Here is a 57,671-nt window from a genome sequence, read left to right as displayed (position 1 = left end):
ACCGAGGCGATTGCCGCCGCAGCCGCCGAAACCGCCGCCGGTTTTGGCGAAATGTGGAAGACCCTGGCCGGCTTGCAAATCCCCCCGGCCTCGCTGGCCGAGTTGCAGAGCAACTATCTCAATCAAGCCACGGCGCTGTGGAATGCCTCGCTGCAAAGCAGCCAGGGCAAGCCGGCCGAGCCGGCCAAGCCGCTGACCGATCGCCGCTTTGCCAACCCGGCCTGGACTGCCAATCCCGCCAGCGCTTTCATGGCGCAGCTCTATTTGCTGAACGCCAGTACCTTGCAGCAGATGGCCGAAAAGGTCGAGGGCGAAGACAAGGCGCGGGCGCGTGTGCGCTTTGCCGTTCAGCAGTTTGTCGACGCCGCCTCGCCGAGCAATTTTTTGGCGCTCAACCCGGAGGCGCAGGCCTTGGCCTTGGAAAGCAAGGGCGAGACGTTGACCAAGGGCATGCAGATGCTCTGGAACGATTTGCAGCGCGGCCATGTTTCGCAGACGGATGAGAGCGCCTTCGAGGTCGGGCGCAATGTCGCCACCACCGCCGGCGATATCGTTTTCGAGAACGAGTTCTTTCAGCTGATCGAATACAAGCCGCTGACCGAGAAGGTGTTCGAGCGCCCGTTGCTGTTTGTGCCGCCTTGCATCAACAAGTACTACATCCTCGATCTGCAGCCCGACAACTCCTTGATCCGCTATGCGGTGGCGCAGGGGCACCGCTTGTTTGTGATCAGCTGGCGCAACCCGGATGAGTCCTGCAAGGGCTGGACCTGGGACGACTATATCGAGCAGGCTGCCATCAAGGCGATCAGCGTAACGCAGGAGATCAGCGGCTCCAAAACCATCGACACGCTGGGTTTTTGCGTCGGCGGCACCATTTTGTCGACCGCCCTGGGCGTGTTGGCGGCACGCGGCGAGCAGCCGGCCGCCAGCGTCACCTTGCTGACCACGCTGATCGATTTTTCCAGCAACGGCATTCTCGATATCTTTGTCGATGAGGCCTCGGTGAAAAAGCGCGAGACCACCATCGGTTTGCAAGCACCCAAGGGCCCCGGCCTCTTGAAAGGCCAGGAGCTGGGCAGCACCTTCAGCATGTTGCGTCCGAATGATCTGGTCTGGAACTATGTGGTCGGCAACTATCTGAAGGGCGAGGCGCCGCCACCGTTTGATCTGCTGTACTGGAACGGCGACTCGACCAATATGAGTGGCCCGATGTACTGCTGGTATTTGCGCCACACCTATTTGCAGAATGACCTGAAGATCCCCGGCCGCTTGACGGTTTGTGGCGAGCCGCTGGATCTCGGCAAGATCAAGGCGCCGGTCTATATCTACGGCTCGCGCGAGGACCATATCGTGCCCTGGGAAGCCGCCTACCGCAGCACGCAAGTCTTCAAGGGTGAATGCCGCTATGTGCTCGGCGCCTCCGGCCATATCGCCGGCGTGATCAACCCACCGGCGAAGAAAAAGCGCAGCCACTGGATTGGCAAGACGGATGCGCTGCCGCCCTCGGCCGATGACTGGATGGCCTCGGCCACCGAGCAGCCCGGCAGTTGGTGGACCGATTGGTCGGAGTGGTTGGCGGCTCATGCCGGCGCGCTCAAGCCCGCACCCAAAACGCCCGGCAATCGCAAGTACAAGGTGATCGAGCCGGCGCCGGGCCGCTACGTGCAAGAAAAAGCTTGACTCCGCAAGCGCTGTGAAACCAGCCGAAACCCGCTATATGTGAATTTTCACCCTCCCGGTCGAGCTAAACTCGACCGGATAACTTGTTAGTTACTCAGAGCATAGAGAAGAGAAAGTAAAAATGACCGATATCGTGATCGTCTCTGCGGCCCGTACCGCGATTGGTAAATTCGGTGGCACGCTCGCCAAGACTTCCGCCGTTGACTTGGGTGCCACCGTGGTGCGCGATCTCTTGCGCCGCAGCGGCCTCGACGGCGCGCAGATCAGTGAAGTGATCCTGGGTCAGGTCTTGACGGCCGGCGCCGGCCAGAACCCGGCCCGCCAGACGGTGATCAAGTCGGGCCTGCCCAACACGGTGCCGGCGATGACGATCAACAAGGTCTGCGGCTCCGGCCTGAAGGCCGTGATGCTGGCGGCGCAGGCGATCCGTGATGGCGATTCCGAAATCGTCATCGCCGGCGGCCAGGAGAGCATGAGCCTGAGCGCCCATGTGCTGCCGGGTTCGCGCGACGGCCAGCGCATGGGTGACTGGAAGCTGGTCGACACGATGATCGTCGACGGCCTGTGGGACGTCTACAACCAGTACCACATGGGCATCACGGCCGAGAACGTGGCCAAGCAATATGGCATCAGCCGCGAGGCGCAGGACGCCTTGGCTTTTGGCTCGCAGCAAAAGGCCGCCGCCGCGCAAGACGCGGGCCGCTTCAAGGATGAAATCGCCGCAGTGACGATCCCGCAAAAGAAGGGCGACGCGATCATTTTTGATGCCGACGAGTTCATCAATCGCAAGAGCAATGCCGAAGCGCTGGCCGGCCTGCGCCCCGCCTTCGACAAGGCCGGCAGCGTCACCGCCGGCAATGCCTCGGGCTTGAACGACGGCGCCGCCGGTCTGCTGATCATGTCGGCCGCCAAGGCCGCCAGCCTGGGCTTGACGCCGCTGGCCCGCATCGCCTCCTACGCCTCGGCCGGCTTGGATCCGTCCATCATGGGCATGGGCCCGGTGCCTGCCGCCAAGAAGGCGCTCGAGCGCGCCGGCTGGAAGGCGCAAGACCTGGACTTGCTGGAAATCAACGAAGCCTTTGCCGCGCAGGCCTGCGCCGTGCATCAGGAAATGGGTTGGGATCTCAGCAAGGTCAATGTCAATGGCGGTGCGATTGCGCTGGGTCACCCGATCGGCGCATCCGGCGCCCGCATCCTGGTCACGCTGTTGCACGAAATGCAGCGTCGCAATGCCAAGAAGGGCATTGCCTCCTTGTGCATCGGTGGTGGCATGGGCGTGGCGCTGACCGTTGAGCGCTAAATTTTCGAAGCTAACGATTGGTCAGGATTAGGGCCAACCCGCTTGACCCAGACCCGCACTTGCGGAACTCTGGGCGAGCCATCCGTTTTTTTAATTCTTGGAGACAAACATGACTCAGAAAGTAGCTTACGTCACCGGTGGCATGGGCGGCATCGGGACTTCGATGTGCCAGCGCCTGCATAAAGAAGGTTTCAAAGTCATCGCCGGTTGCGGCCCGAGCCGCGACTTCGACAAATGGTTGAGCGAGCAGGCCGCTTTGGGCTACACCTTCTATGCGTCGGTTGGCAATGTGGCCGATTGGGACTCCACCGTCGAGGCCTTCGCCAAGGTCAAGGCCGAGTATGGCCCGGTGGCGGTGCTGGTCAACAACGCCGGCATCACCCGCGACGGCATGTTCCGCAAGATGAGCCGCGATGACTGGGATGCGGTGATGAACACCAATCTGAACAGCATGTTCAACGTCACCAAGCAGGTGATCGAAGACATGCTGGACAAGGGCTGGGGCCGCATCATCAATATCTCCTCGGTCAATGGCGAGAAGGGGCAGTTCGGCCAGACCAACTACTCGGCCGCCAAGGCCGGCATGCACGGCTTCACGATGGCGCTGGCGCAAGAAGTGGCGAGCAAGGGCGTGACGGTCAACACCGTCAGCCCCGGCTATATCGGGACCGACATGGTCAAGGCGATTCGCCCCGATGTGCTGGAGAAGATCGTCGCCACCATCCCGATCAAGCGTTTGGGCAAGCCGGAGGAAATCGCCTCCGTGGTGGCCTGGTTGGCGGGCGAGGATTCCGGCTTCACGACCGGCGCCGATTTCAGCTGCAACGGTGGTCTGCACATGGGCTAAACCCGTCTCGGGGTTTGCTTGAGGCAAGGTGAGGGAGTCGCGGCCGCGAGGCTGCGGCTCCCTTTGTCCTTGTGGGCCGCAGCAAGGCAAGCGATGCAAGGCAATAATGTCGCTCCAGAATTTAGCTTGGTAGGGAATCGTGATGGCAATGGACGTGGTCGATTTTGAAATCAAGGGCGCCGAGATGCAGTTCGTCGAGGTCGAGCTCGACCCTGGCGAGGCGGCCGTCGGCGAGGCCGGCAGCATGATGTTCATGGATGCGGGCATCCATATGGATACGGTCTTTGGGGATGGCGCACCGCAGCAGGGCGGTTTCTTCGGCAAGCTGATGGGTGCGGGCAAGCGCTTGATCACCGGTGAGTCGCTGTTCACCACCGTCTACACCAATCAGAGCTCAAGCAAACAGCGCGTGGCCTTTGCCGCGCCCTATCCGGGCAAGATCTTGCCGATGGATTTACGCCAGCTCGGCGGCACCTTGATCTGCCAGAAAGACGCTTTTTTGTGCGCGGCGCGCGGAGTCTCGCTGGGTATCGCCGTACAACAAAAGCTCTCGACCGGGTTTTTTGGCGGCGAGGGTTTCATCATGCAAAAGCTGGACGGCGACGGTCTGGCCTTTGTCCATGCCGGCGGCACCGTGGTGCGGCGCACGCTGCAGCCCGGTCAGACCTTGCTGGTCGATACCGGCTGCGTGGTCGCTTACACGCCGAATGTTTCGTTCGAGATTCAGTATGTCGGCAAGATCAAGACGGCCTTGTTTGGCGGTGAGGGCTTGTTCCTGGCCAAGTTGACCGGGCCGGGGGAGCTCTGGCTGCAAAGCCTGCCGTTCTCGCGCCTGGCTTCGCGCATCTTCGCGGCCGCGCCGCAGCGCGGTGGCAGCCGTGAAGAGGGCTCCGTGCTCGGGGGCTTTGCCAGCGGGGGTTTATTGGGTGGTTTGCTGGGCGGCGATAACGACGAGTAAGCGCGGGCAATTACACTCAGAGGGTTGGCATAAGCCCCCTTTTTCTCCGTGTTTGCTGCGTTTCTTACGCTTCGTATCCCTGCGCTTATGCGCTCCCTTCAAGGAATTCCTGATGTCGTTTCAGTCCTGGCCCCGCCTTGCCGTGGCCCTGAGTTTGTCTGCGCTAGCGATGTCTGCTGCTGCCGACCCGGCCAAGCCGATCTTTGTATTGAACTCACTGGACGCCGACATCAGCGTGGTTGACCCGGTCAGCTTCAAGCAAATCAAGCGCATCCCGACCGGCAAGGAACCCCATCACCTTTACTTGTCCCCGGACGCAAAGTCCTTGTTGGTGGCGAATGCGCTGGGTGATTCACTGACCTTTCTGGACCCCCATACCGCCGAGGTTCAGCGTGTCGTGCAGGGTATTCACGACCCCTATCACCTGCGCTTCTCGCCCGATATGAAGTGGCTCATCACCGCCGCCAATCGGCTGGACTACGTCAATTTCTACAGCTGGACGCCGGCCAGCAAGACCGAACCGCTGAAGCTGGTCAAGCGCATCAGCGCGCCCAAGACGCCCAGCCATCTGGCCATCGACAGCAAGAGCAGCACGCTTTATGTGAGCCTGCAGGACAGCAACGAGCTGCTGTCCGTGGACCTGGCGACGCAGACGCCACGCTGGAAGATCACGGTCGGCGAAATGCCGGCCGACATCTTCTTGACCGCCGATGACAAGCACATCCTGGTCGCCCTGACCGGTGACGCGGTGGTGGAGGTTTATGACGTCAGTGCTGCCGGCGGCAGCACGCCGCCGAAGCTGCTCAAGCGCCTGCCCACCGGCAAGGGCGCGCATTCCTTCCGCGCCTGGGGCGATCGCCGTCACGTCTTGGTCAGCAACCGGGTCGCCAACACCATCAGCAAGATCGATACGCAGACCTTCACCGTCGTTGATCAATTCCCCGGCCCCAGCGGCCCGGACGATATGGAAGTGATGGGGGACGGCAAGACTATTCTTGTGAACTCGCGCTGGGCCGGCAAGCTGACCGAGATCGACACCAAGACCCGCAAGGTCGTGCGCCAGGTCAAGGTCGGCAAGTCGCCGCATGGGGTCTTCACGCTGGATAGCCAGCCGCGCCAATGATGCGAGCCCTGCTGCTGGCCTCGGTTCTAGCGGGGGCCGCACCCGGGCTTGTCATGGCGCAGCCCGTGCCTTGTGCCAAGCCGGTGTTTCTGAGTTTCGACACCGGCCACATGGGCGTGGCGCCCTTGATCGCCGAGACGCTGAAGCGCTTTGATGCGCGCGCGACTTTTTTCCTCGCCAACGAGCCGACGAAAACCGGCGGCTGGACCCTGGATGATGAATGGGCGCCTTGGTGGCGAGCGCGTGTCGCCGAAGGCCATGATTTCGGGGCCCACACCTGGAACCATGACACCTGGCTGGCCGATTTACCTGAGCCGGGCCAGGCCGAGGCCAATCGCTTCAAGCTCAGCCGTGCGGCCGGAATTCAAACGCCGGTCCGGCTTGAGCTGACGGCGGAGCAATATTGCGCCAGCCTCAAGCAGGTCAGCGCGCGCTTCAGCGAGATGACGGGCCAAGCGATGGGGCCGATCTTCCGCGCGCCGGCCGGCAAGACCTCGCCGGCGCTGTTGGCGGCCGCTCAGAAATGCGGTTATGTGCATGTGGCCTGGAGCCCGGCGGGCTTTCTGGGCGACGAATTGCCGAGCGATCGTTATCCGAATGCCCAGCTGCTGGAGCGTGCGTTGAAGAACATCAAGCCGGGCGATATCTTGATGGCGCATCTGGGCATCTGGTCGCGCCAGGAGCCTTGGGCGCCGGCCGTGCTGGAGCCGCTGCTGCAAGGGCTGAAGGACAAGGGCATGTGTTTTGCGCCGCTGCGTGAGCATCCGCGCTATCGCTTGTTGTTCAAAATGGCGGGCTTGCTGCAACAAGCGCCGATGCTGAAAGATGCTTCGCATGATTGAGTTTTTGACCGACGCCTTCAGCGAGCTGCAGCAGCAATTGTTCGAGTTGCTGGTGCAGCCGCTGGTGTTCGCGCTGGGCGGCGGCAACCTGCTTGAAGACGCCTTCAGCGCCACCGGCATCTTGCTGGTGGGCATGCTGCAGATCGCGGTGATGCTGCTGGTGATCCGCAGCTTGGAGCGCTGGCGCCCGGTCGAGCCGCTCGCGGACAAGGCAGCCGTGCGCGTCGACGTGATCTACACCTTGATTCATCGCCTGGGTCTGTTCAAGCTGCTGATGTTCTTCAGCATCGACCCCCTCTGGGACGGCCTGTCCGGAGCGGCCCGCATGGCCGGCGTGCCAAGTATGCAGCTGGATGCGCTGTGGCCGGGCGTCAGCGATATCCCTTGGGTTTCCTTTTTCCTCTATCTGCTGGTGTTCGATCTGGTGAACTACTGGCTGCACCGGGGCCAGCATGCCTGGAACTGGTGGTGGGCGCTGCACGCGCTGCATCACAGCCAGCGCCAGATGACGATGTGGAGCGACAACCGCAATCATCTGCTTGACGACATGCTGCGGGATGCCGCCTTCGTCGTGCTGGCGCGCTTGATAGGCGTTGAGCCGGGGCAGTTCGTCGCGCTGGTGGCGGTTTCTCAATTGCTGGAGAGCTTGCAGCACGCCAATGTGCGGGTCTGGTTCGGGCCCTTGTTTGAGCGGGTGCTGGTCAGTCCGCGCTATCACCGCCTGCATCATTCCATCGGCATAGGCCATGAGTCCGAGGGGCGGGGCACTCTGGGCGGGCATAACTTTGCCGTGCTGTTCCCCATCTGGGACATCATCTTCGGCACCGCTAACTTCGAGCTGCGCTGGGATTCGACCGGCGTGCGGGACCAACTGCCTGACGAAGGTGGGCGCGACTATGGCCGGGGTTTTTGGGCGCAGCAATGGCTGGGTCTGGGTCGGCTGTTTGGGCGGCGCTGAAAAGGGCTGTTGGAGTCAACGAACGTGGGCCGCTAAAGGCGCGCAGCAGGGTTCAAAAGCGACGTGCCAGGAGTTCAACGGTGGCTTGGCCTGATCCGTTGGGGGCAAGTCTTGAATTTGCCTGACGAGGCATCTACGACCGCTGGCTCATCTGGCGAGCCAATGGGGTGGGAAAGTTGTCGCACCGCATACCGGAGCCGACCATGCCTATCAAGCGCATCTTGTTTCAGCCAAGTCTCGCACTGGCCTCGTTTTTCCAGTGCTACGGCACGCGAGCACAGTGCCAACAAGCCTTGTATGAAATGCGCTGCCCAAGGGTTTCGTTTGCCCTAAGTGCGCGAGCGCCGAACACCGCCGCCACGAGCGCGGCATGCGGCTTCTTTTGCAGTGCTGTCAGTGCCAACGTCAGACTAGCCTCACGGTGGGAACTGTGCTCAACGCCAGCAAGCTGCCACTGACGACTTGGTTTCTGGTCATCCACCTGCGCACGCAAAGCAAGACCGGTATGGCAGCCCTGCAACTCATGCGTGACCTTGGAGTTAGCTATCGCAGCGCTTGGCTGATCATGCACTGGCTCATGCAGGCCATATTGACCGATCTGCTATCCGACGCTCTCCGCCGCAATCCCTGGCGGGAGGTTTCCTTGCTCAAGAGGATGCCAACGGTGATATGTGCCTAATCAGGCAAATTAAAGAATTGACCCCGGCTCCGTTAATTATGAATTTTTATGATATGAATCATTGTGTGATTTTCAGAATTTGCAATATCCTCTTCGCTGGCGCTGACTTTTATGGCCAGCCACCTCCCTTCACGTGATGTTATTGAACTAACCATCCCAGTTGAGATCTCATTAAACTTCGCAATAGTCTTTGTTTGTAATTTATCATTCACTGTTAATATATCTACTCGGTCTGAGCTATTTTTATATATCCGACCATTGAAGTGGTATCGTGGCCCAGGGCGCTCGTGGTGAATTTGATATGAAACGCTTTTGGAACTGATCGGGCTTTGCTCGCACTCGCCTACGCCATTTATTGTTTTTAATAGTTTTCCTGATTTTCCAAAGATGCTTATTTTTTGGGACCAGGAATCTTCAATTGTGGGATCGTCGTAGCAAATGGAGAAATTGGAATTAAGCTCTGAAATTTGCTTTGTGTTAGCTTCCGAGGCGGGGACTCTGAATTCAGAATAGGTTTTGCAGTTGCTGTCATCTTTGTCGAATACATAAATTCGACTTCCAGAGGCGAGGAAAATAAATGGATTTTTCGGTGAAACGGCTAAAAAATCAAACTTTGTGATTTTTTTGCTTTCTAACAGACATTTTTTGAAGTTGTCAAAACTGCCGGTATCGGTGCTTATTTTTTTATATAGTTCTTTCGGGATGTCATCGCCAGTTTGGCGAAGAATGTTGCCAATATTAGGTGATCCGTCGCCTATCAGCTGGGCAAATGCCACGGAATAATAGTTGTCGATGGATTGCATTAAGATACTGCTTGGGCCTGCGTTGTGTGAAAATACTTTGAGAGGATCTGTTTTACATTGGATGCCTCCTTCTGCTATGACCTCAGTGAGCGCCAAGGTAGTGAATGACAATGTTTCAGGTTGATATGTGTCGACTCCGGTCTTATGGGCGATAACCAAAGTATTGGAGTTGACGCACCAGGATATTTTTACGTGTCCGGAATAGGTTAAAGTACCGACTTTTTCCCCATTGATGATTTTTGGTAGCGGAGCCGCGGTCGAAATGCAAAGGCTGAATATCAAGATAACAGATAATATTGCGCGTGTTTTGAAGTAATATATTGCGCGGAAATTGTTTGATTTTGTTTTCATTGATTGCCTTGCTTGTTATTAGTTGGTTTTTTCCGAAATCTCGAGACCTTGGAGTCAGGTCTTTGAATATGAAGGAGGGCAAATTCAAAGACCCCAAGACCGAGTTCGCTCGGCCTCAGCGCGGAAGCCGGCCCGGGCTTGTTTGCTGTCCTTCAGCGCGGCCTGTGCCGCTGCCAGGTCGCGCTCTTGCTCAACCTGCTCACACATGCGGTCCTGGCCCGCATGGCCGTATTGCGCCAAGGCCTGGGTCTTGAAACTGGTCGCCACATAGGCCGCCAATTGAGCTTCCCTGCGGCGCGACATCTGCGGCTCCAAGGCGCTGGCCTTGACGGGTTGAATGCCGGAGACCGTCTCGACGAAGAGGCTTTGGTTCCAGGCGCCGCGGGCAAACTTTTCGTTCAAGCGGCCGCGCAGATTGGGCACGATGGCCAAGCTCAAGCCAAAGTAAAGGGGCGGGGAGAAAGGGGCGGGGAGATCAGCACGATCAAGGTCAGGGGAGTGCTGCAGGCAAACATCACCGCGACAGAAATCACCGAGAACGCCACATCCAGCAGCAGGGTCAAGGCGTCGCCGGTCAAGAACTGGCGAATATTCTCCAGCTCGCGAATCCGCGTTATCGAGTCGCCAACCCGGAGGGCTTGAAAAATAGGCCCGCGCCCAATGCAGCAAGCGGTGGAGCAGCCGCGCACTTAACTCGATATCAATGCGGCTGGTGATGTGGCTGAACACTCTGGCCTGCAACACATTGAGCGCGCGCTCTAACAGCAGCACAACGGTCAGGCCGATGACCAGTACATCCAGGGTGCTCATCCCCTTGTGCACCAGCCCCTTCTCCATCACGAATTGAAAGAACAAGGGGCTGACCAAGGCAAGCAACTGCATGAAGAGCGAAATCATCAGCAACTCGCCGAGTCGCTTGGGGTGCTTGACGATGCTGGGCACCAAGCAGGCCAGGTCGATCTTGGCCAAGGCGCCGGCTAGGCTGGCTCGGCTGGAGAGAACCAAAAGCCGGCCATCCTTCATCTGCGCCAAGGCGGGCAGGTGAACCAGGGGCAGGCGCTCAGCCGAGCTGCGGGTGGCCTTGGCCTTCAGCCTTAGATGCCCGGCGGCGAGCAAGAGGTCCTGGCGCGCAAGCTTGCTCAAGGAGCCCAGACCCGAGTCGTGCATCAAGGCACTCGGCTCCGCTGCGACAGGGCGATGGCGAGCGATGACGGCCAAGGCGGATAGCTAAGCGAACGCTGACAGGGCAAGCTCAATGTCACCGCGACTAGCTTCGACAGCAGCCATGGCCTGTATCGGCCCTGTCTGGATTGACGCCTGACTGCCGCTCATTGGCTTGGGTGCTGCAAGCGGCTTGGCCGATCCATAGGCTTACAGGCCAGCCAATATGCATGACCGGCGCGCGTTAAATCCTTGCGGAGCAGTGATTTGCTCAAGATATTCCTCCCCTTGCTCGCAGCATGCGGCGCTCGAATTGGCGGCCGTTGAATGTGGACTGCAAGTCCTTCGAGGCGAATGATGTCGATGACCACCGAGGTGCACCATGCTGGTTTTCCCGCTCTGTAAGACTTGTCAGCTGGCGTCTAACCTTGTCTGCGACTAAGTAGGACATTGCCGAGGACCGAAGTTGGCTGACGTTGAATATGGCGAATCTACCAAGCCCGCCAGCATGCAAAGTTCGGCATCTTGTCACGCCGTAGCGCTACTATGTTAGGTGCCGTTTGATCCAGGACCATGAAACTACTCACAGAGTGAAGCTTCCATGACAAAAGAAAGACTCTTCGATCTGCTCGCCAACGGGCAATCCGATGCGCCGGCGCTGTCGGCGCCGGGCCGGGCGGCGCTTAGTTTTGCTGGCTTGCGGGCCCTGCTTGCTGATACGGTCAGCCGGCTGAATGCGCTGGGGTTGGGCCCAAATGATCGCGTCGCCATCGTCTTGAACAACGGCCCTGAGATGGCGGCTTGCTTCGTCGCCTGTGCCTGCGGGGTGGCTAGCGCGCCACTCAATCCGGGCTACCGCAGCGACGAATTCGAGTTCTACCTGAACGATTTGCAGGCGCGCGCCTTGATCGTTGAGGCCGGCAGCAACTCGCCCGCGATCGCCGTGGCCGAAAAGCTTGGCGTGGCAATTTTGCGCTTGGTCGTCGACGCCGCAGCGCCGGCCGGGGCATTCAGCCTACTCAGCCAATTGCCTGCGAAGCCCTTGGCGGCGCCGATCTGGGCCAAGCCCGACGATGTCTCGATGGTTTTACACACCTCGGGCACCACTTCGCGGCCCAAGATCGTGCCCTTGTCGCAGGCCAATTTGCTCGCTTCGGCCCGCCACATTTTGCGAAGCCTGCAATTCACATCCAGCGACTGCGGCCTCAATGTGATGCCGCTGTTTCATATCCACGGCCTGATCGCTGGGGTGTTGGCGCCGCTCGCGGCCGGCTCGCAGGTTTTTTGCACGCCCGGCTTCAATGCCTTGAAGTTCTTTGCCTGGATGGAGGAAGCCAAGCCGACCTGGTACACGGCGGTGCCGACCATGCATCAGGCCATCGTGGCCCGCGCCCGTGGGCATGCCGAGTTGATCGCTCGCCAGCCTTTGCGCTTTATGCGTTCGTCCTCCAGTTCGATGCCACCGCAGGTCATCACCGAGCTTGAGGCTGCTTTTGGTGCGCCCTTGATCGAGGCTTACGGCATGACCGAGGCGGCGCATCAGATGGCCTCTAACCCCTTGCCTCCAGGGCTGCGCAAGCCCGGGACCGTAGGTCTTGCGGCCGGGCCCGAGATCGCCATCATGGCGGCCGACGGCCAACTATTGGCGGCCGGTGGCATTGGCGAGATCGTCATTCGCGGTCCCAATGTGACGGCGGGCTACGAGAACAACCCGGCCGCCAATGCCGAGGGCTGGCGGGATGGCTGGTTTCGCACCGGCGACCAGGGGCAGCTTGATGCCGACAGTTATCTGAGCATCACCGGGCGTTTGAAAGAAATCATCAACCGTGGCGGCGAGAAGATCAGCCCAAGAGAGGTTGACGAGGTCATCATGGACCACCCTGCGGTGCAACAAGTCGTAACCTTTGGCATGCCGCACGCGAAGCTGGGCGAAGATGTCGCCGCTGCGGTGGTTTTGCGCGAGGGGGCGAGCCTGGACGAGGCGGGTTTACGTGCCTTCGTCGCGGCGCGCTTGGCCGACTTCAAGGTGCCGCGGCGGATTTTGTTCCTCGCCGAGATTCCCAAGGGCGCCACCGGCAAGTTGCAGCGCATTGGCTTGGCGGAGAAACTCGGATTGGGCGCTTGAATAACTAAGGGGGAGGGGTGACTATGCGTGGGAGAAATCGTTTCAGTGTGGGCCGCAAGCTGAGCCATTGTTTGCTCGCGGGCCTGGGCTTGTTGAGCTTCAGCCAGTCCGCCTGCGCTTGGGAGCCCACTCGCCCGGTCGAGTTGATCGTACCGGCCGGCACCGGTGGCGGCGCCGATCAGATGGCGCGCTTCGTGCAGGGCGTGGTCAGCAAGCATGGCTTGATGAAGCAGTCCATTGTGGTGGTCAACAAAAGCGGTGGCGCGGGCGCCGAGGGCTTTTTGGAGATCAAGGGCGCGAGTGGTGATCCGCACAAGCTGATCATTACGCTGTCCAATCTGTTCACGACGCCGCTGGCCACCGGCGTGCCCTTCAATTGGCGAGACCTGACCCCGGTCTCGATGCTGGCGCTGGATCAGTTCGTGCTCTGGGTCAATGCCGAATCGCCCTACAAGACCGCCAAAGACTTTATGGTGGCGCTGAAGACGCTGCCGAACAACACGCTGAAACTCGGCGGCACGGGCTCCAAGCAAGAGGACCAGATCATTGGCATGATGCTGGAGGGCGTGGCCGGCAAAAAGCTGACCTATATCCCCTACAAAGGCGGTGGTGAGGTGGCCGTGCAGTTGGTCGGTCAGCATGTCGAGGCGACGGTCAATAACCCGATCGAGGCCGAGTCGCATTGGCGCGCCGGCAAGCTGCGGGCGCTGTGCGTGTTTGATAGCGTTCCGCTGCCTTATCCGGCCAAGCTCTCGAACGGCATGTCTTGGCAGGATATTCCCAGCTGCGCGGCGGCCGGCGTTCCGGTCGAGTACCTGATGCTGCGCGGCATTTTCATGGCGCCCGGTGTTGCCAAAGAACAGCAGGCCTTTTATCTGGATCTTTTCAACAAGGTGCGCGCGACGCCCGAGTGGCGCGGCTTTATGGAGAAGGGGGCATTTCGTCAGACCGCCTTGAGCGGCGATGCCTATGTAGATTGGCTGGGCAAGAATGAACAGATGCATCGGCAGCTGATGAAGCAAGCCGGTTTCCTGGCTCAATAGCCGCACCTAGCGCGAACGGAACAATCATGCTGACTATTCATCGAACGGCCCTGCTTGCTTGCGCAATGGCGCTGTCTGCCCCTGCGGCTTGGGCCTGGGAGCCGACCGCCCCGGTGGAGTTGGTGGTGCCGGCCGGCAAGGGCGGCGGTGCCGATCAAATGGCGCGGTTCATGCAGGAGCTGGTCACCAAGCATGGCTTGATGAAGCAGCCCTTGCAGGTCGTCAACAAGACCGGCGATTCGGGCGCCGAGGGCCTGCTGGACACCAAGGCGGCGGTTGCCAATCCGCACAAATTGCTGATTAGCTTGTCGAATCTGTTCACCATTCCGCTCGCCACCGGGGTTGATTTTTCATGGCAAGACATTACCCCGGTGTCCATGTTGGCGCTCGACCAGTTCGTCTTGTGGGTGAATGCCGAGTCGCCCTATCAAACCGCCGAGCAATTGCTGGAGGCCTTGCGCAGCCGCCCGCCGGGCAGCTTCAAGCTGGGCGGCACCGGCAGCAAGCAAGAGGATCAGTTGATCGGCGTCCTGCTGGAGACGGCCGCTACAACGCGCATTCAATATGTCGCCTTGAAGGGCGGCGGTGATGTGGCCAAGGCCTTGGCTGCATCCGAAGTGGATTTGACGGTCAACAACCCGATCGAGGCCGAGGGGCTCTGGCGCGCTGGCAAGGTGAGACCGCTGTGCGTGTTTGATGGCGCGCCGATGAAGTACCCGGCCAAGCTCTCGAATGGCCGAAGCTGGGCCGAAATTCCGACCTGCATGTCGGCCAAGATCCCGGTCTCCTACCTGATGCTGCGCGGCATTTTCATGGCGCCGCAGGTCAGCGCCGAGCAGCGTGCTTTTTATGTGCGTTTGTTCGAGAAGCTGCGAGGCTTGCCCGAATGGCGCGCCTTTATGGCCCAAGGAGCCTTCAATCCGACCAGCATGAGCGGGGCTCCGTTTGACAAATGGTTGGACCAGACCGCGCATTTCCATCTGGTGCTGATGCGCGAAGCCAAGTTCAAGGCGCATTGAGCGATGAGCGCGGAGCTAGAGAAAAAGCAAGCGCCGGCGCTTGCCACGCGCTGGGTCGAACTGGGTGTTGCCGGCTTGTTGCTGGTGCTGGCTGTTTTGGTGATTGTGGACAGCTTGCGGGTCGGTCGCGGCTGGGCCGATGACGGGCCGCGTGCCGGCTACTTTCCTTTTTATATTGGCATCGGTTTGGCCTTTGTCAGCGGCCTGTTGATCTTGCAGCAATTGCTGCGTTGGCGCGCCGACAGCCGTGTTTTCGTCAAACCCGCAGAGGCCGCCGGCGTCTGGGCAGTGTTCTGGCCGATGCTGATTTACGTCGGCTTGATTCAGGGCTTGGGCATCTATGTCGCCTCGGCCCTATTGCTGGTTTTCTTCATGCGCCTTCACGGCGGTTACGCCTGGTGGAAGGCGCTGTTGCTGGCGCCGGTGATGTCCGTGATCTTGTTTTTTGTTTTTGAATTGCGCTTTATGGTGCCGCTGCCCAAAGGTCCGCTCGAACAATTTTTGGGCTTTTGAGTTATCTAGCCCAAGGCAAGAACGCCCAAAAAAGGCTTATTGATGGAAGACTTCGGCAACTTGATGCAAGGCTTTGGCGTGGCCATGAGTCTGCCCAACCTAGGCTATATGTTGATCGGTATTACGCTCGGCGTGCTGATCGGTGTGTTGCCCGGTCTGGGCGGCGCCAATGGCGTGGCGATTTTGTTGCCGCTGACCTTCACGATGGCGCCGACCTCGGCCATCATCATGCTGTCCTGCATTTACTGGGGCGCCTTGTTTGGCGGCGCCATCACATCGATTCTGTTCAATATCCCCGGTGAGCCCTGGTCGGTGGCGACTACCTTTGATGGCTATCCGATGGCGCGCGACGGCCGCGCCGCGCAGGCGCTGGCCACCGCCTTCACCTCATCCTTTGTCGGCGCCTTGTTCGCGGTGATCTTGATCACGTTTTTGGCGCCGCTGCTGGCGCGTTTTGCGCTGAACTTTGGCCCGGCGCAGATGTTTGCCGTGCAGTTTCTGACCTTCTGCAGCTTCGTCGGCATGAGCCGCGAGCCGCCGCTGCGCACGCTGGCGGCGATGCTGCTCGGCTTTGCGCTGGCCACGGTCGGCATGGATACCGTCAGCGGGCAGTTGCGCATGACCTACGGCACGACGGTGCTGCTGAAGGGGTTTGATTTTCTGATTGCCGTCATCGGCCTGTTCGGCATCGGTGAAATTCTGCTGACGATGGAGGAGGGCCTGGCCTTCAAAGGGCAGAGCGCCCATATCAATCCGCGCGTGGTCTGGCAGACCTGGGGCCAGCTGCTCAAGCATTGGCGAGTCTTCTTGCGCAGCACCTTGATCGGCTGCTGGATGGGCATCACTCCCGGCGGCGCGACACCCGCTTCCTTCATGAGTTATGGCATGGCGAGGCGATTCTCCAAACATCCCGAAAAGTTCGGCAAGGGTGCGATTGAAGGCGTGATCGCGCCTGAGACGGCCGCCCATGCCGCCGGCACCGCCGCCTTGTTGCCGATGCTAACGCTGGGCATCCCCGGTTCGCCGACCGCCGCCGTGTTGCTGGGCGGCTTGCTGATTTGGGGCCTGCAGCCCGGCCCGATGCTTTTTGTCGAGCAAAAGGAATTCGTCTGGGGCCTGATCGCGTCGATGTATCTGGGCAATCTGGTCGGCCTGCTTGTGGTGCTGACGACGGTGCCGTTCTGGGCCGCCATCCTGCGCATCCCTTTCTCGCTGGTGGCGCCGCTGATCATCGTCTTGTGCGCGGTCGGCGCCTACACCGTGCACAGCTCGATGTTTGACGTCGGCATGATGCTGGTGTTCGGGGTGATGGGTTATTTGTTCAAGAAGCTGCGTTACCCGCTGGCGCCGCTGGTGTTGGCCTTGGTGCTCGGCGATATGGCGGAAACCAATTTCCGCCAATCGATGTTGTCTTCGCAGGGTAGCTTGGCGATTTTCTGGTCGGGTCCGCTGGTTGCTACCTTGATGAGTCTGGCCCTGCTGCTGCTGTGCTGGCCTTTGTTGGGGCTGCTGCGCGAGCGGCTGCGCCGGCGTGAAATAGAAGCCGACAGCAAGCTGGGGCCCGCCAGCCGTTTGGAGCGAGAAAAGCAATGAAGTTCGCCGTTGTTGGAGCCGGTGCGATCGGCGGTCTTTTGGGCAGCCGCTTGTCGCTGGCGGGTGAGGAGGTGGTCTTCATCGCCCGCAATCAGAATTTGGCGGCGATTCAGCGCAATGGCTTTCGCCTGCTGCTGGAGGACGGCAGCGAACTGCATGCCAGGCAAGCGCGGGCGGTGCAGAGCATGGCCGAGGCCGGGCCGCAAGACGTGGTGCTTTTGACGCTCAAGGCGCATCAGGTCAGCGAGGTTTTGCCCGATTTGCGCGCCTTGTTCGGGCCGCAGACCTTGCTCGTCAGCATGATCAACGGCCTGCCCTGGTGGTACTTCCAGAAATCGGGCGGCGCGTATGAGGGCCGCAGCCTCGAGAGCGTGGATCCCGGTGGCCTGATCGCCTCGCAGATCGAGGCCGAGCGAATCATCGGCAGCGTGGTCTACCCGGCGGCCGAGCTGATCGAGCCCGGCGTGGTGCGGCTGATCGAAGGCAATCGCTTCTCGCTCGGTGAGTTGGACGCGAGCCTCGGCAACCCGCGGACTCCGCGCATCGAGGCCTTGTCGCAAGCGCTGATGCGGGCCGGCTTCAAGGCCCCCGTCTCCAAAGACATTCGCAGCGAGTTGTGGGTCAAGCTCTGGGGCAATCTGTGCTTCAACCCGATCTCGGCGCTCAGCCATGCGACGCTCGAAGACATCTGCCGCTTTGGGCCGACCCGCGAGTTGGCCGCGGCCATGATGGCCGAGGCGCAGACGCTGGCAGAGAAGTTGGGCGTTACGTTCAAGGTCAGCATCGAGCAACGTATTGCCGGCGCCGAGGCGGTCGGCGCGCATAAGACCTCGATGCTGCAAGACCTGGAGCGAGGCCGTGCGCTGGAGCTGGAGGCGCTGGTCGGCTCGGTTTTGGAGTTAGGCCGCATCACCAACACGCCGACGCCCCATATCGGGGCCATCTACGCCGTCACCGCGCTGCTGGCGCAGACTCAAGCCAGCCTGAACAAGCCTCGCTAAGATCGCAGTCTTTGTAGTGGGTGAGGGTAGCAATAGATGGTCAATTCCATGAGTCGGGTCGGCGATGCGTTCTGGCGCGCCGCTGCCTATTGCCTGCATCCAAGGGTGATGTTGTTATCGCTCTTGCCCTTGGTCTTGATGGCCGGCCTGGCATTTGGCCTGGGCTACTATTTTTGGGAAGCTGCGGTCGACGGTGTGCGGGCCAGCCTGAGCAACTGGCGTTTGGTCGAGTCGCTGCTGGGCTGGCTGGATCACTTTGGCTTCGGGGGCTTGCGCTCGGTGCTGGCGCCGCTCTTGGTCTTGGCGCTGGCGCTGCCGGTGATCGTGGTGATGAGTCTGCTCTTGGTCGCCTTGTTGATGACGCCGAGCTTGGTCCAGTTGGTCGCGAATCGTCGTTTTGCCGGGCTCGAGCGCAAGCAGGGTGGGTCCTGGTGGCGCTCTTTGGGCTGGTCACTCGGGCATGTGTCTTTGGCGCTGATGGCGCTTTTGATCAGCATGCCGTTTTGGCTGATCCCGCCCTTGGTGCTGATCTTGCCGCCCTTGATCTGGGGTTGGCTGGGCTATAAGGTGTTCACATTTGACGCCTTGGCCGAACATGCGTCGGTGGCCGAGCGGCGCCAATTGATGCGTCAGCATCGCCTACCCTTGATGATCTTGGGGCTGGTCACCGGCTATCTGGGCGCAGCCCCCGCTGCGATCTGGGCCTTTGGCGTGATGGCGCTGGCGCTTGCGCCGTTTTTGATCCTGGCCTCGATCTGGCTCTATACCTTGGTGTTTGCATTTTCTACCCTGTGGTTTACGCATTACTCACTGGCCGCCTTGCAGCAGATGCGTGAGCTTCGCGCGGCTCAGCGAGGGGCAGCGGCCCAGCCCGACCTCCCCACGGTGGACGAACTCTTGCAGCCGGCGCCACCGTCACTTTTCTCCTCTTTGTGAATATGAATATGAAAATCGGCTTGATCATCATTGGAGATGAAATCCTCTCCGGCAAACGCCAGGACAAGCACCTCGTCAAGTTCATCGAGCTGTTGGCCGCGCGCGGCATGAGTCTGGACTGGGCGCAATACCTGGGCGATGACCGCGAGCATCTGATTGCGCAGCTGAAGTTGGCCTTTGCCAGCGGCGATCTGGTGTTCTGTTGCGGCGGCATTGGCGCCACGCCGGATGACCACACCCGCCAGGCCGCCGCTGCGGCGCTGGGGCGCGAGCTGAGCTTGCACCCGCAGGCACGCGAGCTGATCTGGCAGCGCATCAGCGAGATGGCGCAGGAAAAAGGGGAGACAGCCGACCCCGACCAGCCCGACACCTTGCGGCGGCTGGAGATGGGCATGTTCCCTGCTGGCGCCGAGATCATTCCCAACGCCTTCAACAGAATTCCCGGCTTTTCGGTCGGCACGGTCTACTTTGCGCCCGGCTTCCCGGTGATGGCGCATCCGATGATGGAATGGGTGCTCGACCAGCGCCACGCCGACCTGCACCGGGCCCTTGGGCGACTGGAGCTGTCGATGATTGTGCAGAGCACGATGGAGTCGATGTTGACGCCGCTGATGGAGACCGTCGAGGCCGAATTTCCCGGCATCAAGGTGTTCAGCCTGCCCAGCGTCGACCATCCCGAATGGGGTCGGCATATCGAGTTGGGAGTGAAGGGCGACGCGGCCCAGCTGGATGCCGCCTATGCCGCACTCAAACAAGGCGTGCTTCAAACTGGTGCCTCAATCGGCACCGAATTGGTGCGTTAAAGTGTTTGAAGGCGCACCTTTTTGGTGAGTTTGCGGCCCAATATCTGCTGCTTTGCTTGTTCTATCGCTGAGCTGTCGCTGATAATCCGGCAGCATTTCGCTTGTGCTCGGTCTTGGTGCCCTTGCTTGCCCTTGTTGGTGGCTCCTGCGCTCTGGCTGGCACACAAAATGCTTAGTAGTGAATGCGTCGCTTGAGTGTGAACCCGAGTGCCGACCGAATTTTTCGAGTCCCGAGTAAACAAATTTCCCCCCGCTAGCTAGGAGTTTTTTGATGGCCAAGACCGTTGCCGACGTGATGAAGATGGTGAAAGAGAACGAGGTCAAGTTTGTTGACTTCCGTTTCACCGATACCCGTGGCAAGGAGCACCATGTGTCCGTGCCGGTGTCCCATTTTGATGAAGACAAGTTCATCTCCGGCCATGCGTTTGACGGCTCGTCGATCGGCGGCTGGAAGGGCATCGAAGCCTCGGACATGCTCTTGATGCCCGATCCGAATACCGCCAATATCGACCCCTTTTTTGAAGAGCCGACGCTGATCCTGAGCTGCGACGTGGTTGAGCCGGGTGATGGCAAGGCTTACGAGCGTGACCCGCGCTCTTTGGCCAAGCGCGCCGAAGCCTACCTGAAGTCTTCCGGCCTGGGCGACGCCGCCTACTTCGGCCCCGAGCCAGAGTTCTTCATCTTCGACAGCATCCGCTGGAACATCGACATGTCCGGCTGCTTCGTGAAGATCGATTCCGAAGAAGCGTCGTGGAACACCGGCAAGGACTACGAGCACGGCAACAAGGGCTATCGCCCGGCCGTCAAGGGTGGTTACTTCCCCGTGCCGCCGGTTGATTCGGGCCAGGACATGCGCTCGGAAATGTGCTTGATTCTTGAGCAACTGGGCATCCCGGTTGAAGTGCATCACCATGAAGTGGCGAACGCCGGCCAGATGGAAATCGGCACGCGTTTCTCGACCCTGGTCGAGCGCGCCGACTGGTTGCAGCTGCAGAAGTACGTGATCGCCAATGTGGCGCATGCCTATGGCAAGACCGCGACCTTCATGCCAAAGCCCATCGTTGGCGACAACGGTTCCGGCATGCATGTGCACCAGTCGATCTGGAAAGACGGCAAGAACCTGTTCGCAGGCGACGGCTACGGCGGCCTGAGCGACTTCGCGCTCTACTACATCGGCGGCATCATCAAGCACGCCCGTGCCCTGAACGCGATCACCAACCCCGGCACCAACAGCTACAAGCGCCTGGTGCCTGGCTATGAGGCGCCCGTCAAGCTGGCTTATAGCGCGCGCAACCGCTCGGCTTCGATCCGCATTCCTTATGTGGCTAACCCCAAGGGTCGCCGTATCGAGGCCCGCTTCCCCGATCCATTGGCCAACCCCTATCTGTGCTTCGCGGCACTGATGATGGCCGGTCTGGACGGCGTCGAAAACAAGATCCATCCGGGCGAGGCCGCCACCAAGGATCTGTACCATTTGCCGCCTGAAGAAGACGCATTGGTGCCAACCGTTTGCCACAGCCTGGACCAAGCGCTCGAGTGTCTGGACAAGGACCGTGCCTTCCTGACCAAGGGCGGCGTGTTCACCGACTCCTATATCGATGCCTATATCGAGCTGAAGATGCAGGAAGTGCAGCGCATGCGCATGACCACGCATCCGGTCGAGTTCGATATGTACTACACGCTCTGATGGTCAACAGCGGCGTGCGTGAACATCACGTTACGTCGCTCGTTGCCTGCGCTTTGTTGGAGGGACGGCTGCGGCCGTCCCTTTTCTTTTGCTATCGTTTTTGCGATTGCTTTTGCGACCGGGCGCGCCGGCTTGCGCCACAATCCCGTCATGCTGATTCGTACCTCTCTAATGCTGACCCGCGTGGTTTCCGTGGTCTTGCTTGCAAGCTCCGCGCAGGCCCAGTCCATCGTCTACCGCTGCCCAGGGCCGCCGGTGCTCTATACCGACGCGCTGACTGCCAAGGAAGCGCAGGCCAAGGACTGCAAATCGATAGAGGGCACGCCGATCACGGTGCTGCCGGCGACGCGTCCGCGCCCGAATCCGGCCCCTGCGAGTGCCGGCGGCGGCGAAGCCAGAGGCAGCAATGAGGGTCGCATCGACCCCAATCAGCAGCGCAACCGTGACGGCGAGCGGCGCCGGGTGCTGGAGGCCGAGTTGCGCGAGGCCGAAGACCGCTTGGCGGCCTTGCAGCGTGACTATGCGGGCGGCAATGCCGAGCGCCGAGGTGATGAGAAAAATTATCAAAAATTTCAAGACCGCATGGCCGAACTCAAGGCCGGCATCGCACGCCAAGAGGCCGATGTGCAGGCACTCAAGCGCGAGATCAGTAAGCTGCCCTAAGGATGTGAGCCCCTCGCCCAAGGCATACTTGGACGGCCCCCCGTGGGGGCAAAGTCGTTCTTGGGGCGGCCCGGCGAACGACTTGATCGCTCGAATGGAGGCTCGACGATGAATCCCTTGCGCCGCGACCCCTCGGGCTTCGAAGCCTTTGATATGTTGGCCACCATGGTGGCCGTGGTGCGGCCCGACGGCGAATGCCTGTTCGCCAATGCCGCGTTCGAGAACGTGATGCGCTTGTCGCGCCGGGCGGTCGAGCGCAGCAATCTGTATGACTGGTTTGTCGACGCCGGCCGGCTCAGCGACACCGTCACCGGCGTGGCCCGTAACGCCTATTCCAGCAGCCGCTTTGATGCGCTGTTGCGGCGCGGCAACCAGCCGCAAGAGCTGCCGTTGCCGGTGCATGTGATCGTCTCGCAGATAGACAACGGCGAGGATCAGGTGCTGGTCGAGCTGATCGAGAACGCCCAGCAGACCCGCCAGGATCGCGAGGAGCGCACGCTTGATCAGGTGCAGGCGACCAAGGAGCTGACGCGCAATCTGGCGCATGAGATCAAAAACCCTTTGGGCGGCATCCGTGGCGCCGCGCAGTTATTGGCGCTGGAGCTGGCACCGACGGCGATGGGCCCCGAGTTGGCGGAATATACCGAGGTCATCATCCATGAGGTGGATCGCCTGCAGTCGCTGGTGGACCGCCTGCTCGCGCCGCACCGCCATGCGCAGGTGGTCGGCGATGTCAATATCCACGAGATTTGCGAGCGGGTGCGTCAGTTGGTACTGGTCGAGTACCCGCGCGGGCTGGCGATCAAGCGTGACTACGACATCTCGCTGCCCGACTTTCGCGGCGACCGCGAACAGTTGATTCAAGCGGTGTTGAACATCGTGCAGAACGCCGCGCAGGCGCTGCAGGCGCGTATCGCGGAGACCGATCCGCAAGAGCCAGCCTGCATCACGCTGCGCACGCGGGTCGCTCGCCAGGTCACGATTGGCAAGCAGCGCTGGCGCCTGGCATTGGAATTGCATGTGGAAGATAACGGCCCCGGCATACCGGCCGAGATTCGCGATCGCATCTTCTATCCCCTGGTGTCGGGGCGAGACGGCGGTTCGGGTCTTGGCCTGACCTTGGCGCAAACCATCGCTCAGCAGCATCAAGGCATGCTTGATTGTGAGAGCGAGCCGGGCCGGACCGATTTTCGCTTGACCTTGCCGCTGCCTTGAGCGGCCAAGTCAAGCGGGGCTGATTCGCAAATGAGAGCTTCTGCATGAAATCTATCTGGGTTGTTGACGACGACCATTCCATTCGTTTCGTGTTGGAGAAGGCGCTGACACGCGAGGGCTTGCCGGTGCGCTGCTTCAGCAATGCGCGCGATCTGTTGGCGGCCTTGGAAGAGGACAGTCCGCAGGTTCTGGTGTCCGACATCCGTATGCCGGGAGGGTCAGGTCTTGACTTGCTGGCCAAGGTGAAGGCGCGCTTGCCGCATCTGCCCGTCATCATCATGACCGCCTACTCGGACTTGGACAGCGCGGTGTCGGCGTTCCAGGGCGGCGCGTTCGAGTACCTGCCCAAGCCCTTTGATGTGGCGGCGGCGGTCGAGTTGATCCGGCGCGCGCAGACCGAGAGCATGCGCGAGGCGGTGGATGAGGCGACGGCCGCCGAGGTGCCCGAGATGCTGGGCCAAGCGCCGGCGATGCAAGATGTGTTTCGTGCCATCGGGCGACTCAGCCAAAGCCATGTGACGGTGTTGATCACCGGTGAATCCGGCTCGGGCAAGGAGCTGGTGGCGCGCGCGCTGCACAAACACAGCCCGCGCGCAGACGGGCCCTTTGTCGCCATCAACACGGCGGCCATTCCCAAGGATTTGCTGGAGTCAGAGTTGTTCGGCCATGAGCGCGGCGCCTTCACCGGCGCGCAGGCGACAAGGCGGGGCCGCTTCGAGCAGGCCGACGGCGGCACGCTGTTTCTGGACGAAATCGGCGATATGCCACTGGAGTTGCAGACGCGCTTGTTGCGGGTCTTGTCCGATGGCCAGTTCTACCGCGTCGGTGGCCACAGCCCCTTGCGCAGCAATGTGCGGGTGATCGCCGCGACGCATCAGAATCTGGAAGCGCGCGTGCGCCAGGGGGCATTTCGCGAGGATCTGTTTCACCGCCTGAATGTGATCCGGCTGCGCCTGCCGCCGCTGCGCGAGCGGCGTGAAGATATCGCCGTGCTGGCCAAGTTCTTCTTGCAGCGCAGCGCGGCTGAATTGGGTGTGGAGCCCAAGCGCCTGACCGACGCGGCGCTGGAGCTGCTCCTTAACTTCGAATTCCCCGGCAATGTGCGGCAGTTGGAAAACATCTGCCATTGGCTCAGCGTGATGGCGCCCAGCCAGGTGGTGGAGCCCAAAGACTTGCCGCAAGAACTGCTGCAGCCGGGCTTGGGTTTGAGCGTCGAGTCGGTGGAGGCAGAGGCACCAGCGCCGGCGCCCGTCAAAGCCAGCCCAGCGCCTTCCGCGGCTGCGCCGGCCATGCCGAGCTTTGGTGCCGGCCCGGATGCCTGGGTGGCCGAGGTGTCGCGCGAGGCAAGGCGTTTGCTGGCCTCGGGTGAAACCGATGTTTGGGATAGCTTGACGCGCCGCTTCGAGGCTAGCTTGATCCTGGCCGCCTTGGACCTCACGCGCGGGCGGCGCATCGAGGCGGCTCAGAAGCTCGGCATAGGGCGCAATACCATTACCCGCAAGATTCAGGAGTTAGGTCTGGATACCTGAGAGCAAGAGATATCCCGATAAACCCTCGGATCATTTGTCACGGCAGCGACATCATCCTGCACGCTTTGCTGCCTAAAATCGAACGATCGTTCTATTTTAGGCGGAGCCTGTTTTTCACCGGTTCCGTCCCGTTTTGGTTCTTCAACCAGGGGTCAGCATGACAGCCACTTACGAAGTCCGCGGCCAGGTGGCCGTGATCACATTGAGCAACCCGCCGGTCAATGGACTGGGCTTGGCCACGCGCCAAGCGGTGGCCGCCGGCATCGAGCAGGCCGAAGACGATGCGGCCATCAAGGCATTGCTCATCACCGGGGCGGGTGGGGCTTTTTCGGGCGGCGCCGACATCAAGGAGTTCGGCAGCCCCAAGGCGCTGGCCGAGCCGAACCTGCTCAGCCTGATCGGATTGGTCGAGGCCTGCTCCAAGCCGGTGGTGGCCGCGATTCACAGCGTCTGCATGGGTGGTGGGCTGGAGCTGGCGTTGGGCTGTCATTACCGCATCGCGGCCGTTGGCACCAAGGTCGCGCTGCCCGAGGTCAAGCTCGGGCTCTTGCCCGGAGCCGGTGGTACGCAGCGGCTGCCACGCGCTTTGGGCGTCGAGCCGGCGCTGAATATGATCGTCAGCGGTGAGCCGGTGAACAGCGAGTTGCTGGCTCAGGTACCGGGGCAAAAGCTGTTTGACCGGATGGCCACCGGTGACCTGATGGAAGACGCGCTGGCGCTGGCCAATGAAGTGGCCGAGCTTCGCCCGCTGCCGCGTGTGCGTGACCTGAAGGCTCGTTGTGCAAACCCTGATGCCTTCTTCCAGTTCGCCCGCAATATGGTCGGCGCACAGAGCCGCAATTTCCCTGCGCCGCTGCGCTGCCTGGAGGCGGTCGCGGCCTCGGTGTCCATGAAGTTCGAGGACGGCATCAAGGCCGAGCGGGCCGGCTTTGCGGCGCTGATGGTGACGCCGGAATCGGGCGCGCTGCGCCATGCCTTTTTTGCCGAGCGCGCCACCACCAAGATCGCCGATGTGCCCGGCGACACGCCGACCCGCAAGATTGCCAAGGTCGCGGTGATTGGCGCCGGCACCATGGGGGCGGGCATCAGCATGAACTTTCTGAACGCCGGCCTGCCTGTCGTGATGCTGGAAACCAGGCAAGAAGCCTTGGACCGCGGCGTCGCAACGATACGTAAGAGCTACGAAGCCCAGCTCAAAAAAGGCAAGCTCAAGCAAGACAAGCTGGACGCCCGCATGGCGCTGCTGAGCAGCACGCTGAACTATGCCGACATTGCCGACGCCGACCTGGTGATCGAGGCGGTGTTCGAGGAATTGAGCGTCAAGCAAGCGGTCTTCAAGCAACTCGACGAGGTGATGAAACCCGGCGCGATTCTGGCCAGCAATACCTCGACCTTGGACCTCAATGCGATCGCCCGCTTCACGAAGCGGCCGCAAGATGTGATCGGCATGCATTTCTTCAGCCCGGCCCAGGTGATGAAGCTGCTGGAAGTGGTGCGCGGCGCAGCGACGGCCAAGGATGTGTTGGCGACCGTGATGGCGCTGGCCAAGAAGATCCGCAAGACGGCGGTGGTGTCCGGCGTCTGTGACGGCTTCATCGGCAACCGCATGATCGAGCAATACAGTCGCCAGGCCGGCTTCTTGCTGGACGAGGGCTGCTCGCCGGCCCAGGTCGACCGTGCGGCCGAGAAGTTCGGCTTCGCGATGGGCCCCTTCCGCATGGGCGATCTGGCCGGCAATGACATCGGCTGGGCGATCCGCAAGCGCCGCTATCAGGAGAAGCCGAATCTACGTTACTCCAAGTCTGCCGACCTGCTGTGCGAGCTGGGCCGCTTTGGCCAGAAGACGCAAGCCGGCTGGTATGACTACCAAGCGGGCAAACGGGATGCGCTACCGTCAAGCGTGGTGGCCGAGATGCTGGACAAGCACCGCGCCGCCTTGGGCATCAAGCCGCGCCAGATCAGCGACGACGAGATCGTTCACCGCCTTGTCTATGCGCTGGTCAACGAGGCCGCGCATTTGCTGGAGGAGGGCATTGCCCAGCGCGCCTCGGATGTGGACATGGTCTATCTGACCGGCTACGGTTTCCCGCTCTGGCGCGGTGGGCCGATGTGCTACGCCGGCCAGATCGGCTTGTTCAACGTCGTGCAGGCGATGAAGCGCTTTGCCAAGAACCCGCTCGATGACGCCGAGTTCTGGCAGCCGGCGCCGCTGCTGGCGCGCCTGGTCGCCGAAGGCAAGAATTTTTCCTAATTGAAAGCCTCATCATGAGCAAAGCAGTCATCGTTTCCACCGCCCGCACCCCTCTGGCCAAGAGCTGGAAGGGCGCTTTCAATATGACGCATGGCGCCACGCTGGGTGGCCATGCGGTCCAGGCCGCCGTTGAGCGAGCCGGCATTGACCCCGCCGATATTGACGATGTGCTGATGGGCTGCGCCTTCCCGGAAGGCGCCACCGGCAACAATATCGCCCGTCAAGTGGCGCTGCGCGCCGGCCTGCCCATCACGGTGGGCGGCATCACCATCAACCGGTTTTGTTCCAGCGGCCTGCAGGCGATAGCGCTGGCCGCGCAGCGCATCATCGCGGGCGAGGCCGAGGTCTTTGTGGCCGGCGGCGTGGAGAGCATTTCCTGCGTGCAAAACGAAGCCAATCGCCACATGATCCAAGACTCTTGGCTGGTCAAGCACAAGCCCGAGATCTACTGGACCATGTTGCAGACGGCCGAAAACGTGGCCCAGCGATATGGGATCTCCCGCGAGCGCATGGACCAATATGGCGCGCAGAGCCAGCAGCGCGCCTGTGCGGCGCAGGCGGCCGGCCTGTTCAATGAAGAGATCGCCCCCATCACCGTCACCATGGGCGTGGCCGACAAACTGCGCGGCCTGAGCACGCGTGAAGTGACGGTTAGCGTCGACGAAGGCCTGCGCGAGGGCACGAGCTATGAGGGCATCAAGGACCTGCGCAGCGCCTTGCCCGGCGGCCTAGTTTCCGCCGGCAATGCCAGCCAGTTCTCCGATGGCGCCGGTGCCTGCGTGCTGACCAGCGAACATTACGCCGAGACTCATGGGCTGAGGCCGCTGGGCCGCTTCCTGGGATTCGCGGTGGCCGGCTGCGAGCCGGACGAAATGGGCATTGGCCCGGTCTACGCTATCCCCAAGGTCTTGAAGCGACTGGGCCTGACGGTCGACGACATTGATTTGTGGGAGTTGAACGAAGCCTTTGCCGTGCAGGTGCTGTATTGCGCCGACACCTTGGCCATCCCGATGGACAAGCTCAACGTCAACGGCGGCGCGATCGCGGTCGGTCATCCTTACGGCTTGTCGGGTCAGCGCATGATCGGCCATGCCTTGATCGAAGGTCGCCGCCGTGGCGCCAAGAAGGTGTGCGTGACGATGTGTATTGGCGGCGGCATGGGCGCGGCGGGAATCTTCGAAGTGTTGTGATGATTCATTGAAAAAGGGGCAAGGCATGCGACAAACCCTGGACTTTTTCCTGAACGACTGGCTGGGGGTTCACAAGCTGACCCTGCGCGAGCGCTTTGCCGAGCACAGCGGTGAAACCTTCGCCGCCGTGCTCGACACCTGCGAGAAGATCGCCCGCGACAAATTCGCACCCATCGCCAGGCTGACGGACACCGAGGAACCGCGCTTCGATGGCGAGCGCGTGCACTTGCCCGTCGCCACCCAAGCGGCGACCGATGCCTATGTCGCCTCCGGTATGTTGGCGGCGTCGCAGGACTATGAAATTGGCGGCATGCAACTGCCCTGCGTGATCGAGATGGCGGCGAATGCCTTTTTCAGCAAGGCCAATGTCGCGATCGGCGCCTATGCGATGCTGACCGCCGGCAATGCCAATCTCTTGATGGCCCATGGCACGGCCAAACAGCGCGAGGTCTTCGCGGCGGCCGAGTTCGCCGGGCGCTGGTTCGGCACCATGTGCTTGAGCGAGCCGCAGGCCGGCTCGTCCTTGTCCGACATCGTGACCCGGGCCGAACTGGAGCTTGCCGATGATCCGCTGGGGCCGCGCTTCAGGTTGTGGGGCAACAAGATGTGGATCTCGGCCGGCGAGCATGAGCTGAGCGAGAACATCATTCATCTGGTGCTGGCCAAGATCCCCGGCCCGGACGGCAAGCTGATTGCCGGCGCACGCGGCATTTCGCTGTTCATCGTGCCCAAGCAGATGGTCGATGCCGAAGGCCGGCTGACCGGCGAGCGCAACGATGTGCGGCTGGCCGGCCTGAATCACAAACTCGGTTTTCGCGGCACCAGCAATTGCTTGCTGAATTTTGGCGAGGGCGGGGCGGGGGCCGTCGGCTATCTGGTCGGCCAGCAAGGCGAGGGGCTGAAATGCATGTTCCACATGATGAATGAGGCGCGCATCGGCGTCGGCCTGGGCGCGGCGATGCTGGGCTATGCCGGCTATGAAGCCAGCCTGGCCTATGCCCGCCAGCGCCCGCAAGGCCGGGCGATAGGCCCGAGCGGCAAGGACGCTTCGCAGCCGCAGCGCCCCATCATCGAGCATGCCGATGTCAAGCGCATGCTGCTGGCGCAGAAGAGTTATGTCGAGGGCGGCTTGGCGCTGGCGCTGCTTTGCGCGCGCCTGGTGGACGAACAGCACAGCGGCTCGGCCGCCTCGGCTCAAGAGGCGAAATTGGTGCTCGAGGTCTTGATTCCGATCGTCAAGAGTTGGCCCAGCGAATGGTGTTTGGAGGCCAATTCGCTGGCGATCCAGGTCTTGGGCGGCTATGGCTACACGCGTGACTTCCCGGTGGAGCAGCTGTGGCGCGACAACCGCCTCAATATGATCCATGAGGGCACGCATGGCATCCACGGGCTTGACCTGTTAGGGCGCAAGGTCGTGATGAACGAGGGTCAGGCCTTGCAGGCGCTGGCCGCGCGTGTCGGCAAGACCGTGGAGTCGGCGTTGCAGGAGCCTGGGCTTGCGGAACTGGGTCATGCTTTGGCGGCAGCCTTGACTCGCCTTGGAGATGCCACCCAGAGCGCCTGGAGCAGCGGCAAGCCCGAGCAAGCGCTGGCCAATGCCACGCCCTATCTGCAAGCCTTTGGTCATCTGGTGTTGGCCTGGGTGTGGCTGGATGTGACCTTGAAAGCAGGGCAGGGCAGCAGTGACTTTGCCAAGGGCAAGCAGGCGGCTTGTCGCTACTTTTTTGCCTATGAGCTGCCCAAGATCGACGCTTGGCTGGGCGTGGTGAGTAGCTGCGAGTCGTTGTGCAAAGATATGCCGGATGCGTGGTTTTGAAGTCCTATTTGAAAAGAGTGATCAATGGCTGATGAGTCGACTGGCAAGAAGGTCAAGCCCAAAACGCTGCTCTGGGTCGAACGCCTGGTCTGGATTCTTGTTTATGGCGGCTTGTTGGCCTTTGTGTTTGGATTGGCGCTGTTGCAGCTCGGCCCGCATAGCTTGGGCGGCAAAGGGGGCGGTCTGACGCACGCTGAGGTATTTGCTTACTTCCTGCTTGCCAAGGGCGCCATTGCCGTGCTGGCGGGCGTGGTGTTGATCTGGCTGCGCTCGCGCTGGCAGTAAGTAGCGCGCGTCGGCGATGATGCCGAGGTCTTGACGAGCGCTGCTGTCTGCCCTGCTGCGCGCAATATCCATGGAGCTTGATCTGTAAATGCCGAATTCGAAACCACCCAGCAACCTGAAATTTCCGGTCCATATCCCCTTTGTCGAGAAGTTAGGGCTGGAGCTGCACAGCATGGGCCATGGTCAGGCCGAGTTGAGGGTTGACTTGAAGGAGGGCCACCTGAACTCTTGGGAGGTCGCGCATGGCGGCGTCCTGATGACGATGCTGGACGTGGCGATGGCCCATGCCGCGCGCAGCGTTCACATGAGCGAGGCGGGCATGGGGCCGGGTGTGGTGACGATCGAGATGAAGACCTCCTTTATGCGGCCCGGCGAGGGCGAGTTGCGCGCGGTGGGCAAGCTCTTGCATGGCACGGTGACGATGGCTTTTTGCGAGGGCAGCATCTTCGGCGAGGACGGCAAGCTCTGCGCCCATGCAACGGCCACCTTCAAATATCTGCGGGCGCTGCCGGCGCGCGGCCGGGAGATCAAGACGCTGCAGCGTGGTGGCCCAGTTGATGCTGACGCGCAGGGCGCGGGGCAGGCCGATTGAAGAAGGCTTGCCCCAAGTTTGGCTCACTTTAGCCAGAGCCGACTATCAACCTTGGGCAGCTTGTCAGGCACGGGGTAGTTGATTTCGATGATGGTGCGCGACCGCAGCTGCGCCTGCCGCGCCAGACCTCCAAATTCGCGCATGAACAAAGCGTCGAAGGAACCATCGGCCATAACCATCGCGAAGCCCCGTTCGAAGCGTTGCTTGAGCGCCTGGTCCTTGGCATTGAACATGAAGTAGACGGGAAATGGGTAGGCCAGAGCCAGATGGGGCTCGACCATCAGGTTGTGCAGCTGTGGATTGCGTTCAAGCTCGGCCCATGCCTCGTGCAGTCCGCGGTGAAAGTAATGAAAGCGCCCGCGGTCCAGCATCGATAACAGATTGTCGGTCTGGGCAACCCCCACCACCGGCAATTGGTTGAGCTCGAACATCGAGAAGTCGCTCCATTGCTGGCCGAAGCCGGCCGTCAGCTGCCGCAAATCGGCGAGCGTTTGCACCTTCGCGAAAAGTCCCTCATCCTTTTTGTTGATCAACAGCAGGCGGTAGCCCAGCATGCCCTTGTGAAGGTCGATCTTGATCGAAGCAAACTCGTCCAAAAGCGCATTGCTGGGCGGCAGATAGACAAGATCTACCCTTTGCTCGCGCAGCAAGGCCAGACAGCGTTGCTGGGTTGGATCCGGGCCGCTGGCATAGGGCCGCAATTGCACGACTTCGTCGGCTTGGGCGGTACGGGCGAGCAGCAAACGCGCCAATTCCATGCGGTAGCTGTAGCGGCTTTGCTCGGCTTGGCAGACTCGGATGTCAATTGCCCGCACCGGCAAGCTCAGCAGCAAGGGGGCGAGCAATAAGACAAAGATCCGGCAATTCTTGAGGCTGCGCATCGGGTTTTCAAAATGGCTTGCGCCTTTGCTGCCGCCAGTTTATTGCAGGCCCGCGCCCTGCACAGCTACGGCCTTAACGATGTTCAAGCTTGAAGAAAGCCACCGTTTGCACCAGCTGATCGGCCTGCTGGCGAAGGCTCTCGGCGGCGGCCGCGCTTTCTTCCACCAAGGCGGCGTTTTGCTGCGTGACCTTGTCCATCTGCGTGATCGCTTCGCCGACCTGCGCGATGCCTGAGCTTTGCTCCGAACTGGCCGAGCTGATCTCGCCGACGATGTCGGCCACGCGGCGGATCGAGTTGACGATTTCGCTCATCGTCACCCCCGCCTTGTCGACCAAGACCGTGCCTTGCTCGACCCGCTCAACGCTGGCGTTGATCAGGGTTTTGATCTCCTTGGCGGCTTCGGCGCTGCGTTGTGCCAGCGAGCGCACCTCGCTGGCCACGACCGCAAAACCGCGCCCCTGCTCGCCGGCCCGGGCCGCTTCCACCGCCGCGTTCAGCGCCAGGATATTGGTCTGGAAGGCGATGCCGTCGATCACGCTGATGATGTCGGAGATCTTCTTCGAGCTGTCGTTGATGCCCTTCATCGTCTCCACCACCTCGCCCACCACGGTGCCGCCTTGCTGCGCGACGGTCGAGGCGCTGAGTGCGAGTTGATTGGCCTGCTTGGCGTTGTCGGCGTTATTGCGCACGGTGGAGCTGAGCTCGTCCATGGTCGCGGCGGTTTGCTCCAAGGCGCTGGCCTGCTCCTCGGTACGCTGGCTCAGGTCGGCATTGCCCTGCGCGATCTGGCCGCTGCCGGTGGCGACGCTTTCGGAATTGCTGCGCACGCTGGCGACGATGCCTTGCAGCCGTTGGCGCATCTCATCCAAAGCTTGCAGCAGTTGTGAGGTTTCGTCCTTGCCGGCAACGCTCAAATCCAGCGTCATGTCGCCCTCGCTCATCGCGCGAGCCCCGGCTGCGGCACGGGCCAAGGGGGCCGTCACATGACGGCTGATGCCAAGACCCAGCCCTATGCCCGCAGCCACGCCGAGCAAGATCAAGATCAGCGTGATGTTGCGGCTGCTGTCATAGAGTTCATCATTGGCGTCCGACACCGCCTTGGCCTCGGTCTCTTTGAGTTGCGACAGCGCCATCATGGCTTCGCCGGCGGCCAAGCTCTTGGGAGCCAGGTCGGCCTTCATATGCTTGAGCGCGGGGTTGGAAGTCGCCATGTCCGAGACGCGGACGAGCTTTTCCATCTCGGCACTGCTGGCGATATAGGTTTTCCAGTCTTCCTTCAGTTTGGCGAATCCGGCTCGGCCTTTGTCGCTGTTGAACTTCGGGTTGGCATCGTCCATCAAGGTCTGTGCCAACTCGCTGGCCTTGGCAACGCGCGTCAAGGCGGCATCACGCTCGGCCGCGTCGGTCGCGATCAGGGCATCGCGCATCGCCACCACCACCTTCAGGCGCTCGGCGTTGGCCTCCTTCATCAGCGACAGGCCGACCAATTCTTGCTCATACAAGTGCGTATCGGCATCGTTGATGCGTTTCATATTTGAGATCGCATAGGCGCCCAGGGAGGCTCCTATCAGTGCTACGACGGTGAAAGCGGCGATCAACTTGGTGTTGATCTTGTAATCGGATAGATTCATGAAAAGCCCTTTCTTCGTTCGCACGAAATTGCGTACAGGCATGATTGCCCCGGCGTGGTCTGCCGTCAATATGAATCCAGTCCCGTTCGTAGGGGTGCTCTTTGGCGCTCAGGCGTGTATCGGCAAACGGCGGCAAGACTTAAGGTCCCAAGGCTGTTTGCTGCACCGATTTGTCACCCAAGGGACGGTTTTTTGCGGCCTTGCATGCTTCAATCTAGTCCGAAATTGATTCAGGAGCCCAGGCAATCATGACGAACACGCAAAACATTCAAATTCAACTCGTCTCCCGCCCCACAGGCGAGCCGACGCTGGACAACTTCAAACTTGTAGAAGCCGCCATCCCTGAGTTGGGCGAGGGTCAGGTCTTGATCCGCAACCATTACCTCAGCCTCGACCCCTATATGCGCGGCCGCATGAACGAGGGAAAAAGCTACGCCCAACCACAACCCTTGAACGAGGTGATGATGGGCGGCACGGTGGGCGAGGTGGTGGCGAGCAAGAACGCCGCCTTTTCGGTCGGCGACAAGGTCGTCGGCATGGGTGGTTGGCAGCAGTATTTTGTCGTTGACGCGAACCAGCGCGGCGTGATCCAAAAGGTCGACACCACCCATATCCCGCTGTCGGCCTACCTGGGTGCGGTCGGCATGCCTGGCGTCACCGCCTGGTACGGCCTGGTCAAAATCATCAATCCCAAGGCCGGCGAGACGGTGGTGGTCAGTGCCGCCAGCGGCGCGGTCGGCTCATGTGTAGGGCAGCTGGCCAAGGCGCGCGGCGCGCGCGCGGTGGGCCTGGCCGGTGGCGCCGATAAATGCCGTTATGTGGTCGAGCAACTAGGCTTTGACGCCTGCATCGACTACAAAGAGCACCGCGATGTGAAGTCGCTCTCGGCCGCCTTGAAGGCCGCTTGCCCCGACGGTATTGACGGGCATTTCGAGAATGTCGGCGGCATGATTCTGGACGCGGTGATGCTGCGCGCCAATGCCTTCAGCCGTGTCGCGATGTGCGGCATGATCTCCGGCTACAACGGCGAGCCGATCCCGATGAGCGCGCCGCAGCTGATCCTGGTCAACCGCATGAAGATCGAGGGCTTTATCGTCAGCGAGCATATGGAAGTCTGGCCCGAGGCGCTGAAGGAATTGGGCGGCCTGGTTGCCACCGGCAAGCTGAAGTTCCGCGAATCTGTGGCCGAAGGTATTGCCGCCGCGCCCGAAGCGTTTTTGGGTCTGCTCAAGGGCCGGAACTTCGGCAAACAACTGGTCAAGCTGGTCTGATGGGCTTGCGTTGGAGCTGCGCGCCGCTGGCCGAATTGAGCCCGCTGGCGCTGTATCAAAGTCTGGCCCTGCGCTCGCAGGTCTTTGTGCTCGAGCAGGCCTGCGTCTATCTGGACCCGGACGGCGTGGACTTGCTGGCCTGGCATTTGCTGGGGCATGACGAAGCGAGTGGCGAACTGCTGGCGAGCGCGCGCCTGCTGCCGCCCTTGGCCAAGGGCCCCGGCCATCTGTTGCCGGAGATCGGCCGCGTGGTCAGCTCGCCCGCAGCCAGGGGCAGCGGTGCGGGCCGTGCGCTGATGCAGCGGGCGCTGCTGGAATGCGAAAGGCTCTGGCCCGGCCAAACCGTGGCGATCAACGCGCAAAGCTACCTCTTGAATTTTTACGCCGGCCTGGGTTTTGTGCCGACCTCGGAACCCTATGACGAAGACGGCATTCTTCACATCGATATGGAAAGACCGCCCGCAGCATGACGGAGCTGATTCTTCACCACTACGCCGGCTCGCCGTTCTCCGAGAAGATCCGCCTGATCCTGGGCTACAAAGGCCTGGCCTGGCAGGGTGTCACGGTGCCGGTGATCTGCCCTAAACCCGATGTGCTGGCGCTGACCGGCGGTTATCGGCGCACGCCCTTTCTGCAAATTGGCGCGGACATCTTCTGCGACTCGGCGCTGATCGCCGAGGTCGTTGAGGCACGCCAGCCGACGCCCAGCTTGTTCCCGCCCGAGACCGCGGGTGCCGAGCGCATCTTGGCGCAATGGGCCGACAGACAGCTGTTCTGGGCGGCAGCGTCCTACACCTTGCAGCCGGCCGGTGCGGCCGCGATCTTTGCCGGCGCGCCGCCCGAATTCAGGGCTGCCTTCGCGGCCGACCGCGCTTTGATGACCGCCGGCAGCGAGCGGCCGAGCAGCCTGGACGCCGCCGCCGAGCTACACAGTTACCTGAGCTGGCTGGAGCATATGCTGGCGGATGGCCGACCTTTTCTGCTCGGCGCTGCCGCCACGCTGGCCGACTTTTCCGTCGCGCAAAGCATCTGGTTTATTCGCCTGGCGCCACCGGTGGCTTCCATTCTTGAGCCGCACCAGCGCTTATCGGCCTGGTTCGAGCGAATCGCGGCCTTCGGCCATGGCCAGCGCGGCAAATCTGACAGCCTTGCCGCGATCGAGATCGCCCGCAGCGCAGGCCCGCAAGAACCGGTCAACGTGCAGGCCGGGCTGGGCTTCGAGCAAGGCGACAAGGTGCAGGTTAACGCCAGCGACTACGCCCGCGATCCGGTTTGCGGCGAGTTGGTGGGCCTGAATCAGAGTCGCATCAGCCTGCGCCGGGTGGATGAGCGGGCCGGGTGCGTGCATGTGCATTTCCCGCGCATCGGCTACGCGCTGCGCAAGACCTAAGGAACGGATTCAAGCGATGAAAAACTACGCCGGCAAGACCGCCGTCATCACCGGCGCAGGCTCGGGCTTTGGGCTTGAGGTCGCGCGTCTGGCCGCCGCGCGCGGCATGAATCTGGTGCTCTGCGATGTGCAGGTCGATGCGCTGGCCCGCGCCGCCGCCGAGTTCGAGGGGCATGCCGTATTGGCGCAGCGGGTCGATGTGGCCAAGGCGGCCGAGATGGAGGCGCTCGCCGCCGACGTGCAGCAGCGTTTCGGCGCGCCCCATTTCGTATTCAACAATGCCGGCGTCGGCTCGGGCGGGCTGATCTGGGAGAACTCAGTTGCGGACTGGGAATGGGTGCTTGGCGTCAACCTGATGGGCGTGGTGCACGGCATTCGCCTGTTCACGCCGATGATGTTGGCCGCGGCCGCCGCCGACCCAAGTTTCGAGGGCCATATCGTCAACACCGCGTCGATGGCCGGCGTCGTCAACGCGCCCAATATGGGCGTCTACAACGTCTCCAAGCATGCGGTGGTGAGTTTGACCGAGACCCTCTATCAAGACTTGGCCCTGGTCACCGAGCAGATCCATTGCTCGCTCTTGTGCCCGTTTTTTGTGCCCACCGGCATTGCGCAAAGCCACCGCAACCGCCCGGCGGAATTGAAAGGCAGTCGGCCCACCCAGAGCCAGCTGATCGGGCAGGCGATGAGCGACAAGGCGGTCAATTCGGGCAAGGTCACGGCTGCCGAGGTTGCTGCGATGGTGTTCGCGGCGATGGACGCGCAGCAGTTCTATATCTTCAGCCACCCGCAGGCGCTGAGCAGCGTGCAAACGCGCATGGATGATGTGCTGCAGCGGCGTAACCCGAGCGACCCCTTCCAGGACAGGCCGGAGTTGGGTGACAAGCTCAAGGCGGCGCTCAAGGGCGGCTAGGATCCTGGGCGATCGGCCGTTCAAATTTGGCGTTACGATTTGCGGCGGGTCTCCCATCATTCTTTGTTGCCGGCATCGGCCTGACGCTCGGTGGGTTCCAGTTTTTTGGGCAGTTGACGATAGAGTCAAGTAGCCCGGGGGCTTGTCGATGAGAGGGGGATCGATGGACTTGTTTGCCGATGATGGGGTCGTGGCCGAACTGGAAGCGCGCTATCTGTCCGCCGGTGATGCCGTGGACCCTGAGTTGCTGCTTGAGTTGGCTTGGCAGATGCGCCAGCGTGACACGGCGCGCGCCTTGGCGCTGGTCGACTCGGCTCAGGCCAGCGCCGGTTTGGCAGCGTTGCCGGCGGCCGAGCGGCGCCGCATTGGCGCCCGGCTCGCCTTGATTCGCGCCGAGGCCAAGGCCTTGTTCGCGGATTTTGACGGTGCTGCAGCGCAGGCGCAGGAGGCGCTGCAGGAGATGCTGGCGCTCGGCGACATGCTCGGCTGTGCCGACACCCATTGGTTGAAGGCGATGATCGCCAATGAGCTGGGTGACCGGGCGTCCGAATGCGTCGAGCTGGAGCGGGCGGCGCACTACGCCGGCATGGCCGATCCTGTGCGCTGCGGCATTGCCCATGCAGCCACCGCGATGGCCTTGGTATTCACCGATCTGGAGGGCGCACGCAGCCATTGGGCCGAGCATCTGGGCGCTGCACAGGAGCAGGCCCGGTCTCCCTCGCATCCGGCCTTGCTCAGTTGGTCCGACAGTTTTCAGGGCCTGGCCGCCTTGGTGTCGAATGACTGCGGTAGCGGCATTGAACATTTTCTGCGGGCGCACGCACATGCCTTGAGTTGCGGCCAAATCAAGCGCGCAATCAATGCGGCGACCAATATTGGTGTCGGCTTCATCAATCTGAATGATCTTGCCAGTGCGCTCGAATGGACCGAGTTGGGGCTGAAGATGGCCCGAAAAACCGCTTGGCCGCGCAGCGTCGGCGTGGCGCTGATGCAGTTTGCCGGCAGCCTGCGCCAAGCGCGGCGCTACGAGGCTGCCCGCCCTTTGCTGGACGAGGCGCTGCAGTTGTTGGCGCCGATGCAGGCCTCACGCCAATACGCATTGGCCATGAACACCCTGGCCGAGGTCGAATTGGCCTGCGGCGATCATGCCGCCGCACTTGAGCGGTTTCGCTCGGTCGAACAGCGCGCCAGGGTCTTGGGGCAGAAAGATCTCAAGTGGCAGGCCTTGCTCGGCCAAGCGCGTGCGCTGTTGACGATGGGGCAAGGCGGGCCGGCGATGGAGGCCGCCCGGGCGGCCCGCGATGCCGCGCAGACCCGGCCGGTGCAGCAGGTCGAGACCTATCAGTTGATGGCCGAGATCGAGCGCGCACACCCCCAACCGCTGCTGCCCGGCATGAAGGCGGGCAGCGCGGCGCTGTATTTTTTTCATCTTGCCTTGGATGTTGCCGCCGACATCGAGGGTTACACCGTGCCCAGCGATTTGCTTGAGGCGATGGCCAGGGAATATGCCAACGACAAGGATTTTTTGCGCGCCCACCAATATGGTCAGCAGGCGATCGCGGCGCTCAAACAGGCGCATGACGAAGACTTCACCAAGCGCTCGATTGCCATGCATGTCACCCAGCAAACCGAGCGCACCCGCGCCGAAGGGGAGCATCTGCGCCAACTTGCCAAGGTGCAGGCCGAGCGAGCGGATTCGCTCTCGAGAACCAATGCGATCCTGGAGCAATTGGGCTCGATCGGCCGCCTGATCACCGGCAATCTGGATGCGCAGGCGGTCTTCAGCGCGCTTGATCGCCATGTGCATGAGCTGCTCGATGCGCCGAGCTTCTTCATCTTCCGGCTCAATGATGATGGCCAGAGCCTCGGCATGGTGTTCGGCGTCGAGTCGGGTGAGTTGTTGGGGAGTTTTGAGATCGCTGTTGATGACCCGCGCAGCCATGTGGCGTACTGCGCGCGTGAGCGTCAGGTACTGGTGATTGACGGCGAAGGTACTGGTGTGCGCCTGCCCGGCACGGCCGGATCGGCCAGCTTGTTGTTCGCGCCCTTGCTGCAGGGAGAGCGCCTGCTCGGGGTGCTGACGGTGCAGTCACCCCGGCCGCATGCCTATGGCGAGCATGAACGCGCGATCTTTCATACGCTCTGTGCTTATGGCGCGATTGCCTTGGCCAATGCAGAGGCTTTGCAGCGCCAGCGTCAGGCACAGGCCTTGTTGATCCAGCAGGAAAAAATGGCCTCGCTGGGGCAGCTGGTGGCGAGCGTTGCGCATGAAATCAACACGCCGCTGGGTGCGATCAAGTCGAGTGGCAAAAGCATTGCCGAGGCGCTCGATCATGCGCTGGAGAATTTGCCGCGACTGTTGCAGCGGATCGAAGGCCCCGTGCAGGCGCTGTTCATTCAACTGATAGACGGCGCCCGACAGTCGACCGAACTGCTGAGCATGCGCGAGGAGCGGGCCGCCATTCGCAGCCTGAGCGAACAACTGACACAGGCCGGCATTGGCAATGTCCGCATCACGGCGGGCCTATTGGTGCAACTGCATGCGCAGCATAGGCTGGAGCAGGTCTTGCCATTGCTGCGCCATGCCGAGGCCGAGTTGATGCTTGCCACGGCACAGAGCGTGGCCGCGATCCTGAGTTGCAGCGGCAATATCAATGATGCGGTCGAACGGGTGGGCAAGATCGTCTTCGCCTTGAAGAGCTATTCGCGCGTCGATGCCTCGGGCGCCATGCATCCGACCGACCTGCGCCAAAGCCTGGAAACGGTGTTGACGATCTACCAGCATCAGCTGCGTCAAGGTACCGAGCTGGTACGGCGTTATGAAGAACTGCCGCCGCTGCTTGGCCTGCCCGACGAGTTGAACCAGGTCTGGACCAATCTGATTCACAACGCGCTGCAGGCGATGGGCCATCAAGGGGTGTTGACGATAGGCCTGCACCGGGATGGCGACACTGCGGTGGTGAGCATTGGCGACAGTGGCTGCGGCATTCCGGAGGCGATCCGGGCCCGCATCTTCGAGCCCTTTTTCACCACCAAGCCGATCGGCGAGGGCAGCGGCATCGGTCTCGACATCGTCAGAAAGATTGTCGATAAACATGGCGGGCGGATTGAAGTTGACAGTCAGGAAGGCGTTGGCACGACGTTTTTTGTGCGTCTGCCGCTGACGTCGATTGCCGACGGCACGCCGAGCCAGTAAAGTCAAAAACACAACAGCAGCAAATTCAGGGACGCGAAACATGACTCAAATGACCATTCTCTGCATCGATGATGACAGCGCAGTGCTGAGCTCCTTGCGCACCTTGCTGAGCAGGCATGCGACACCGGGCACGGTGGTGGAGTTGGCCGAGAACGGGGTTGAGGCGCTGGAGATGGCCGATGATTTGCGCCGCAATGGCGATACGCTGGCGGTGGTGATTGCCGACTACATCATGCCCGGCATGCGCGGTGACCAGTTGCTGATCAGCCTGCATGAACGCTATCCGAACGCGATCAAGATCATGCTGACCGGGCAAAGCGACTTGAACGGCGTCAAGCGCGCGATCAACGAAGCCAATCTCTACCGCTTTCTTGAAAAACCCTTCAACAACGCTGACCTGGTGATGACCGTCAACGGTGCCTTGTCCGCCTTCGGCCGTTTGCGCGAACTCGAGTTGGAATGCGCCCGCCTGCGGGCCGAGAATCAGGCGCTGCTGGCGCGGCTGCCGCCGCAGCGAGTGGTCGGGTAGTTGGTGGCGTGTACCTTGCCGCCGTGCAGCGAGGCCCCAAATTTGGCAGCCTTTGCGCGCCAATTGCTGACCCAGTTCCGGGATGCGCAGACGCCACCTTCGGTGGGAGTACAGGCATGACGATGCAGACGCTGGAGTTCTTTGCCACCGACGACGCCCTTGCTCAGTTGGAGTCGGCGCTGCGCGCGGCTCAGCATCCGGCACAACGCTTGCCGGCCTTGTTGGCTTTGGCCTGGCAATTGCGCCAGCGCGATACCCAACGAGCCTTGGCGCTAGCGAATGAGGCCGATTCCTTGCTTGCCAGCGGTGGCTTGCACGATATCGAGCAAGCTCGAGTAATGGCACGTCTGCAACTGATTCGTGGCGAGGCCAACTGGCTGTTTGGCGATTTCTCCGGCAGCCGGGTCCTGGCCGAGTCGGCCCTGCAAGGCTTCGCCGAGTTGAGTGACTTGGTGGGCAGCGCCGACGCTCAATGGTTATTGTCTTATATAGCGCTCAGTCAAAGCGATAGGGCCGGCAGAAAGTCAGCCCTGCAAGCGGTGGTTACTGCTGCGTCTGGGTGCGACGAGGTGCGCCACATCGCGGCGCAATTGGCGCTTGAACAGTTGGAGCTTGCCCACGACGCCGATGCCGCCAAACAATGCTGGCGGATACATGAACAAAGGCAGACTCAGGTTGTGCATCCCCTTGTGGCGTATCGAATTGAAATCGTGCGTGCTGAAATCGCCGCTGCTGCTGGCGACTTCGGCAAGGAAGCTATGAGCCGTCTGGCAGCCTATCAATTCGCGATTGCCACAGGACAGGTTCGTAACGCTGTCATCGACGCCACAAATGTCGCGGGAGCGTTTGGCAACCTCAATGACTTTGGGGCGGGCCTTGAATGGAGCCAGCTGGCGTTGAATTTGGCCCGAGGTGCCGGCTGGGCCCCGACCATTGGCGTAGCACTGTTTTCGGTTGCGGCATCGCTGAAAGATTTGCACCGCTTTTCAGCTGCACGCGATTTGTTGCGTGAAGCGCTCGCCATTCTGGCGCCATTTCCTACGTCCAGACACTATGCCATCGCACTGCTTTATATGGGTGAGGCTGAGATCGGGTGTAAGGACTACGCCGATGCGCTTCACACGTTTGGTTTGTTGGAGCCGCGTGCAATTGCATTCGACGATCCAAACTTGAAGGCAGGTGCCTGGATTGGGCTGGCCCAAGCCCATATGGGTCTGGGCAGACCCGAGCAGGCGCTGTCCATCATTGCCCAGGTCACCGACTCCGCACAAGCGCAAGCTGCCTATCAAATTGTGGCGCTGCAAACCATTGCTGGCATTCACGGGTCGTTTTCTCTTGAGTCGCCTCCAAACATGACCGGCGCCAGCCCGGCATTGCACTATTTGCATTTGGCGATCGACACAGCCGCGACCATGGAGGGCTATACCGTGTCCGGCGAATTGTTTGACGCAGTAGCTCAGGAATACGCAAATATTGGGGACTTCCGCAGGGCGTTTGAGTTTGGAAAAAAGGCTGCGGCGGCGCGGGAGGTGACCCATAACAAGGAGGGGGTTAACCGCGCCATAGCCATGCAGGTCGAGCATGAAACCGACAAGGCCTTGGCCGGCCTTGAACACCAGCGGCAGCTCGCTGTTGCCCAGGCCGAGCGGGCAGACACTCTGGAGCTGGCCAACGCCACGCTGGAGCAACTCGGCGCGGTCGGCCGCGACATCACCGGCAACCTGGAGGCGACGGCCATCATTGCCGCCTTGGACCGACATGTTCATGCCCTGCTGGATGCTTTTACCTTTCAGGTCTATCGACTTGAAATCGATGGCCAGACCTTGCGGACGGTGTTCGGTGTGGAGGACGGCGTCACGCTGCCGCATTACGTCACCCGCTTGGATTCGAGCCGCGGCCGCGTGCCACTGTGCGCCCGCGAGCGACGCGAAATTGTTGCCAATATCCGGCCTGAGGATTCGCTCGCGATGCCGGGCACGGTGGCCAATTTGAGCCTGATGTATGCGCCATTGCTGGTGGGCGAGCGCTTATTGGGCGTGATGACGATACAGTCGCCGCGCCCGCAGGCCTATGGCGAGCGCGAGGTGGCGATTTTCCGAACGCTGTGCGCCTACGGTGCCATCGCGCTGGCCAATGCCGAGGCGCAGGCGCAGCTGATCCAGTCCGAAAAAATGGCCTCCTTGGGCCAGCTGGTGGCGAATGTCGCGCATGAGATCAACACGCCGATCGGTGCCATCAAGTCCAGCGGCGCGACCATCGTCGAGTCCTTGTCGGACACGCTCGCCGGCTTGCCGCCGCTGCTGCAGGCGCTGGATGCGCCCAGCCAGGCGCTGTTCTCCGAGTTGATCGCACAAGCCAGCCGGGCCGCTCCCTTGTTGAGCTCGCGCGAGGAGCGCGCGCTCGTGAAGGGCTTGAGCGCCGCGCTGGAACAGGCCGGCCTGGAGGGCGCGCGGGAGCTCGCTCAGTTGCTGGCGCAGCTGGGTTTGACGACGCTGCCCGAGGCGCTGCTGCCCTTGCTGCGCCATCCTCAACATGAGCGCATCCTGCAGGCGGTGCAAAACGTCTCCACCGTGGTGCGCGGCGCCGCCAATATCAACCAGGCGGTCGAGCGGGTCGCCAAGATCGTCTTCGCCTTGAAGAGTTACTCGCGCGTCGACAAGAGCGGCGAAATGCGGCCGACCGATCTGGTCGAGAGCATCGAGACGGTGCTGACGATTTATCAAAACCAGATCAAGCAGGGAACCGAACTGGTTCGGCGTTATGAGGCCGAGCTGCCGCTGCTGCCCTGCCTGCCCGATGAGCTGAACCAGGTCTGGACCAATCTGATCCACAACGCCTTGCAGGCGATGCAGCATCAGGGCGTGTTGACGATTGCGATCCGCCGCGACGGCGATGCGGAGCTGGTGGTGGCGGTCGGCGATAGTGGTTGCGGCATCCCGGCGGCGATCCGCGGCCGCATCTTCGATCCCTTCTTCACCACCAAGCCGGTCGGCGAGGGCAGTGGTCTGGGCCTGGACATCGTCAAGAAAATTGTCGACAAGCATCAGGGCCGCATCGAGCTGCAGAGCGAGGTTGGCGTGGGCACGACTTTTTCTGTCTATCTGCCGCTGGCCATCAAGCCTGCCGGACTTGGTTTGTTGGCGAGCGGCGAGCCGCATAATTCTTTCAATCTACCGGGGTAATCGCGATGGGAAAAACGACCATTCTTTGCGTTGACGATGACAGCACCGTGCTGACCGCGCTGCGCTCCTTGCTGAGCAAGCATGCAGGCGCAGCCGCCACCATCGAGATTGCCGAAAGCGGCGAAGAGGCCTTGGAGATTGCCGACGATCTGAAGAAGGACGGTCACGCGCTGGCCGTCGTGATCGCCGACTACATCATGCCTGGCATGAAAGGTGACGAGTTGCTGGTGCGCCTGCATGAGCGCTTGCCGGATACCGTCAAGATCATGTTGACCGGGCAGAGCGACTTGAACGGCGTCAGGCGCGCGATCAACGAGGCGCAGCTTTATCGTTTTCTGGAAAAGCCCTTCAATAATGCCGACCTGGTGATGACCGTCAACAGCGCCGCCGGCGCCTATGGGCAGGCAAAGCAGACCGCCGAGGAGATCGCGCAGTTGCGCGCCGAGACCCTGGCCCTGAGTGAGCGACTGGCGCGCTGCGACTGCCCCGATCTGAAGGACTGAGCGCTGGTTGGCCGGGGCATGGGCCGGTCATGGGCTGATCTGGCACACTCCCGCCTCAATTCCAGTCGAAAGCGCCGCTCATGTCTCAGCCCAGTTCCTCATCAAAAACAGCCATCGTCATCGGAGGTGGCCCGGCCGGCCTGATGGCGGCCGAGCGGCTGCGGGCGGCCGGCATCGAAGTCGATCTGTATGACGCGATGGCCTCGGTCGGGCGCAAATTTCTGCTGGCGGGCAAGGGCGGGCTGAACCTCACCCACTCCGAGGACCGCCCCTTGTTTGATTCGCGCTTCGCCGAGCGCAGTAGTTCGGTGGCGGCTTGGTTGGATCAATTGGATGGACCGGGCCTGCGCGCCTGGGCCGCCGAGTTGGGGGTGGATACCTTTGTCGGTAGCTCCGGCCGGGTCTTCCCGAGTTCGATGAAGGCCGCGCCTTTGTTGCGAGCCTGGTTGCACCGGCTGCGTGAGTCCGGCGTGCGCTTTCATATGCGCAAGCGCTGGTTGGGCTGGGCCGACGACGGCGGCTTGCGTTTCGCCAGCACATCCAGCGGTGAAGCCGGTGAGCTGACCGTCAAGGCCGATGTGGTGGTGCTGGCCTTGGGCGGCGCCTCCTGGCCGCAGCTCGGCTCCAATGGCGCTTGGGCTCCGTTGCTGGCGCAGCGGGGTGTCGATGTCGCGCCACTGCGTGCGGCCAATTGCGGCTTCGAGTTGGGGCCCCGGCAAGACCCGACCCTGGCGCAAGCCGTCGCGCCCATCGGTTGGAGCGAGCTCTTCACCGCGCGCTTCGCCGGCCTGCCGGTCAAGCCGGTGGCGCTGCATTTTGAGGGCCAGACCGGGCGAAAGTTCTCACGCCAAGGCGAGTTTGTCATCACCGAGGACGGCATCGAAGGCTCGCTGGTCTATGCGGCCAGCGCGCTGTTGCGCGAAGAGATTGCCGAGTTCGGTCAGGCCTTGATTCACCTCGACCTGCTACCCGACCGCAGCGTTGATTTCGTCGCCGCCGAGGTGGCACGCCCGCGCGGGCCGCGCTCGCTGTCCACCCACCTGAAGAGCCGGCTGGGCATCGAGGGCCTGAAGGCCGGTCTGCTGCGCGAGGTCTTGAACAAGGAACAGTACGGCGATCCGGCCACCTTGGCCGCGACGCTGAAGCGCTTGCCGCTGCGTCTGGTGGCGGCGCGGCCGGTGGCCGAGGCGATCAGCACGGCCGGCGGCGTGCGTCTGGAGGCGCTGAGCCCAGAACTGATGCTTGAGAAACTGCCGGGCTTGTTCTGCGCCGGCGAGATGCTGGACTGGGAAGCGCCGACAGGCGGCTATCTGCTGACTGCCAGCATGGCCAGCGGGCGGGTTGCCGGTGACGGCGCGGCGGCTTGGCTGAAGGCTCGCAGCGCCGGGTGACGCCTTAGAACAGGTAGGTGTAGACCACGCCGCCGCCGAGGCTGTTGGCCTTGCGGGTCAGCGGGCTGTCCTTGGCATCGCTCTGCAAGGCGCGGGCCGACAACGCGCCGGTGACGGCCATGCGCTGGTCGATCGCGTAGGTCAGCGACAGGTTGGCGCGCACATCACGCAGGCCGGCGCCGGGCGTGTAGACGGCATGACCGCTGCGCGCGGACTGCGCCGCCGTAACGCCGAAGTTCGTCTGCATATAGTCCGCATTGACCAGCGTGATAGCCGCACCCGCGCCGATGCGCCATTGCGGAGCCAGCATCGTGGAGTAGACGGCACCCAAGTCGAGCTGCATGTCTTTTCTGTCATTGCCCGCGCCATAGCGCAGCGACGAAGTCAACACAAAGCTCTGAGTCAGGTTGTAGTTGACGAAGCCGCCGAATTCGGGGCGAATCTTGATGTCACCCATACCGTTCAAGTTGGCGGACAGGTCTTCATCGCGGCCGAAATCGGCCGTGACCCGCAGGCCGTAGCTGACGTTGGCCTGCTTGGAAAAATTGATGCCCAGGCCGTTGCCGGTGCCGGCGAAGAAGCCGTTGCTCCATTGGTAGTCGATCACCGGGACGGGCAAGACGCGGGTTTCTTTGGCGCCCAGGTATTTTTGCCCGCCAAAGACGGCCAGGCCCAAGGCACCGCCGTCACGGTCAGGAATGGCACCATAAATGCGGGCGGCGTCAAAGGCTTGGGCGGAGGCAGTTTGGCCGGCGAGGGCCAAGCCACTCAGCAAGGCGATATTCAGCAGGGCGCGGGTGCTAGGTGTCATGAGAAATCTCTCTGTGTATTGGGCAAGGAATTCGGGATCAAAGCACGCAGATCGGTCTGCGCGACAGGGCCGCACTATGCCAGCTACACATGAACCCAGCCAAAGGTCAGGGTATTCGACCGGGCTGAGTGGGCGCATGGCCCCTCAGCCCTTCAACCCTCTCCCATCGTCGCATTCGGCAACAAGGGCAAGCTTCGCACCGCCTGCCCGGTGAGTTTGAGCAGCGCGCCGGCCAAGGCCGGTGCAAAGCTTGGCACGCCCAGCTCGCCCACACCGCCGATGGCCTGGGCGCGGTCCAGCGTCGTCGGGCTCGGGATCAAGGTGACGGCGACGGTGGGCATCTGCTGCAGCCGGATCATCGGGTTGGTGTTGAAGTTCTTGCGCTGCGCCGCGCCGTTCACAAAGGTCTGCTGGCCGTACAGCGTCGCGTTGATCGCGTGCACCACGCCGCCGATCAGCTGGGCTTCGACGTTACGCGGGTTGACGGTGAGGTAGCAGTCGCAGGCCAGCCAGACGCGGCTCAGTTTGAAGTTGCTGAGGCTGCTGCCGGTGATCTCGACCACCATCGCCACAATCGTGTTGAAGGCCGTGCCTATGGCCACGCCGCGCGCGGTACCTGTCTTCGGCGCGCTGCTCCAGCCGCTGGCGCCGGCCACTGCGTCGAGCACCGCAAGCCAGCGCGGGTCGGTCAGCCGGGCGCGGCGGAATTGCAGCGCGTCCTGACCGGCCAACTGCGCCAACTCGTTGATCGCCGACTCCACCGCGAAGGTGTTGATCGATGCGCCCACCGAGCGCCAAAACCCGACCGGGATAGGCGCGGGATGACTGACCCACTCGACCCGTCGCGCGCCAAAGGCGTAGGGCAAGCCTTGCGCGGCTTCATAGCCCTGGCTGTCGCCCTTGGGCCCAAGTACGCTGCCGCGCTGACCAAGGATAGAGGGCGAGACATTGCGGTAGATCCAACTCGCCACCGCATTGCCGGGGTCGAGCGCGGCGCGCACCTGCACGGCGGCCATGGGGCGGTATTGGTCGTGGCTGAAGTCTTCCTCGCGGGGGTAGAAGAGCTGCACCGGCCGACCCAGGGCCATGCCGAGTTGCACCGCCTGGGCGATGAAGTCCACCTCGGCCTTGCGCCCCAGCCCACCGCCCAGCAAGGTGGTGTGGATGTGCACGGCGCTCTCGGGCAGACCGGTCAGCAGCATGGTGATGGCCAGCGCGTTGCGGGCGGATTGCGTGGGGGCGTAGACATCGCAGCGCTGCCCGGCAACATAGTCCACCGTGCAGTTCAGCACCTCCATGCAGGCATGCGCCACGTAGGGCAGGGTGTAGGTTGCGTCCAGGCGCTTGACGTCGGTGCGGGTCAGCGCCGCATCGGGGTCGGCGGTGCTGGCCTCGACCGTGTAGCAGGTGCCCGGCGAGTTGGCGGCTCCGGCGACATAGGCGGGGGCGCTTTTCAGCAAGGCCTTGGCGTCGGCCAGAATTTGGGTGCTGTTGAGCGCGGCGGCGTTGGCGGGCATGGTCCATTTGACGCTCAGGCCACGGGCCAAGCGCATCGCATCCCAGCTGGTGCTGGCCACGACCGCCACCGCATTGATATTGCCGGCAAGGTCGGCGCCGCGCGCGGTGCCGGCGGCCACCGCCAGCGGCAGCACCGCGATGGCTGCCGCGGGCTTGGTCGGCGTTGCGGCCAGCTTGCCGCCAAAGGTCGGGCAATGTTTGACCGCCGCGAACACCTGGCCGGGCAGGCGCACATCCAGGCCGTAACGGGCGCTGCCGTCCACCTTGCTCGGAATGTCTTGTCGCTCCATCGCTTGACCGATCCAACGCAGCTGCGCGCCGGGCACCAGCGGCGCGCTGGCGGGCGGGGTGAGCAGGGCGGCGGCGGGGGCCAGCTGGCCGTAGGAGTAACGCGCGCCGCTGCTGTGGCTGACGATGCCGTCCAGCACCGAGTAGTTGCTGCGGGCGGGGTCCCCATGGCTATTCATGGCCGCCTGCACCAGCGTCTCGCGGGCAATGGCGCCGGCGTCGCGCAGGCGCCAGAAGTTGTTGCGCGTGACGCCGGAGCCGACCGTGTTGATGGCTGCACCCACGGGCGCCGGGTTGACCATGGTGGGGCCGCCCTGCGCGATGCGCACGCGGGTCGGGTTGACCATCAGGTCCTCGGCCAGGATCTGTGCCAAGCCCTGTACCGAGCCTTGGCCCATGTCGGAGGCGCCGACGGTGAGGGTGATGCTGTCGTCGGCGGCGATGCGCAGCCAGGTGTTGACCTGGGTGGTTGCTTGAGTGCTTGGCGCAGCGGCACGGGCCTCGCGGCCATCAAGCTGGAAGCCCAGGGTGAAGGCGACGGTGGAGGCAAGAAACTCACGGCGTTGAAGTTGGCTGCTCATGATGATTCCTGACTAGAGAGTGGTCACAGCGCTCTTGATGCGCTGGTAGGTGCCGCAGACACAGACATTGCTGAGCTCCGAGGCGATCGAGCTCCCGTGGTGCCCGGCCTGCATCGCGCAGGCGGTGGCCATCAACATGCCTGACTGGCAATAGCCGCATTGCGGCACTTGGTGGGCGATCCAGGCCTTTTGCGCCGGATGGCTGCGATCGGGCGAAAGGCCCTCGATGGTGACGATGCGTTTGCCAACCGCCGAGGAGACGTCCATATCGCAGGACTTCTGCGGCTCGCCGTTGACCATCACGGTGCAGGCGCCGCAGACCTCGATGCCGCAGCCGTATTTGGTACCGGTGAGGTTGAGGACATCGCGCAGCACCCACAACAGGGGCATGTCGGCGGCGCTGACGTTGACCGGGCGGTCCACGCCATTGACGTTGAGGGTGTAGCTAGGCATGAGAAGCTCCTTTGGCTGACCATTTGATGAAATGCACAAATTGCGCATTTCACTTTGCGCGCTTAGAATTGATCTGTCAAATGGAAAAACGCAATGAGTTGTTACTGCGGGCCCTTGAGGCTGTGTTGCTGCCGCTCACGCGCCTTTGCGTGGCGCAGGGCCTGGCCTATGACCGGGCCGAGGAGGCGCTCAAGCAGGCCTTTGTCGATGCCGCTCGCGAGGCCAAGCGCGCCGCCGGCGGCGTGGGGGCGCGCGACGTGAGCCAGGTCGCGACGGCCACGGGCCTGAGTCGGCGCGAGGTGGCGAGGCTGAGTGCCGCGCCGGATGTGAACGCGGCGGCCAAGCCCTCGGCCGTCAACCAGCTTTATCTGCGCTGGAGCACGGCCAAGAAGTTGCGCGACGAAACCGGCCAGCCGCGCGCAATGCCACGCAACGGCAAAGCGCCGAGCTTTGAAGCCTTGGCTCAGTCCATCACCCGCCACGTGCATCCACGCAGCCTGCTCGACGAGATGCTGCGCCTCGGGATGGCGCGCCTGAGCGAGGACGGCCTGACCGTGCACCTGGAGCCCGACCGTTATGTGCCCGAGAAGGACGACGCCCAGATGTTCGGTTTTCTCGGCGCCAACGTCGGCGACCATCTCGCAGCGGCCAGCGCCAACGTCATCCACCGCGACCGGCGGCACTTCGAGCAAGCCATCTTTGCCGATGAACTCAGCGAGCCCACGGCGGCCGCGATTCGAGAAATTGCGGCTCAGCAATGGCAACGCGTGTTGGCCGAGGTGGTGCCCGAGTTGGAGCGCCGCGTGGCCGAGGATCAAGCCGCAGGCCGCAGCGGGACGCACCGCGCTCGCCTGGGCCTTTTTACGTTCAACGAACCAGAGAATGACCATGAAGCCAAGCCCTGAGTTGAATCCATCCCGGCGCCATCTGTTGTTAGCACTCGCCGGAGGCGCTGCGTTGTCGGCCTGCGGCGGGGGCGGCAGCGATGAAGCCTTGATCGAGCAGCCCACCAGCCATCCGCTGGGCATAGGCGCGGGTGGCACCGGCATCGTGCGGGGCAGCTTTTTGAGTGCGGCGGTCAATGCGGTCGGGCCGATCAACGTGGGCGGTGTGCAACTGGCGACCGGCGGCGCACTGCTGTCGGACGGCGACGGGCAGAGCTTGCGCGAGAACGAGATCGAGCCCGGCATGACGGCACGGGTGCGGGCGGGGCAGATCATCACCGTGGCGGGCCGCAAGCTGGCGTTGGCGCAGTCGCTGGTGGTCGACACCCAGCTGCGCGGCGTGCCGACCTGGCTCGATGCCCAGACCGCGATTATTCTGGGCCAGCGGGTCAAGCTGCCGCCTTCGATACCCGGCCTCAGCGGCATTGGCGCGGGCGGCACCGGCCGTAATTTGAGGGTCTGGGGGCAGCTCGATTTGGCCCGCTCCGAGGTCGTGGCCTCGCGCGTCGCGCTGGCCCGGCCGGGCGACACCGACATGCTGCGCGGGCTGCTTTCTGGCATCGACCGTGCTGCCGGCACCGTACAGGTCGGCAGTTTGCAAGCCTACGCGGCCGATGCGGCCTTGCTGCCTGCGGGGCTTGAGCTTGGGGCGGTGGTGCGGCTGGTGGTGGGGGCTGCGCGTACCGACGGCAGCTTGGCGCTGCTGGCGCTGCGCGAGGACGCGGTGCACCCACCCGAAGGCTCAAGGGTCGAGTTGGCCGGGCGTGTCACGCAATTCAGCAGTGCGCAACGCTTTGCGCTCGACGGCGTGGCGGTCGATGCTTCGCAGGCTTTGTTCGAGGGTCTGGCAAACCTTGCTGCGGGTGCCGAAGCCTCGGTGTCGGGTCGGATGATTGGCGGGGTACTGGTGGCTAGCGAGGTGCATGCGCAAGCGGCCGAGCCGCTGGAGTTCAGCGGCCGCATCGACGCGCTTGATGTCTTGCGTCAGACCATCAGCGTGGGCGGAATGCTGCTGCATTGGAGCAGCGCCACGCGCTTTGTAAGCAGCTCGGCCAAGGACTTGCGCGTGGGACGACAACTGGCCGGTCTGGCCCGTTGGGTGCCCGGTCAAGCAGCCCTTGAAGCCAGCCGGCTCAGCGTGGAGAAGTGAGCGGCCTCGCGCGGGAGAGCGCTTGGCCGCTTCAAGGCCAAATCCGGCCTGTGGCAAACTGCGCGGCTCTGTGTTTTTGAGCAAGCCCCGACGTTTTGGACAAGATCCTGCTTCAAATTGCCGCCGAACTGAAAGTTCGCCCGGCCCAAGTCAACGCAGCCGTGGAGCTGCTCGATGGTGGCGCCACCGTGCCCTTTATCGCCCGCTACCGCAAGGAAGTGACCGATGGCCTGGATGACAGCCAGTTGCGCGACCTGGAGGCTAGGTTGGCCTATCTGCGTGAGCTGGAAGATCGCCGCGCCGCCGTGCTCAAGAGCATCGAGGAGCAGGGCAAGCTGACGCCGGAGCTGCGCGCCAAGATCGACGCCGCGCCGACCAAGCAGGAGCTCGAAGACCTCTACCTGCCCTACAAACAAAAGCGCCGCACCAAGGGCATGATTGCCCGCGAAGCCGGCCTGGAGCCGCTGGCCGACAAGCTGTTTGCCGATCCGAACCTGGACCCGCAAGCCGAGGCCGGCGCCTTCATCAACGCCGACGCCGGTTTTGCCGACGCGTTTGCGGTGCTGGACGGTGTGCGCGATCTGCTCAGCGAGCGCTGGGCCGAAGATGCGGTCTTGATCGGCAAGCTGCGCGAATGGCTGTGGGCCGAGGGTCTGTTCCGGTCCAAGCTGATGGAAGGCAAGGACGAGAACAACCCGGATATCTCCAAATTCCGCGATTACTTTGATTACGACGAGCCGATCCGCACCGTGCCTTCGCACCGGGCGCTGGCCGTTTTCCGGGGCCGCACGCTGGAGTTTTTGGACGCCAAGCTGGCACTGGACGAGGAGGTCGTGGCCGGCAAGCCTGGCCTGGCCGAAGGCCGCATCGCCCGCCATCTGGGCTGGACCATGGGCACAAGGCCGGGCGATGCGCTGATCCGCAAGACCGTCGCCTGGACCTGGAAGGTCAAGCTGTCGATGAGCTTGGAGCGCGACCTGTTTGCGCGCCTGCGCGAGTCGGCCGAGAACGTCGCGATCAAGGTGTTCGCCGAGAACCTGCGCGACCTGCTCTTGGCCGCACCGGCCGGCAAACGCGTGGTGATGGGCCTGGACCCCGGTATACGCACGGGCGTCAAGGTCGCGGTGGTCAGCGACACCGGCCGCGTGCTCGACACGGCGGTGATTTATCCGCATGAGCCGCGCAAGGATTGGGACGGTTCCATCCATGCGCTGGGGCGTTTGTGCGCGACGCATGGCGTCAACCTGATCGCGATCGGCAATGGCACGGCCAGCCGCGAAACCGACAAACTGGCCGGCGACTTGATCAAGCGCCTGCAGCAGATGGCGCCGGATGTGGCGATCGAGAAGATGGTCGTCAGCGAGGCCGGCGCGTCGATCTATTCGGCCTCCGAGTTCGCGTCCAAAGAGCTGCCTGATATGGACGTGACGCTGCGCGGTGCGGTCTCGATCGCTCGGCGTTTGCAGGATCCGCTGGCCGAGTTGGTCAAGATCGACCCCAAGAGCATCGGCGTCGGCCAGTACCAGCATGACGTCAACCAAAGCGAGCTGGCCAAGATGCTGGACACGGTGGTGGAAGACTGCGTGAACTCGGTCGGCGTCGACCTGAACACGGCCTCGGCGCCGCTGCTGTCGCGCGTGTCGGGTCTGTCGGCCAATGTCGCCTCGTCCATCGTGCGCTGGCGCGATGCCAATGGCGCGTTCAAGAACCGCAAGCAGTTGCTCGACGTGGCGGGCCTCGGGCCCAAGACCTTCGAGCAATCGGCCGGTTTCTTGCGCATCAGGGGCGGCGAGAATCCGCTCGATTTCTCCGGCGTGCACCCGGAAACCTATGGTCTGGTGGAGCGCATTCTGAAGACCGTCGGCCGACCTGCCGCCGAAGTGATGGGTAAGAGCGACGTCATCCGCACATTGAGGCCGGAGGCCTTTGCCGACGAGAAATTCGGCGCCATCACGGTCAAGGACATTCTGGCCGAGCTGGAAAAGCCCGGCCGCGACCCACGCCCCGACTTCAAGGTGGCGCGCTTCAATGAGGGCGTTGAGGACATCAAGGATCTGGTCGAGGGCATGGTCTTGGAGGGCACGGTCTCCAACGTCGCGCAGTTCGGCGCCTTCATCGATCTGGGCGTGCACCAGGACGGTTTGGTACATGTCAGCCAGTTGTCGAACAAATTCGTCACCGATGCGCGCGAGGTGGTCAAGACCGGCGACATCGTCAAGGTGCGCGTGCAAGAGGTGGACATTGCCCGCAAACGCATTTCGCTGACGATGAAGCTGGATGCGCCGGTGCAGCGCGGTGGGTCAAAGCCCGACAACAGCTACCGTCCTGCGGCACGCAATGAGCGCAGCGGTGGCGGCGGTGGTGGAGGTCGTGGCCCCGCCCCGGCGGCGGCTCCGGCAGGTGGCGCGATGGCTGCGGCCTTTGCCAACTTGGCGAAACTCAAGGGCGGCGCTTCGTAAATCGCCCCCTTGATTCGGTGCTTGATCGCTTGCCCGCTGCATTCGCAGCCCAGGCAGGCTAAGGTGTCGCACCTGTTGTGCAATTTCCGGAGTTCCGTTTGACATCTTTTTCAATGCGTGCCGTGCCTGCGGCCTGTGCGGCGCTGGTTTTGTTGGCCTGCCAGACGCTGGTTTTGGCGCAGGATATTCCCGCCGGCATAGGCGATACCCCGGCGCGGCCGCAGCAGGGCAGCCGCTTGGAACGGGTGGAGCTGAGTTCGCGCCAGCAATCCGACACGGATCTGCGTCGCAAGTCGGCGGTCGCCAAGCAGATCTACGGCCGCGAGGAGATGGACAAGTACGGCGACACCAATGTGTCCGATGTGTTGAAGCGCCTGCCCGGCGTGTCGGTGCAGGACGGCGCACCGCGCATGCGCGGCCTGGGGGCCGGCTACACGCTGATCCTAATCAACGGTGACCCGGCGCCGCCCGGCTTCGCCTTGGATCAACTCAGCCCCTCGCAGGTCGAGCGCATCGAGGTCACCAAGGGCCCGACCGCCGACCAGAGCGCGCAGGCGGTGGCCGGTGCGATCAACATCATCTTGAAAGATGCGCCGCGCGTGTCGCAGCGCGATCTGCGGCTGGGGGTGGGCTATAGCATCGAGCGGCCGACGCCGAATGCCAATTTCACCTTGGGCGAAACGCTGGGCCCTTTGGCGCTTTCGCTGCCGATTTCGGTGTTTGAGTGGCGCAACCAGAACAGCTTCACGACCGAGCGCTATGTGCAGGGCAATGATCAGTTGCAAGCTGCGCGCGGGATTCAGCAAGCCGAGCAGCCCAACTGGGGTCATGGTTTCAACATCGCGCCGCGTGTCAACTGGAAGATCAGCGATGACGAAACGGCGTCGCTGCAGACCTTTGCGCAAAAAGGCTATTGGAACAACAAGACCGAGTACAGCGAAACGGTGATTTCGGGCCGGCCCAATTTCGACGACGACAGCGCGAGCCATGGCACTTGGCAGAATCTGCGCGGCAATCTGCAGTGGATCAACCGCTTCAACGATGCACAGCGCTTGGAACTCAAAGCCGGCGTGCAGGACTCCAAAGGCACCTTTAATAGCGAGGCCTTCCGTAATGGCAAGGTGCAGCGGCAGACGGTCGGCAACAACCAGGATCGCAGCTTCACGCAGGCCGGCAAGTTTGGGCAGCTGCTGGGTGATGATCACAGCATCACGGTGGGTTGGGATTTGGAATGGCGCAAACGCGATGAGCTTCGCACTGTGACAGAAAACGGCGGGTCGCAACTGCCGCAGTACGACGGCCAGACTTTCTCTGCCACTATCCAACGTCAAGCCTTGTTTGTTCAGGACGAATGGGAACTCTCCAAGCAATGGTCAACCTATCTCGGCCTGCGCGCCGAGCGCATTGCGACCGAGAGTCGGGGCAGTGACAAATTGGTGCGCAACACCAGCCAAGTGGTGACGCCGCTGTGGCATTTGAATTACAAGTTAGACCCCAAGGGCCGCGACCTGATTCGCGCCAGCTTGACTCGCAGCTACAAAGCGCCGGATATGAATGCGCTGTTAGCAAGGCCCAGTTTGAGCGTGTTGCCAAATTCGAAACAGACGCCCGACCGAGTGGGCAACCCCGACCTCAGGCCCGAATTGGCGACAGGCTTGGATATTGCGTTCGAGAAGTATCTGGCCGGCGGTGGGATGTATAGCGTCGGACTTTTTCATCGCAGCATTGATGACTTGATCCGCAGCACGCCGACATTGCGGGCCGTTGAATGGGCTTCGGAGCCACGCTGGGTGATGCAGCCGATCAATTATTCCAAGGCGCAGACCAGCGGCTTGGAACTGGAAATCAAAGGCCGCGCGGGAGAGTTACTGCCCTCGGTGTTCGATCCCAAGCTGGCCTTGAATCTGCGCGGCTCGCTGAGTTTTTATCGCTCGAATGTTGATGTCGTACCAGGCCCGAACAACCGCCTGGATGGGCAGCAGCCTTGGTCCGGTAATGTTGGCTTTGATTACCGCTTGAGCAGCCTGCCGCTGACGACCGGTGTCAGTTTTTCCGTGATGCCGGGCTACACCACGCAGCAGACCGAGTCGACATCGTTGGAGCAGACGCGCACGCGGGCGCTGGATGTGTTTGCGCAATGGGCGTTCAGCAAGTCCTTGTCGCTGCGCTTGTCGGCGAATAACTTGCTGCCTTTGGACACGCAGCAGACGTCCATGGTGGGCATGGGCTATGGCAGCACGACCGACCGGGTCGCGCGCACCAGCTTCGGCGCGGCTTTGGAGATCAAGCTCTGAGTTATTGATGACGATGCAGGCTTTACAAATCTTCGCCGGCCCGCGCGCCCGTGCGCGCTTGGCCGAGCGCGGCCTGCGCCCGGACGACGTGCGCGTGGTGCCGGCTGCCGCCGGTGGCCCCAAGGGTCTGATTCTGGGTCCGCTGGATCAGTTCATCTTCGGAGACTGGTTGGCACGCAGCAGCCAAGAAGTGCATTTGTTAGGGGCCTCGATCGGCGCTTGGCGCATGGTGACCGCTTGTTTGGGGCGTAACGCGCAGCAAACGGCGGCCGAGTTCGAGCGTCTTTCCCGCGACTACATCCATCAGCATTACGACAGCCCGGCCGGCAAGATGCCGAACGCCGCCGAGGTGACGCGTGGCTTTGCGGCCAAGTTGGACGAGGTCTTCGGGGGACGCGAGGCGCAGGTGCTGAGTCACCCTCGCTACCGGCCGCATATTTTTACCTCGCGTGGTCGTTACCTGTTGGCGAGAGAGGGCAGGTTGCGCACGCCGCTGGGCTATACCGGCGCCTTCATGGCTAATCTGCTCGGCCGTCGCCTGATGGGCGGCAGTTTGGAGCGGGTCGTGTTTTCGCCTCCGGGGGCCGAGTTGCCAATGCCGCTGCATGATTACCGCAGCCGCCAAGTCGCGCTGACGCCGCAGAACTTTCAGGCCGCTTTGTTGGCCAGTTGCTCGATCCCGTTCTGGCTGCAGGCGGTGCATGATATTCCCGGCGCACCGCGCGGTGCTTACTGGGACGGCGGCATCACCGACTACCACTTGCATCTGAACTACGCTGAAATGCTAGGGGAAGGCTTGGTTCTGTATCCGCATTTTCAGCGTCAGGTCATTCCGGGTTGGCTGGATAAATCGCTGAAGCGCCGTCATCGGTCCAGCGCTTTTCTCGATAACGTGGTCTTGCTGGCGCCGCATCCGGATTGGATCAAGACGCTGCCGCGCGGCAAGCTGCCTGACCGGGCCGACTTTCAGCATCACGGTGACGATGTGGGCGCGCGCGCGGCCGACTGGCTGCGCGCCGTCGCCGAGAGTCAACGTCTGCGTGATGAATTTGCCGCCGCTTGCGAGCAGCCCAGCATTGCGGCGCTGGCGCTGTAAGGGATGGCCTGAATAACTCAAGCTGAAGTTTGCTAGCGAGTTCAAACCGGCCTGCATTGCGGAAGTCACACCAGTTTTCCAGCAAACATCACGGGCGCCGACCGTATTTGGGCGTCCGCCGACCCCTTTCGAGGCAGTAACGCCAATTTCAGGCGCATTCATGCGCCGAATCCCATCAGTTGGCGCCGCGCCATCCAAAGGTTGGACAGCGCAAACAGCGTCATC

At 62.2% G+C, this 57,671-nt stretch carries 46 protein-coding genes (1 of these 46 running past the window's edge); 39 read left to right on the top strand and 7 right to left on the bottom strand.

All coding sequences use genetic code 11. The annotated features are described in order from the left end of the window. From phaC to LNV07_RS13635, 8 genes are all read left to right on the top strand, one after another. Positions 1–1,680: the 3' portion of a class I poly(R)-hydroxyalkanoic acid synthase gene (gene phaC / locus LNV07_RS13670; RefSeq protein ID WP_397545572.1), read on the top strand. The gene continues 6 nt to the left of window position 1, outside the view; only the last 1,680 of its 1,686 coding nucleotides appear in the window; its start codon lies off the left edge, out of view; the stop codon is at positions 1,678–1,680. Between the two features lie 121 nt (positions 1,681–1,801). Then, complete coding sequence (locus LNV07_RS13665) at positions 1,802–2,980, top strand: acetyl-CoA C-acetyltransferase (RefSeq protein ID WP_263571720.1); 1,179 nt, start codon at positions 1,802–1,804, stop codon at positions 2,978–2,980. A 109-nt stretch (positions 2,981–3,089) separates the two neighbouring features. After that, on the top strand, positions 3,090–3,827 hold the full coding sequence (phbB, locus tag LNV07_RS13660) for an acetoacetyl-CoA reductase (RefSeq protein WP_263571719.1): 738 nt from the start codon (positions 3,090–3,092) through the stop codon (positions 3,825–3,827). Between the two features lie 142 nt (positions 3,828–3,969). Next, complete coding sequence (locus tag LNV07_RS13655) at positions 3,970–4,785, top strand: TIGR00266 family protein (protein ID WP_263571718.1); 816 nt, start codon at positions 3,970–3,972, stop codon at positions 4,783–4,785. A gap of 112 nt (positions 4,786–4,897) precedes the next feature. Further along, on the top strand, positions 4,898–5,908 hold the full coding sequence (locus LNV07_RS13650) for a YncE family protein (protein ID WP_263571717.1): 1,011 nt from the start codon (positions 4,898–4,900) through the stop codon (positions 5,906–5,908). Positions 5,909–5,961: 53 nt separating this feature from the next. Beyond that, complete coding sequence (locus LNV07_RS13645) at positions 5,962–6,750, top strand: polysaccharide deacetylase family protein (RefSeq protein WP_263571716.1); 789 nt, start codon at positions 5,962–5,964, stop codon at positions 6,748–6,750. After that, a complete protein-coding gene (locus tag LNV07_RS13640; protein ID WP_263571715.1) occupies positions 6,743–7,708 on the top strand; it encodes a sterol desaturase family protein in 966 nt (321 codons plus the stop codon). The genes LNV07_RS13645 and LNV07_RS13640 overlap by 8 nt, the downstream gene beginning before the upstream one ends. Positions 7,709–8,129: 421 nt before the next feature. Beyond that, positions 8,130–8,387 carry a hypothetical protein gene (locus LNV07_RS13635; protein ID WP_263571714.1) on the top strand — a complete coding sequence of 86 codons (258 nt, stop codon included), beginning with the start codon at positions 8,130–8,132 and terminating at the stop codon, positions 8,385–8,387. A gap of 32 nt (positions 8,388–8,419) precedes the next feature. Here LNV07_RS13635 and LNV07_RS13630 read toward each other — a convergent pair whose 3' ends face one another. After that, complete coding sequence (locus tag LNV07_RS13630) at positions 8,420–9,541, bottom strand: hypothetical protein (protein ID WP_263571713.1); 1,122 nt, start codon at positions 9,539–9,541, stop codon at positions 8,420–8,422. Positions 9,542–9,625: 84 nt separating this feature from the next. Then, the gene (locus LNV07_RS25640) at positions 9,626–10,759 is read right to left on the bottom strand and encodes an ABC transporter transmembrane domain-containing protein (protein ID WP_458296242.1); all 1,134 of its coding nucleotides are present in this window, start codon (positions 10,757–10,759) and stop codon (positions 9,626–9,628) included. Between the two features lie 544 nt (positions 10,760–11,303). Here LNV07_RS25640 and LNV07_RS13615 point away from each other — a divergent pair. The 17 genes from LNV07_RS13615 (at position 11,304) to LNV07_RS13535 (ending at position 30,963) form a co-directional block, all read left to right on the top strand. Beyond that, positions 11,304–12,827 carry an acyl--CoA ligase gene (locus LNV07_RS13615; protein ID WP_263571712.1) on the top strand — a complete coding sequence of 508 codons (1,524 nt, stop codon included), beginning with the start codon at positions 11,304–11,306 and terminating at the stop codon, positions 12,825–12,827. A 23-nt stretch (positions 12,828–12,850) separates the two neighbouring features. Continuing rightward, positions 12,851–13,870 carry a Bug family tripartite tricarboxylate transporter substrate binding protein gene (locus LNV07_RS13610; RefSeq protein WP_263571711.1) on the top strand — a complete coding sequence of 340 codons (1,020 nt, stop codon included), beginning with the start codon at positions 12,851–12,853 and terminating at the stop codon, positions 13,868–13,870. A 26-nt stretch (positions 13,871–13,896) separates the two neighbouring features. Continuing rightward, positions 13,897–14,889, top strand: a complete 993-nt coding sequence (locus LNV07_RS13605; protein ID WP_263571710.1) for a Bug family tripartite tricarboxylate transporter substrate binding protein — start codon at positions 13,897–13,899, stop codon at positions 14,887–14,889. Positions 14,890–14,892: 3 nt separating this feature from the next. Further along, positions 14,893–15,402: a tripartite tricarboxylate transporter TctB family protein gene (locus tag LNV07_RS13600; protein ID WP_263571709.1), complete on the top strand. Its 510-nt coding sequence runs from the start codon at positions 14,893–14,895 to the stop codon at positions 15,400–15,402. A gap of 42 nt (positions 15,403–15,444) precedes the next feature. Continuing rightward, the gene (locus tag LNV07_RS13595) at positions 15,445–16,995 is read left to right on the top strand and encodes a tripartite tricarboxylate transporter permease (protein WP_263571708.1); all 1,551 of its coding nucleotides are present in this window, start codon (positions 15,445–15,447) and stop codon (positions 16,993–16,995) included. Beyond that, positions 16,992–17,996, top strand: a complete 1,005-nt coding sequence (locus LNV07_RS13590; RefSeq protein WP_263571707.1) for a 2-dehydropantoate 2-reductase — start codon at positions 16,992–16,994, stop codon at positions 17,994–17,996. The genes LNV07_RS13595 and LNV07_RS13590 overlap by 4 nt, the downstream gene beginning before the upstream one ends. A 48-nt stretch (positions 17,997–18,044) precedes the next feature. Next, positions 18,045–18,932: an EI24 domain-containing protein gene (locus LNV07_RS13585; RefSeq protein ID WP_263571706.1), complete on the top strand. Its 888-nt coding sequence runs from the start codon at positions 18,045–18,047 to the stop codon at positions 18,930–18,932. A gap of 8 nt (positions 18,933–18,940) precedes the next feature. Further along, the gene (locus LNV07_RS13580) at positions 18,941–19,735 is read left to right on the top strand and encodes a competence/damage-inducible protein A (RefSeq protein ID WP_263572065.1); all 795 of its coding nucleotides are present in this window, start codon (positions 18,941–18,943) and stop codon (positions 19,733–19,735) included. Between the two features lie 271 nt (positions 19,736–20,006). Then, positions 20,007–21,422 (top strand): type I glutamate--ammonia ligase, encoded by a 1,416-nt coding sequence (gene glnA, locus LNV07_RS13575; protein ID WP_263571705.1) that lies wholly within the window; start codon positions 20,007–20,009, stop codon positions 21,420–21,422. A 150-nt stretch (positions 21,423–21,572) separates the two neighbouring features. Then, positions 21,573–22,085 (top strand): hypothetical protein, encoded by a 513-nt coding sequence (locus tag LNV07_RS13570; RefSeq protein ID WP_263571704.1) that lies wholly within the window; start codon positions 21,573–21,575, stop codon positions 22,083–22,085. 108 nt (positions 22,086–22,193) lie between these two features. Beyond that, on the top strand, positions 22,194–23,300 hold the full coding sequence (gene glnL, locus LNV07_RS13565) for a nitrogen regulation protein NR(II) (protein ID WP_263571703.1): 1,107 nt from the start codon (positions 22,194–22,196) through the stop codon (positions 23,298–23,300). Positions 23,301–23,344: 44 nt separating this feature from the next. Next, a complete protein-coding gene (gene ntrC, locus LNV07_RS13560; protein ID WP_263571702.1) occupies positions 23,345–24,829 on the top strand; it encodes a nitrogen regulation protein NR(I) in 1,485 nt (494 codons plus the stop codon). A 157-nt stretch (positions 24,830–24,986) separates the two neighbouring features. After that, the gene (locus tag LNV07_RS13555; RefSeq protein ID WP_263571701.1) at positions 24,987–27,080 is read left to right on the top strand and encodes a 3-hydroxyacyl-CoA dehydrogenase NAD-binding domain-containing protein; all 2,094 of its coding nucleotides are present in this window, start codon (positions 24,987–24,989) and stop codon (positions 27,078–27,080) included. Between the two features lie 14 nt (positions 27,081–27,094). Then, a complete protein-coding gene (locus tag LNV07_RS13550) occupies positions 27,095–28,270 on the top strand; it encodes an acetyl-CoA C-acyltransferase (RefSeq protein WP_263571700.1) in 1,176 nt (391 codons plus the stop codon). Between the two features lie 25 nt (positions 28,271–28,295). After that, the gene (locus tag LNV07_RS13545) at positions 28,296–30,086 is read left to right on the top strand and encodes an acyl-CoA dehydrogenase (RefSeq protein WP_263571699.1); all 1,791 of its coding nucleotides are present in this window, start codon (positions 28,296–28,298) and stop codon (positions 30,084–30,086) included. 24 nt (positions 30,087–30,110) lie between these two features. Continuing rightward, a complete protein-coding gene (locus LNV07_RS13540; protein WP_263571698.1) occupies positions 30,111–30,371 on the top strand; it encodes a hypothetical protein in 261 nt (86 codons plus the stop codon). A gap of 88 nt (positions 30,372–30,459) precedes the next feature. Then, entirely contained in the window at positions 30,460–30,963 is a 504-nt protein-coding gene (locus LNV07_RS13535; protein ID WP_263571697.1) for a PaaI family thioesterase, read from the top strand. Positions 30,964–30,986: 23 nt separating this feature from the next. Here the strand turns inward: LNV07_RS13535 and LNV07_RS13530 are convergent, their stop codons facing one another. Both LNV07_RS13530 and LNV07_RS25455 read right to left on the bottom strand, forming a co-directional pair. After that, positions 30,987–31,844 carry a hypothetical protein gene (locus tag LNV07_RS13530; RefSeq protein ID WP_263571696.1) on the bottom strand — a complete coding sequence of 286 codons (858 nt, stop codon included), beginning with the start codon at positions 31,842–31,844 and terminating at the stop codon, positions 30,987–30,989. A 73-nt stretch (positions 31,845–31,917) separates the two neighbouring features. Next, positions 31,918–33,477, bottom strand: a complete 1,560-nt coding sequence (locus tag LNV07_RS25455) for a methyl-accepting chemotaxis protein (protein WP_318013725.1) — start codon at positions 33,475–33,477, stop codon at positions 31,918–31,920. A gap of 248 nt (positions 33,478–33,725) precedes the next feature. On the opposite strand from LNV07_RS25455, the gene LNV07_RS13515 reads away from it, so the two are divergent. The 9 genes from LNV07_RS13515 to LNV07_RS13475 all read left to right on the top strand — a co-directional run bounded on the left by LNV07_RS13515 (position 33,726) and on the right by LNV07_RS13475 (position 45,852). Further along, the gene (locus LNV07_RS13515) at positions 33,726–34,748 is read left to right on the top strand and encodes an NADP-dependent oxidoreductase (RefSeq protein WP_263571695.1); all 1,023 of its coding nucleotides are present in this window, start codon (positions 33,726–33,728) and stop codon (positions 34,746–34,748) included. After that, positions 34,748–35,218: a GNAT family N-acetyltransferase gene (locus LNV07_RS13510; protein ID WP_263571694.1), complete on the top strand. Its 471-nt coding sequence runs from the start codon at positions 34,748–34,750 to the stop codon at positions 35,216–35,218. The genes LNV07_RS13515 and LNV07_RS13510 overlap by 1 nt, the downstream gene beginning before the upstream one ends. Next, positions 35,215–36,138: a glutathione S-transferase family protein gene (locus tag LNV07_RS13505; RefSeq protein ID WP_263571693.1), complete on the top strand. Its 924-nt coding sequence runs from the start codon at positions 35,215–35,217 to the stop codon at positions 36,136–36,138. The genes LNV07_RS13510 and LNV07_RS13505 overlap by 4 nt, the downstream gene beginning before the upstream one ends. Before the next feature lie 16 nt (positions 36,139–36,154). Further along, entirely contained in the window at positions 36,155–37,051 is an 897-nt protein-coding gene (locus LNV07_RS13500; protein WP_263571692.1) for an SDR family oxidoreductase, read from the top strand. Between the two features lie 163 nt (positions 37,052–37,214). Then, the gene (locus LNV07_RS13495; RefSeq protein ID WP_263571691.1) at positions 37,215–40,247 is read left to right on the top strand and encodes an ATP-binding protein; all 3,033 of its coding nucleotides are present in this window, start codon (positions 37,215–37,217) and stop codon (positions 40,245–40,247) included. 40 nt (positions 40,248–40,287) lie between these two features. Continuing rightward, on the top strand, positions 40,288–40,776 hold the full coding sequence (locus LNV07_RS13490) for a response regulator (protein ID WP_263571690.1): 489 nt from the start codon (positions 40,288–40,290) through the stop codon (positions 40,774–40,776). A 116-nt stretch (positions 40,777–40,892) separates the two neighbouring features. After that, on the top strand, positions 40,893–43,958 hold the full coding sequence (locus LNV07_RS13485) for an ATP-binding protein (protein ID WP_263571689.1): 3,066 nt from the start codon (positions 40,893–40,895) through the stop codon (positions 43,956–43,958). Positions 43,959–43,963: 5 nt separating this feature from the next. Then, positions 43,964–44,461 (top strand): response regulator, encoded by a 498-nt coding sequence (locus tag LNV07_RS13480; protein WP_263571688.1) that lies wholly within the window; start codon positions 43,964–43,966, stop codon positions 44,459–44,461. Positions 44,462–44,541: 80 nt separating this feature from the next. Further along, complete coding sequence (locus tag LNV07_RS13475; protein ID WP_263571687.1) at positions 44,542–45,852, top strand: BaiN/RdsA family NAD(P)/FAD-dependent oxidoreductase; 1,311 nt, start codon at positions 44,542–44,544, stop codon at positions 45,850–45,852. A gap of 4 nt (positions 45,853–45,856) precedes the next feature. On the opposite strand, the gene LNV07_RS13470 is transcribed toward LNV07_RS13475, so the two are convergent. From LNV07_RS13470 to LNV07_RS13460, 3 genes are all read right to left on the bottom strand, one after another. Then, a complete protein-coding gene (locus LNV07_RS13470) occupies positions 45,857–46,663 on the bottom strand; it encodes a MipA/OmpV family protein (RefSeq protein WP_263571686.1) in 807 nt (268 codons plus the stop codon). 152 nt (positions 46,664–46,815) lie between these two features. Beyond that, positions 46,816–49,050 (bottom strand): xanthine dehydrogenase family protein molybdopterin-binding subunit, encoded by a 2,235-nt coding sequence (locus tag LNV07_RS13465; RefSeq protein ID WP_263571685.1) that lies wholly within the window; start codon positions 49,048–49,050, stop codon positions 46,816–46,818. Between the two features lie 12 nt (positions 49,051–49,062). Further along, positions 49,063–49,503, bottom strand: coding sequence for a (2Fe-2S)-binding protein (locus LNV07_RS13460; RefSeq protein ID WP_263571684.1), 441 nt, complete (start codon positions 49,501–49,503; stop codon positions 49,063–49,065). Positions 49,504–49,583: 80 nt separating this feature from the next. Between LNV07_RS13460 and LNV07_RS13455 the strand changes: the two genes are divergently transcribed. From LNV07_RS13455 to LNV07_RS13435, 5 genes are all read left to right on the top strand, one after another. Beyond that, the gene (locus tag LNV07_RS13455; RefSeq protein WP_263571683.1) at positions 49,584–50,408 is read left to right on the top strand and encodes a DUF6502 family protein; all 825 of its coding nucleotides are present in this window, start codon (positions 49,584–49,586) and stop codon (positions 50,406–50,408) included. Next, positions 50,392–51,597 (top strand): DUF5666 domain-containing protein, encoded by a 1,206-nt coding sequence (locus tag LNV07_RS13450; protein ID WP_263571682.1) that lies wholly within the window; start codon positions 50,392–50,394, stop codon positions 51,595–51,597. Before LNV07_RS13455 ends, LNV07_RS13450 begins: the two co-directional genes overlap by 17 nt. A 95-nt stretch (positions 51,598–51,692) precedes the next feature. Continuing rightward, complete coding sequence (locus LNV07_RS13445; RefSeq protein WP_263571681.1) at positions 51,693–54,056, top strand: Tex family protein; 2,364 nt, start codon at positions 51,693–51,695, stop codon at positions 54,054–54,056. Positions 54,057–54,154: 98 nt separating this feature from the next. Then, on the top strand, positions 54,155–56,350 hold the full coding sequence (locus LNV07_RS13440; RefSeq protein ID WP_263571680.1) for a TonB-dependent receptor plug domain-containing protein: 2,196 nt from the start codon (positions 54,155–54,157) through the stop codon (positions 56,348–56,350). A 13-nt stretch (positions 56,351–56,363) separates the two neighbouring features. Beyond that, positions 56,364–57,446, top strand: a complete 1,083-nt coding sequence (locus LNV07_RS13435; RefSeq protein WP_263571679.1) for a patatin-like phospholipase family protein — start codon at positions 56,364–56,366, stop codon at positions 57,444–57,446. Positions 57,447–57,671 lie beyond the last annotated feature (225 nt).

Source organism: Roseateles oligotrophus (genome assembly GCF_025717515.1).
Taxonomy (GTDB): Bacteria; Pseudomonadota; Gammaproteobacteria; order Burkholderiales; family Burkholderiaceae_C; genus Paucibacter_A; species Paucibacter_A oligotrophus.
This window is presented reverse-complemented; position numbering and strand designations above follow the sequence as displayed.

Bases quoted from the DNA above. Each gene is read 5' to 3' on its own strand.
- LNV07_RS25455 (WP_318013725.1), bottom strand. From the start codon at position 33,477: ATGAATCTATCCGATTACAAGATCAACACCAAGTTGATCGCCGCTTTC.
- glnA (WP_263571705.1), top strand. From the start codon at position 20,007: ATGGCCAAGACCGTTGCCGACGTGATGAAGATGGTGAAAGAGAACGAG.
- LNV07_RS13500 (WP_263571692.1), top strand. From the start codon at position 36,155: ATGAAAAACTACGCCGGCAAGACCGCCGTCATCACCGGCGCAGGCTCG.
- LNV07_RS13570 (WP_263571704.1), top strand. From the start codon at position 21,573: ATGCTGATTCGTACCTCTCTAATGCTGACCCGCGTGGTTTCCGTGGTC.
- LNV07_RS13505 (WP_263571693.1), top strand. From the start codon at position 35,215: ATGACGGAGCTGATTCTTCACCACTACGCCGGCTCGCCGTTCTCCGAG.
- LNV07_RS13605 (WP_263571710.1), top strand. From the start codon at position 13,897: ATGCTGACTATTCATCGAACGGCCCTGCTTGCTTGCGCAATGGCGCTG.
- LNV07_RS13555 (WP_263571701.1), top strand. From the start codon at position 24,987: ATGACAGCCACTTACGAAGTCCGCGGCCAGGTGGCCGTGATCACATTG.
- glnL (WP_263571703.1), top strand. From the start codon at position 22,194: ATGAATCCCTTGCGCCGCGACCCCTCGGGCTTCGAAGCCTTTGATATG.
- LNV07_RS13465 (WP_263571685.1), bottom strand. From the start codon at position 49,050: ATGAGCAGCCAACTTCAACGCCGTGAGTTTCTTGCCTCCACCGTCGCC.
- LNV07_RS13655 (WP_263571718.1), top strand. From the start codon at position 3,970: ATGGCAATGGACGTGGTCGATTTTGAAATCAAGGGCGCCGAGATGCAG.
- LNV07_RS13615 (WP_263571712.1), top strand. From the start codon at position 11,304: ATGACAAAAGAAAGACTCTTCGATCTGCTCGCCAACGGGCAATCCGAT.
- LNV07_RS13595 (WP_263571708.1), top strand. From the start codon at position 15,445: ATGGAAGACTTCGGCAACTTGATGCAAGGCTTTGGCGTGGCCATGAGT.
- LNV07_RS13480 (WP_263571688.1), top strand. From the start codon at position 43,964: ATGGGAAAAACGACCATTCTTTGCGTTGACGATGACAGCACCGTGCTG.
- LNV07_RS13475 (WP_263571687.1), top strand. From the start codon at position 44,542: ATGTCTCAGCCCAGTTCCTCATCAAAAACAGCCATCGTCATCGGAGGT.
- LNV07_RS13665 (WP_263571720.1), top strand. From the start codon at position 1,802: ATGACCGATATCGTGATCGTCTCTGCGGCCCGTACCGCGATTGGTAAA.
- LNV07_RS13450 (WP_263571682.1), top strand. From the start codon at position 50,392: ATGAAGCCAAGCCCTGAGTTGAATCCATCCCGGCGCCATCTGTTGTTA.
- LNV07_RS13515 (WP_263571695.1), top strand. From the start codon at position 33,726: ATGACGAACACGCAAAACATTCAAATTCAACTCGTCTCCCGCCCCACA.
- LNV07_RS13540 (WP_263571698.1), top strand. From the start codon at position 30,111: ATGGCTGATGAGTCGACTGGCAAGAAGGTCAAGCCCAAAACGCTGCTC.
- LNV07_RS13550 (WP_263571700.1), top strand. From the start codon at position 27,095: ATGAGCAAAGCAGTCATCGTTTCCACCGCCCGCACCCCTCTGGCCAAG.
- LNV07_RS13470 (WP_263571686.1), bottom strand. From the start codon at position 46,663: ATGACACCTAGCACCCGCGCCCTGCTGAATATCGCCTTGCTGAGTGGC.
- LNV07_RS13510 (WP_263571694.1), top strand. From the start codon at position 34,748: ATGGGCTTGCGTTGGAGCTGCGCGCCGCTGGCCGAATTGAGCCCGCTG.
- LNV07_RS13490 (WP_263571690.1), top strand. From the start codon at position 40,288: ATGACTCAAATGACCATTCTCTGCATCGATGATGACAGCGCAGTGCTG.
- ntrC (WP_263571702.1), top strand. From the start codon at position 23,345: ATGAAATCTATCTGGGTTGTTGACGACGACCATTCCATTCGTTTCGTG.
- LNV07_RS13640 (WP_263571715.1), top strand. From the start codon at position 6,743: ATGATTGAGTTTTTGACCGACGCCTTCAGCGAGCTGCAGCAGCAATTG.
- LNV07_RS13600 (WP_263571709.1), top strand. From the start codon at position 14,893: ATGAGCGCGGAGCTAGAGAAAAAGCAAGCGCCGGCGCTTGCCACGCGC.
- LNV07_RS13485 (WP_263571689.1), top strand. From the start codon at position 40,893: ATGACGATGCAGACGCTGGAGTTCTTTGCCACCGACGACGCCCTTGCT.
- LNV07_RS13610 (WP_263571711.1), top strand. From the start codon at position 12,851: ATGCGTGGGAGAAATCGTTTCAGTGTGGGCCGCAAGCTGAGCCATTGT.
- LNV07_RS13630 (WP_263571713.1), bottom strand. From the start codon at position 9,541: ATGAAAACAAAATCAAACAATTTCCGCGCAATATATTACTTCAAAACA.
- LNV07_RS13545 (WP_263571699.1), top strand. From the start codon at position 28,296: ATGCGACAAACCCTGGACTTTTTCCTGAACGACTGGCTGGGGGTTCAC.
- LNV07_RS13590 (WP_263571707.1), top strand. From the start codon at position 16,992: ATGAAGTTCGCCGTTGTTGGAGCCGGTGCGATCGGCGGTCTTTTGGGC.
- LNV07_RS13530 (WP_263571696.1), bottom strand. From the start codon at position 31,844: ATGCGCAGCCTCAAGAATTGCCGGATCTTTGTCTTATTGCTCGCCCCC.
- LNV07_RS13455 (WP_263571683.1), top strand. From the start codon at position 49,584: ATGGAAAAACGCAATGAGTTGTTACTGCGGGCCCTTGAGGCTGTGTTG.
- LNV07_RS13580 (WP_263572065.1), top strand. From the start codon at position 18,941: ATGAAAATCGGCTTGATCATCATTGGAGATGAAATCCTCTCCGGCAAA.
- phbB (WP_263571719.1), top strand. From the start codon at position 3,090: ATGACTCAGAAAGTAGCTTACGTCACCGGTGGCATGGGCGGCATCGGG.
- LNV07_RS13645 (WP_263571716.1), top strand. From the start codon at position 5,962: ATGGCGCAGCCCGTGCCTTGTGCCAAGCCGGTGTTTCTGAGTTTCGAC.
- LNV07_RS13585 (WP_263571706.1), top strand. From the start codon at position 18,045: ATGAGTCGGGTCGGCGATGCGTTCTGGCGCGCCGCTGCCTATTGCCTG.
- LNV07_RS13435 (WP_263571679.1), top strand. From the start codon at position 56,364: ATGCAGGCTTTACAAATCTTCGCCGGCCCGCGCGCCCGTGCGCGCTTG.
- LNV07_RS13460 (WP_263571684.1), bottom strand. From the start codon at position 49,503: ATGCCTAGCTACACCCTCAACGTCAATGGCGTGGACCGCCCGGTCAAC.
- LNV07_RS13535 (WP_263571697.1), top strand. From the start codon at position 30,460: ATGCCGAATTCGAAACCACCCAGCAACCTGAAATTTCCGGTCCATATC.
- LNV07_RS13650 (WP_263571717.1), top strand. From the start codon at position 4,898: ATGTCGTTTCAGTCCTGGCCCCGCCTTGCCGTGGCCCTGAGTTTGTCT.
- LNV07_RS13495 (WP_263571691.1), top strand. From the start codon at position 37,215: ATGGACTTGTTTGCCGATGATGGGGTCGTGGCCGAACTGGAAGCGCGC.